The organism is Anabaena sp. WFMT (assembly GCF_051781005.1).
GTDB lineage: Bacteria > Cyanobacteriota > Cyanobacteriia > Cyanobacteriales > Nostocaceae > Anabaena.
Window position 1 is genome coordinate 57,672 of record NZ_JBPWOA010000025.1, and the last position, 57,671, is coordinate 115,342.

A 57,671-nucleotide genomic window follows, 5' to 3' on the forward strand; every position below is an offset into this window, starting at 1 on the left:
TAATTCCACCATGCGGTTAGCATAACCCCATTCATTGTCATACCAAGCCAGAATTTTCACTTGAGTTTCATCTACAACCATTGTTGAAAGGGCATCAATAATTGAAGAACGAGGATCATCTTTATAATCAATTGAGACTAAAGGACGTTCTTCATAACCCAAAATTCCTTTTAATGGTTCCTGTTCAGAAGCTGTTTTCAATAAATCATTAATTTCGTCTACCGTTGTCGGGCGAACAACTTCAAATACACAATCTGTTAACGAAGCATTCAACAAAGGTACACGCACGGCTAAACCATTTAACTTACCATTTAATTCTGGATAAATTAAACCAATAGCTGTAGCTGAACCAGTACTAGTAGGAATTAATGACATACTAGTAGCCCTAGCGCGACGCAAATCTTTATGAGGTGCATCGACAATAGTTTGAGTATTAGTATTGTCATGAATTGTGGTAATTATGCCATGCTTAATTCCTAAGCCTTCATGAATTACTTTTACTACTGGGGCTAAACAGTTAGTTGTACAAGAAGCTGCTGTTAATAAATGATGTTTGTCAGATTCATAAAGGTGATCATTTACCCCCATGACAATATTTAATGCCCCTTCTTTTACAGGTGCAGCAACAATTACTTTCTGCACACCTCGTTTAAAATAAGGATCAAGGGTAGCTGTAGTTCTAAACTTACCAGAACATTCCAAAACAATATCAATACCAAAGTCTTCCCAAGGAACTTCACCCGGTTGGGAATATTCACTAAAATCGAGAGGTTGATTATCAATTAATACTCTGTTTTCTACCGCTTCAACTTCTCTATTCCAGCGTCCATGTACAGAATCAAATTTGAGTAAATGTGCTGCTGCTACTGCACCACCTTTAGTTTCATTAATATGCACAAATTCTATTTCTGGCCAATCCCATGCAGCACGGAGGGCTAAACGTCCCATGCGGCCAAAGCCATTAATTCCTACACGCACTGTCATGTTAGAATTCCTTTTGTTTACGTAATAATTGCCCAATCGTTAAGTCTAGTTCTGCTTTTCCAGCAAATACTGTTCCCGCTTTTCCGTTATGCAATTGGACATAATTAATTTTGTAAGCTTCCTCTGGTAAAGGTACATAACCGACAGAGTTAGCAACTGTTGATGCTTTTTGCAGATAAAAATCTACAAATTTATAAACATCACCTCTGTTTTGGCTAGACCAAAGATTGACATAGATAAATAAAGGTCGAGAAAGTGGTTGATATTGAGATTTCTCTACTGTTTCTGGTGATGGTAAAATTGCACCTTTACCGTTATTAACAGCTACTACTTTTAACTTATCTTTGTTTTTTTCATAGTAAGCGTAACCAAAATATCCTAAAGCGTTAGGATCTTTATTAATACCTTTAACTAAGACATCATCATCTTCGCTACCTATGTAATCGTTACGGCTGGATTTGGCTTTACCAACTAGTGCCTCTGTAAAGTAGTCAAATGTACCAGATTGTTTACCAGCACCGTATAAATTCATAGGGCGATCTGGCCAATAACTACGTACTTGATTCCAACGGGTGATTTTTCCTTCAGCAGCAGGTTCCCACATCTTTTTTAATTCTGCTACTGTAATGTCTTTTACCCAGTCATTTTGGGGATTAACTGCGATGGTTAAGGCATCAAAGGCGATGGGTAATTCTATGTATCTGACATCATTTTTGTTACAAACTGCCATCTCTGCTTTAGAAATTGGTCGAGAGGCATTATTGATGTCTATTTTACCAGCGCAGAATTTTTCAAACCCCCCACCAGTACCAGAAATGCTGATTTGCACTGGGGTGTTATTTTTGCTTGTGGCTGGAAATTCTTTGGCTATGGCTTGTGTAATCGGATGTACGGTACTAGAACCATCAATTTTGATGATTTTTATAGTTGTTGAATCAGTGACTTGCGTTGTCTTTGGTGTCTGTTGAGTTTGAATTGATGGGTCGGATGTAGTTGTGCAACTAGTTGCTAATGTTAACATTCCCACCGCTAAAGCCAATTTATTCCTCGTAGTTTTCACTGAGATCACCATCTCTATTGCTGATATGGAAAGTATGTATCTATCATTTCAAAAAAAATTGATATGTCAAGCAATAGGATAACACTATATACAAATATTAATCAAGAAAAATTGATGTATTGGGTAGAGGAGTGAAAGCAACGCGGTGAGTCATGAGTATAAACTCGGTTGCTTCAAGGTTTTGAGTAATTAACACTGTCCTAATTTAAGTGATTACACTTGTATGGTTTTAATATTACCCATCTTGATTAATCGCAGCAGGAACGAGGTACTGACATGATATGATTGAGGCGAAAATCGGCTAAATATTGTTCTAAAATCTGAAATTGGGGCAGATTTAAGCTGTAATAAATCCAGCGTCCTTCTTGACGTGAGTTAACTAAACCAGCTTCTTTAAGATTTTTCAAGTGAAAGGATAATTTTGACTGACTTATTTCTAAGGCATCACATAAGTCACATACGCACAATTCACGCTGTCGCAGCAGTTCTAACACGCTGATTCTGATGGGGTCAGAAAGGGCATGAAAGCCTTCTATTATTAATTTATTAATAGTATTTACCATGATGAAAGAGGTAATGGGATGATTTTGTCAGAATCAGGATGTCCAGGATTAAAGGATTTTCTGGATAGAGATCGCTATTTTATCTCTGATGAGTTTGGTTTAAACTACTGATAGCAAATCAATTTAATATCTTTTTGTTCAATGATTTTGCTGGTGCTTATGTCTTCATTTCTCTTGATATTGTGTGGAATCTTGGGCTACTTTTAGAATGGGAAATAGGTAATAGATGATTGGGAAACATTTTCTTCCTACCCCCTGCCTGTTCCCTATCACCTTAAATTATCACGCAGTAACTACGGCTTCTGGTTGATAGCGAATTCCCGCTTCTTTGAATCTTTGTAAAGCTTCACCCAAGCGATCGCACTCTGCTATTAAACTAATTCTCACATAGCCTTCTCCACCAACGCCAAAAGCATTACCAGGAGTGAGAACAACTCCTGTTTGCTGTAGAACGTGCAAAGCAAAATCTGTGGAATTCATCCCCTCAGGACATTTTATCCACAAATACATAGTTGCTTCAGTTTTGGGAATCTTCCAACCCAACTGGCCTAAACCATCAATCAGAAAATCTCGACGGGTGCGGTAACGTTGTTGGACTTCGTGTAAATACGTATCTGGGAGTTGCAAAGCTGTCTCTGCCGCAGTTTGTAAAGCGGAGAAAATGCCATAATCCAAATTAGTTTTTAAAGTCCGCAAACCTTGGATCACATGACGATTTCCGACCACAAAACCCACACGCCAACCTGCCATATTATAGGTTTTAGATAGGGTATGAAATTCTACACCGATATCTTTTGCGCCGGGAATTTCTAACAAACTAGTTGGTTGATAACCATCAAAGGCTAATTCTGCGTAACATAAATCATGGACTAAAAGAATTTCATACTTCCGTGCAAAAGCCACAATTTCTTCAAAAAATTCACGGGGGGCGGTGGCTGCGGTGGGATTACTGGGATAATTGAAATAGAGAATTTTGGCTTTTCTGGCTACTTCGTCAGGAATAGCAGCTAAATCAATTAACCAGTTATTTTCTGCTTTGAGAATTAAATTGTGAATCACTCCACCGGCAATGATGGGGCCACGGAAATGCACAGGGTAGGAGGGTGAAGGTACTAAAACAGTATCACCGGGATTAATGTAAGCGATCGCTAAATGTGCCAAACCTTCCTTAGAACCCAATAGAGGTAAAGCCTCACTATCAGGATCAAGTACCACACCATAACGGCGATTGTACCATTGGGTAATTGCCTTGCGGAAACTAGCAGTACCTTCAAATGGGGGATAACCGTGATTAGCGGGATTTTGCAAAGCTGCGATCGCCGCTTCTACCACCGGTTGTGGTGTGGGACCATCGGGGTTTCCCATCCCCAAATCAATCAAATCTAGCCCTTGTTCCCTGGCCTTGGCTTTCAACTCATCAAGACGGGCAAACACATAAGGAGGCAATTTTTGTACACGTTCTGCGGGTGTGATCCAACTTAAATTCATCTAAAAACCTCGAATAGAAACTGGTGATTGGTGATTGGGGGCTGGGAAGATGAGAACAGCAAAGTAGCGGGTGATAAGTAAGAATCCGAATCAAGCACTAAGTACTCAGTACTCAGTACTTGGTACTCAATTACCTGTTACCCGTTCACCTTTTTTGTCAATACGATTACTATCTATTGGTGCAGTGGTAGAAACCATTGCGGCCATTAATTGTTCCAATGCCACTTTAAAAGGTAAGCGATGGATATCAGAATGAGGATCTAAAGCAATCTCTGCTGCGGTTTGTAACTCACCCAGGGTGATATTACCTAAACCCAAATCACCTAATTTTTGCGGTAGTCCAATCTCTGCATAGAACTTCAACAATTGCTGTCTTGCTGCTGCTGCTAGTTGATTTCCTGGGATCATTTCTTCTAACCGCAGTTGTACCAAGATGCCATAGGCGACTTTTTCGCCATGAATGCTACCATGTCCAGAAATATGCGTTAAACCATTATGCACGGCATGGGCAGCAACAGTGCGACATTGCGCCCCACCAAGTCCACCGATGACTCCAGCAAGTAAAACCGTTGCATCTACAACTTCTTGCCAAGTTTCACTACCTGGTTCTTTAAGGGCAACTTCGGACTTTTGTAATAAAATATCTCGTAAAACCCGCGCTTGTTGAACTGCGGCAATAATTAGAGTTTGTTGTAAGTGTCCACTGCTGACTGATGCTTCGTACCATTTTGCGATCGCATCTCCAATTCCTGCAACTAAAGTCCGTTGTGGTGCAGTTTGAATCAAATCATAGTCCAAAATTAGCAAATCAGGACAGCGAGATAAAGCCACATCATACAAAAACGCCCCTGATTCTGAATAGACATTTGATAAAGCTGTCCAAGCAGCACAGGTAGCCGCAGAAGTAGGAATTGTGACAACTGGTAACTGTAATTGATGGGCGACTAACTTAGCGGTATCCAGGGCTTTACCACCACCAACACCGATAATGACATCAGCTTGATGTTCCTTTGCTACTTTGTGTAAAGCATTCAGACTGGCTTCACAACAATCTTTACTATAGGAAACTGCAACTGTGTGTAAATTTTCGGCTTGGAAAATAGGTTGTAAACTCTCTTGGCTAATCTTGAGAGTGCTATTTCCGGACACAATTAAAGGACGAGTTCCCAAACGGGCAATTTCTCCTGCGGCTGAGATTAACACACCAGCACCCCGGACAACTTTAGCCGGAGAAACTGTGAGTGCAACTAACGAACTAGAGGTTTGGGTAGATAAAGCCTGAGTAGAAGATTGATTAGGCATAATAAGTAGTATGTCAAAAATTGATATTTCTTAATCAAATTAGATTAACAATATACAGCAGGGAACAGGGAATAGGAAACAGAGTTGAAAGTCTCTTAGCATCAGGCTTGGTTCTGAGGGAATACCAGAAAATAAATTATCCAATCTTGTGGGATGGGCATACTTCGACAACTTCAGTACAAGTCCTGTCTGTCCTTTATTGATTAGCGGGCTTTTCGGCCTGCACCACAAGAAATTTTTGTACATTTATTTTTGTACATTGTTTTATTTGGAAGTTCCTTGCCGATAACCAGCAAAGTGGTACATTTTTTCCCAATAGTGAAATTTCTGAAGTTTTAATATCTTAATCTAAAAATAATATTTATTGTATAGTAAATCACAAAAAAATTATGTTATTTGGGGCTTGGGGACTGGGAATTAGGTAATACTTGCCATTTCCCTATTTCCCCACACTCCCAAATCTCTGTTAAGCTGTGGGTTTTTTTGGTATTTGAGCGAATTTATCTAGGTAAACTTGCACTGCCATTTCTGAATCTTCACGACTAGCCAAAGTTCGTTTTACTTCGCCTAAATACAGCGGTACTGTAATTCCCTCTTCAGGGTGGATAATAGTACGGGCGCGAATGGTCAATTGGTTGTTTCCTCTGCTACCCAAACGACCAAAAGAATACAGATTACTAGCTGCTTGACGCAAAGTTGCTTCTAATTGTGTAGGGGTAATCTGGGGTGAAGTCGCAATTACCGCTTCGCTAGAACCATTGTCATAAACTAGGGTGTATTTTACTGCACCGGGGATAACTGTGCGACTCAGAGGTACTAAAGACAGTGAAAATAACCCAGCAGTCAGCACGATCATAAAGCCAGTTGCACCCACCAGCCGAAAGCGAAAGCCCCATTTGACGATAAAAGCTAGAATTGTGAAGACTGCAAACGCTATCGTCGCAATACCTGACCATTGGGTATATTGCAGGAAATCAGATGTGGTGAACATAGGGTTTTAATTACGGACATACCCATTTTACTGGTTGGTGCGATCGCTGCGTTGACTCAAGCGATCGCACTTCCACCACTGAGTCTATCGTTATAGGGTAGAAAAAGCCGCTGATCACCCTAAATTTATCACCACCCTCAACTCTGCCATAATTTTAGGTTAGAGACATCTATGTTGTACAAGCCAGCTAGTCAATGAAGGTAGTGATAATAAACAATCTGCTTAATAAATTACAATGTTGCTGATGAAGGATGACGCTTAATAAAATTGTTTATAATCAAATAGGAACCATCAAAACATAGGGGGAAAATTGATTATGCAAAGTATTAGAGTGCGCTCGCGTATTGGTAAAGATGGAATTTTACAGATTCAGTTACCGGAAGCAAAGGAAGGAATGGAATTAGATATTATTCTTGTTTATGAAACAGCATCAGCAACCCAAAACACAAGAAAGCTGAGTGATTTTTATGGTTGTATTCAGGATGAAACGTTTATCAGACATCCACAACTAGAACAACCAGAGAGAGAAACATTCTGATGATTTATTTGCTAGATACCAATACCTGCATTGTTTATATCAAAGGTAAAAACCTGCATTTAAAGCAAAAAATGGATAATATTTCACTTTCAGAAATTGCTGTTTGTTCAGTTGTGAAGAGTGAATTATTTTATGGTGCGATGCGTAGTGCTAATCCAGAACGTAACCTAAAAATACAACAAGAATTTCTCAATCAGTTTATTTCTTTACCTTTTGATGATCAATCTGCTTATATTTTTGGTAATATTCGCGCTCGACTTACTGCTCAAGGAACACCAATCGGAGCTTATGATTTACAAATTGCTGCTATTGCTTTAGCTAATAATTTGATATTAGTTACGCACAATACTAGGGAGTTTTCACGTATTCCTGAACTACAATTGGAAGACTGGGAAATTGTCTGAATCAGGATTTAAAGGATGAGGAAAATATGATACAATTTGTGATTATTCATCAATTAACAAATTAGTATTTTAAAAATTTGATGCAGTTTGAGTGGGACGAAGCGAAGAATCTAGAAAACATCCGTAAACATCAAATTGACTTCGCAGACGTTCCTGAAATGTTTGATAGTCCAATGCTAATTGAGGAAGATGAACGTTTTGATTACGGTGAAGAACGCTGGTTAGGGATTGGTTTTTTGGGAAATGGAGTGGCTGTTGTTGTTTGGACTGAAAGACAGGGTGATGTGATTAGAATTATTTCAGCACGAAGGGCAAATCGTTATGAACGAAAAAAATTTGAACAATATCTCACGTACTAATTGGCAAGCTTTAGATTCTATGTCAGATGAAGATATTGACTATTCTGATATTCCTCCATTGACTGATGAGTTTTTTGAAAAAGCAACTTTGCTAATTCCCGCAGCACAAGCAAAAAATGTTATCCAATTAGAACCAGATGTAATAGCTTGGTTTAAAGCTCAAAATAAAGATTATCAAACAGCTATTAACGAGATTTTACGTCGTCATATTAAAAATAGTGGTAATAAACAAACTGCTTAATACTAAATTACGCTGTCAATTGAGGAAGTTGTAAATATCTTAAAATATTTACAAAATGAGGGTTTAGTTAAATCTCTTTCTTTACTCCACCCAAGTAGTGAATTGATTCCTATCAAGATTCTTCATCAAGGTGTCGTTGAAATAGAGGCGGCAATTACCAAGCCAGATCAACCCACTCAACACTTTGTAGCCCAAATTTTTCATATTACTAATAATGCTCAAATATCAACACAGCAGTTTGGCAATCAAAACACTTTATAGGAAACTTCTCCTGTAGGCTATAAGGTCTATGTAATAAATTAAATAGTCTGCTTTAAATTTAAGTCCACATAAAATTGAAACAGGACAAAGAAAAATAGGTTTATTCACCAGAAAATAAACTTCCGTCAATATGAAAAAACTTCCCTAACATCTCAGCTTGTTCTCTTGTTACTTTTACCTCACCATTAATAACCTGAGAAACCAACTCACTCGAACCCAAAATAGGAACTAAATCACCTATTTCTAAATCCCGTGCTTCCAGTAAATGCAAAATTCTCGAACGAGGTGTAGAAACGTTTAGCTGATAATGCTGATTTTCAAAATTCTCAATTAGTCTTACTAATAATTCTAACAACGTATTTTCTTCTGGTGTCAGATGAGAACGAGAAAGTAAATCTTCCATAGTTGCTAAAAAATGATCGTTTTCTTCCTCGGTTTTGATGATTTCTGGTTGATAAGGATATCTTTCAGGATTAGTCATTGTTTTGAGATTTTGCTGCTTGTAATACTTCTAACATAGTATTGGCAGCGTCGAAAGCATCATAAGGCGACCAAACTGGATATGATTGTTCAGGTTTAATTAAGTTAGTTTCTTCTTGCGCTAGTTCAGATATTAAAACTTGCATAATGTACAGTTTATCTGCACGGCTGAGAGTGTGTAGGGTGTTGAGTAGTTCTGTTGAAACCATTTAACTCCGGAATTTCAAAGAGGGATACGCTAATACACTTTAAAACTGAGTCTATTGTAGTCAGGGAAGAGAAGCGATCGCACACTTATTCTATCATCTAGTAAATGCTAATTTTGATGGTGAAAATTTGTCTGAATCAGGATTTACAGGATTTACAGGATTTAAGGATTCGCAGGATAAAAAAGTTCATATAATCTGGGTTTAGTTACTGAGCATTTTTATTCAAGTCTAACTTTTCAAAGTCTAGGCTTAGTTGTACTATATTTTCATCTAAAAAAGTTTTATTTCCAGAATAAATATTTCCAGAATGATAGTTATCATAAACTTCTTCTTTTGGTGCAATTGAGTTTAAGAACTCTAGTAAGCTCTGTCCACATTTTTCTGTCCAGTAGAATGTAATAACTGGCATACAAATTTTCCACATCTGTTGATGATCATTAATGTGTTCTTCGGGTGGTGAATTAAGTAGATAGTTCAGATAACCTTGACACATCATGGAATCATCATAGATTTCATACAGAGCATCTATAGCTATATTTATAGCCTCAGTGTATTCTTTTGCAGTTTCATAGCCTAATTGATATAAACCAATTTCGTTTAAAGTCTGAAGGAAGAGCTTGGGTAAAATATAGCCAATAGCCTTAGAAGCACTAACTCTGACAGTAGATGAATGATGCCGCATTAAATCAACTAAAATATCTGTAATATCGGACTCATAATCTGAACAAGATTCCCAATGTAATGTTTTCAAAGAATCTAAAATAATCTGACCTGCATTCCCTTGGCTTAATGAATATTCTTCATCTACTTCTAACAAGTCAACCATAAAGTTTTTTAATTCTTGTTCATCACCAAGGATTGATGCTAACCATTCTTTATCCTCCGCAAATTGTGCTACTAACTTTGCAGCCTCTACTCTAACAAGCATACTAGAGTCTTTTACAGCTTGATCGATCAGATTTTTCATCCAATCAGGCTGATTATCGATATAGCAATTAGGGTTGCTCCTTACTGATAATAGAATGGCTCTTTTAATAACAGGATTATTTAGACATGAGAAATTTTGAGTAGCAACTTCAAGATAAGCATAATATTGTGATTGCTTTAGAAACCATTTAAGCGCATCAGTTTCAATTGATTTGCAGTTTTTTTCTGCAAGCGTTAAAAGTAAAGATTTAAATTCATCTAGTGAAACACTATTCCATTGTCTAGACCAAATGGCAATAACAAAATCTCTTTCTCTGCCATAATAGAAATCTAAACCTGGAATATTTTCATCACTGTATACTTTAGAAAGAAAAGCAGCTTCAAATAAATCCTTTGGTAACTCTTCCGTGGCAGAAATACACCATCTTTTTCTTGCTATTACTTGGCTAATTGGGGCATCATGCATTAGCATTTCATCTGCCAGTTGTGATAAAAGAGATATCACACAATCTTCTTGTAAATCAGTACGACTGGCTTTTAAATATATGCTTTTTTGCAGTAGCAAAGGTTCATCTAAACTTTCCGGCAAATATTGACCTTCTGAAAGCTCCATGGCAATCCTTAGTAAGAAAGGATCATATACTTTTTTGTGTGAATTAAATATTTGTACTTTGTAAACGTCTGAGTATAGATCATAAGCTCTTTGTGTTTCTTCAGGATTGTATTGCTTAATTGTAATTAAATTAGAACGTAGATCTATTTTTTCATGACCTATTTCAATCAAGGGAACTGAATTAAATGTAATATCAGCAGACTCAGCTATATAGGAAGGGTTTCCCTTTTTAAACAACAGCCGAGATGTTGCTATGTTAGTGAAACTGATAACTATTTGAATTTCATCACATGAAATCCTTTCACTGCTACGATCAATTGCTTCAGCTAATGCCTGACTAGCTTCATTCCAACCATCAATAAAGATGATAAGTCTTTGTCCGGTACGTCGAAGAATACGAGTGAGTTTATTGAAAATTTGATGAGGCGCATTACTCTCTTTTAGAATCCAGCCAAAGTCTTCTCCAATTTCTTGGAGTAAATCTCCCTCCATCCCAATTGCTGGATAGAAGAGACAAGGAATTCCTTGCTCAAGTTTTTCTTCTACGGCGTGACAAACAAAATTAGTCTTTCCAACTTGTGGCGCACCAACTAAAGGAATAACTCGGCGCTGTTGTTCGTCTAGAAGTTGACTTAGCCGCTTTTTTATCTCCTCTCTTTCTACGTATAAAGCAGGAATATACTTTTTACCACTAAATGGGTCATTACTCCGTAAAAGTCGCATTCGATAATTAACTTGAGATCGGCAAAACTCAAGGAGACTTTCTGGAGAAATTGAAACAAATGTTTCTAAAGCCTCTGTCCGTAGTTCAATATCATCAACGCTGACGCGAAATTTATTCTGTGCATGGGGATGATTTATGGGAACTTGAGTATCACTGACCAATTCGCCAGATATGCTGTCATATATCCGAGTTTCATGACCATTGGTCAACACTACAAAAGGAGCAATTCCTCCATTCCGCAAGAGCCGCGCATAGGAGATGCTTTGCTCCTTAGCGTTATCATCTAAAATTTCATCTGGTGCTTTGACTTCAATAATTAGTAAATTGCGCCCGTCACAGCTACGCACCAAAACATCTGCACGAGGTCTAAACACTGACGAATGAACAGGTTTATCCTCACCCACTCGGTATATATTCCTGCCGAGGCGTAATTCAAAGGAAAATTCAACAGATATGCTTTCTGCGGTAAACCCATGCTCAAATAACCAAACAGCTACAACCTTTGTCCTAATATCGTCTTCAGAAACACGGGATACTAATTTATCTGTAACTTTCATTGTATGGAGAAGTTTAATAAAGGTTTTACTCGAAGTTTATAGTTATTTTTCCTGCTTCATCAACTTTATCAAACTTATTTAACGACTCCACTACACCTCTAGTTTAGCCAATCTACCCCTTTCCAAAACCATCCCCACCAACTACCCAACAAGCGGTAGAATTAACAATCCAACCCCAATTGCACCCCTTGATATGTATTGCGACTACCTGGTACAAATCCTCACCGCCCGCGTCTATGATGTAGCCCAGGAAACACCACTGGAATATGCTCCCAACCTCTCCAACCGCATCAATAACAAACTGCTGCTGAAAAGGGAAGATATGCAATCAGTCTTCTCCTTCAAGCTGCGGGGGGCATATAACAAAATGGTCAACCTACCCACAGATTTACTTAAACAAGGTGTCATTGCGGCTTCAGCAGGTAATCATGCCCAAGGTGTAGCCTTAGCTGCCAGTCGCTTGGGAACAACGGCAATCATCGTTATGCCCGTGATTACGCCCCAGGTAAAGATAGACGCAGTAAAAGCGCGGGGGGGAGAGGTGGTTTTATATGGCAATAACTATGATGATGCCTATGCCCACGCCCGGCAATTAGAAGCGGAAAAAGGGTTAACATTTATACACCCATTTGATGATCCTGATGTCATCGCTGGACAGGGAACTATTGGTATGGAAATACTGCGACAATATCAACAACCTATTCATGCAATCTTTGTTGCTATTGGCGGCGGGGGTCTAATTTCCGGTATTGCAGCTTATGTGAAGCGGTTGCGTCCTGAAATCAAAATTATCGGTGTCGAACCTGTAGATGCTGATGCTATGTCTCAATCTCTCAAAGCCGGTCATCGGGTGCGGTTGTCTCAGGTGGGGTTATTTGCTGATGGGGTAGCGGTGCGGGAAGTGGGGGAAGAAACCTTCCGGCTGTGTCAGCAATATGTGGATGAAATTATTTTGGTGGATACGGATGCTACCTGTGCGGCGATAAAAGATGTGTTTGAAGATACTCGTTCTATTTTAGAACCTGCGGGGGCATTAGCGATCGCAGCTGCCAAAGCCTACGCTGAACGTGAACAAATTCAAAATCAAACCCTCATCGCCGTTGCCTGCGGTGCTAACATGAACTTTGACCGCCTCCGTTTTGTGGCAGAAAGAGCAGAATTTGGGGAACGTCGAGAAGCCATTTTTGCAGTCACAATACCTGAAAAACCAGGAAGTCTGCGTCAGTTTTGTGAATGTATTGGTAACAGGAATCTAACTGAATTTAACTATCGCATTGCTGACAACCAAGAAGCACATATTTTTGTCGGTGTGCAAATTCAAAACCGCGCTGACGCTGCCAAAATAGTTGAAAAATTTGAAATTCATGGCTTAAAAACCATTGATTTAACAGATGACGAATTAACAAAATTGCATTTACGGCACATGGTAGGAGGACATTCTAACCTCGCCCACAATGAATTATTATACCGTTTTGAATTTCTCGAACGTCCCGGTGCATTAATGAAATTTGTGGGTTCTATGTCCCCTAATTGGAATATCAGCTTATTTCACTATCGCAACAATGGTGCAGATTATGGACGCATTGTGGTAGGAATGCAAGTACCACCCCACGAAATGGTAGAATGGCAAATATTCCTTGATTCCTTGGGTTATCGCTATTGGGATGAAAGTCAAAATCCCGCATATAAGCTATTTTTGGGTTAGTCATTAAACATGAAAAATAATGTAGAGACGTTCTATGGAAAGTCTCTACAAGGTTTCCAGACAAAACATATTTAGGGTTTATAGCTGTATCGTTACAGAATTTGCCTACCAGTGAGAACTTCCCGCACTTCTAACATGGCTGAATAAGTAGGAAGAATATGCAAGGTTTCATTTGCTGGCGTATGTTCCAAAGCTGTGGTTATGGCTCTTCGCAAATCTTCCTCTACAATCAAAGTCAGGTTACTCTGGGCAGATTTTTGGCTATAACGCAACCTTAACGCCATATCATACACGCGATCGCCACTCACCACCAAAGTTCCACCCCGTTCTACCAGTTTTTCGGTATCTACATCCCAAATCCAGGATACATCAGTACCATCAGGAGTGCGGTCATTCAAAACCAATAAAGTGGTTTTATCTGTACTTTCAGTTACAACACGAATAGTTTCATTTGTCCCCACAGGATTTTTTGATAACAAAATCCTCACCTTTTTACCATCAATTACCAAATCTTCCGCACGACCAAAAGCTGCTTGAAAAGTGTTAATTGTTTCTCTAATTGTGACTTCATCAACTCCCAACTCTTGCGCTGCTGTTGCTGCGGCTAAAGTATTATATTTATTGTACAAACCCACTAGAATTTGTGACCATTCACCACTTTCTAAAGTTGGTTTACTCTTCGCAAAACCACAACTGGGACAAGTGAAATCTCCTAAATGAGATAGATAAACACCTTCATAATCTAGAGAATGCCCACATCTTGGACAAAAGATAGAATCAACAGCATGAGGAATTGCTTCTAAATAATGTTTTGGTTCATTCAAACCAAAGAATAACACCTTTTGATTTAACTGTTGACCTAAATATGATAAAGTTGGATCATCAGCATTGGGAATAACTACTGTTTCAGTTGGTAAAGTAGAAATAACCTTTGTCCATTTTTTACTAATAGTGTCAACTTCCCCATATCTATCGAGTTGATCACGGAACAAATTTAAACAGAGAATAATTCGTGGTTGCAGAGGTTTTAATACCTTGGGAACAATATTCTCATCAACTTCCAAAATTGCATAGTCTACATTGAGAGAACCTAATAAGTTAGCATTGTCTATCAAAGCAGTCGCTAAACCATTTTCTAGATTTGCACCAGTAGAATTATGGGCAATTTTGTAACCTTTGTGTTCTAAAATGGTACATAACAACAGGGCTGTTGTCGTTTTTCCATTGGTTCCCGCAATCAGAATTATCCCGTTTTTAACTTGCTGACTCAGTAATTGTAAAATTTGGGGTTCAATGCGTCGCGCAATAGATCCTGGTAACACACTAGCAGCACCGAGACGGAGCGATCGCACTAAAAATGTTACACTTTTAGCAATTGATACTGCTAAACCCAGTCGGACTCTATCTATAAGTTGTATTTTCTTTCCCACAGCAGTTTTTAACTAATAGTCTTTAATTACAAAATTAATCTTGCAAGTGTAGCGAATCTTGGCAAAAAAAGCCACACATTAACAATTCAAAATTTACGAATCATTGGGAATCGGGACTCGGACATGGAGAAAACTCTTACCAATTACCAATTAGCTATTACCAATTACCCATTACAGGTTATCTTAAAAAATGGTGCGTAGATGTAATTACAGTAGAATTCAGGATTCAGGAGTCAGAAGTCAGGAGTAAAAGCATGAGTAGAGTTAGCCATGTTTTGATTTCAACTTTGTACCTCATTTACCTGTAATGTGCTGTATGTAATATCTAGCCTATTCGGCTGAATTCAGCACAAACTTAGAAAAAATAATACCTTAAAAGGTTCATGTTGATGAGTAGCATAAAGTGGCTTTTTTTACAAATTAAAATAATTGCTAACTGGAAACGGTTAGTATTGAAATGCCTGGTGCTGATGATTTGCGTATTTATTACCAGTATGCAGCCAGCTTTGGCAGGTATGAAAGATGATCGATACGAAGGTAATATTTTCGTAGTTTTTGCTGGTAATGGTTCCCTAGTTCCTCCCAGACAAACTCTAGCTCAAACTTTAGCACAACATAAACCCGCAATTCTGGCGTTTTATGTGGACGATAGCAAAGATTGCAAACAGTATGCCGTCTATATTTCCCAAACTCAAGCATTTTACGGACGGGGTGCGGAGATTATCCCTATCAATGTTGATACTATCCCCAGCAAGGAAAGCTACGAACCCACAGAACCAGGGTACTACTATTCAGGAGTTGTACCCCAAGTTGTCCTCTTTGACCAGTCGGGTAAAGTCATCATGAATAAAAAAGGTCAAGTACCTTTTGAAGAGATAGACGACAAATTTCGAGAAGTGTTTGATTTGTTACCTCGTGACCAGTCCATTGAGTTCAAGCAACGTTCATTTAATGAATATAGCAGTGAGTTAAGCCAGTAAGCATTTTTATAAGCAATAGACATCTCCAATAAAAATTGTAGAGACGTTCCATATAACGTCTCTACAAGGATTTGGGAAGACGCATATTTAATTTTTGGAGATGTATAATACTTAACTTAATTAATAAGTCTGCTAGTGCGGACTTATTCTCTATATTCACCAATTTTAAAAGACTTACGTAAAAGCAAGGTCAAAAATAACCACGGAGGAGAGGGAGGAATAAAAGGAAAGAGGGTTTTTTGCGTAAGTTCTACTCAAATCGAGTTTGAGATTTTTAGTTTTACCTGATACTGCATTTCCATTGCTGTCAAGAGATAATAGTTAAATAACGCCTCACCAATTACCAATTACCAATTACCAATAACTAATTAGGGTTGTTCCGATGTCAAAAGTTTATACTACCCAGGAACTCATCCAAATTTTAGCAAATGAACGCCAAGCTTGTCTGAAAGGAGAGCGTCTCAAGTTGGAGGTGACAGCCTCTGGCAATCCTGTTCTAGACCAGTTTATCACAACTGAAGGGCTACAAAAGTTTACGGCCTATCAAGATTTTAAAGCTTCTATTCATGAATATCAACGAGAAAATCAAGTTTCTGGGATTGTTTGGAAAGATTTGACAATCAAGGGAAAAACCCTGAATTATCCAGAAGTTGACGCGCAGTTAATCGCATTAGATCATGATTTAGAAATATTGAAAAATGCAAAAAATTCTATTCTGGAATTTTGGGATGTAGTTACAGCACAAATGGAGTTATATTTGAGTGTGAGTAATGGAAAACTACACGAAAAAATTAATATATTAGATGTAAAAAGAATTGCTCAAAGAACAGAATGGGCAAGTTTGTTAAAATGGGAAAACACAAACTTTTTAGAAGTAATTTTACAAATGGGTTGGGGTCAACCAGAAGAAGCTGCTTATAAACGCGGCAGACCACATTCAGGTAGTGAATTTATTCATGCAGTGAACCCTGGTAATTATCCCATTGGTTAAGTAGTTAGACAAAATTAAATTAATTCGTGGATTCAGGTAACAGGTAACAGAAAGAAAATGCGTATAATTAATTTTATACGATTACTAACCAAATTACGAATTACGAATTACGAATTACGAATTATTTGACTGCTATCCATTGCGTAACTTGAGACATTCCTTTCCAACCTAGAAATTTACCAATTGGTTCTGCACGTTGAATAGAAATACGCGTAAAATTTCCCCCCACTTTTTCATACCATTGAAATAAGGTTCGTTCACCTTCTAAAGTGACAACATTTGCAACCATTCTCCCTCCAGGACGCAATGCATTCCAACAAATGTCAAAAAGTCCCGGTGCAGTGACTCCACCACCAATAAAAATCGCGTCTGGTGTGGGTAAGTTTTGAATAACTTCTGGTGCTTTCCCGGTGATGATTTGTAAGTTAGGTGTACCTAAAGCTGCGGCATTATCAGCTATGTAATTTATTCTAGTTTCGTTTTGCTCAATAGCGATCGCACAACATCGAGAATTACTCCGCATCCATTCTATCGAAATTGAGCCACAACCCGCACCCACATCCCAAAGCAACTCACCCGGTAAAGGTGCTAAGGTTGATAAAGTAATTGCCCTAACTTCCCGTTTAGTTAATTGTCCATCATGGTGAAAAGCGCTATCGGGTAAACCAGGAAATCTCGATAACGGCATTACCCCCACATCCGCGATACAATTAACCGCAATCGTATTTAAATCCGCTATTTCTGTTTCTTGCCAAGATGCGGCGATACCTTCTAAAATACGTTCATGAATACCGCCCATTCGTTCCAAAACAGTAATCTTGCTACCACCATAACCGCAATTTGTCAATAGTTCGGCCACAATTCCCGGTGTTTCCTTCCCCGCACTCAAAATCAATAATTTCGCACCTGGATAGATATAAGATGGCAAAAGAGACGCAGGACGACCGCATAAACTCAAAGTTTCTACTTCCGTTAAAGACCATCCTAACCGAGAACAAGCGAGACTAAACGCCGAAGGTGCGGGAATAATAGTAATTTCAGAAATAGGAATATGCTTAGTCAGAGTTGCACCCACACCGTAACACATGGGGTCGCCACTAGCTAACACGCAAATTGCTTGACCACGCCGCTGAATAATTTCTGTGATAGAAGTGCTAAAGGGAGATTTCCAGAGAATTTTTTCGCGTTGGTCTTCTGGGGGTAACATAGCCAGATGACGTTCCCCACCAACGATAATTGTAGCTTGGTTAAGGAGAGAAAGAGCGATCGCGCAGCGCGACCTAGGAATCGCACTTAATCCCTCTAAACCATCTTCGCCGATACCGACTATTGATAGCCACTTGTTCATAATTTTTCATTCGTAATATCGCTACACGCCCTATAGCAATATCACAGTTTCAGCAGATTGGTTTAGCGTATGACGATTTCTTTCATACCGAAGAGGTAGGAGGAAGGGGTGATTTCTCCCTGCCCCCTTCCCCCTGCCTCTTCGTTGAAGGTAAGTTTCAAATTTATCTATTTCGCTGCTATTGAGTCAAAGCGATCGCATAAATACCTCCTCGTGCTAGACTACTAAATCTTAGAGTTGGGAAACTCCGGTTAAATTCCGGGACTGTGCCGCAGCTGTAAAGAAAAGGCAAAGGGTAAAAGGCAAAAAGCAAAAGAATGGAATTCTTCCTTTTACTTTTTATTTTCCAAGTCAGAATGCTAACTCTATGAATGTTATTGGATGTAAGGGAGGGAAACACCCACCCCTACTCTGTCTCTGCGTCGCACGGGGAAGGAGTTCTCGTTTTGTTAACCGCGTCTACTGCTTGTCCAGGGTTGTTTTACAATATATCAGCCCAAGATGGAATCTTGTCTCGTGTGAGAATACCCGGTGGGATTCTTGATAATGAACAGTGTCAATTTATTGCAAACATAGCCGATAATTGTGGTGGTGGCTATGTTGACGTTACCAATCGTGCAAATTTGCAAATTCGGGAAATTAAAACTGGGATAAATATTGAAATTCTCCAGCGTTTACAGGAATTGGGTTTAGGTTCTGCCAACCCCACTGTGGACCATATTCGCAACATCATGACTAGCCCCACAGCGGGTATTGATCCTCAAGAATTAATAGATACTCAACCCTTCGTTAAAGCATGGGATGACTATATTACAGAACATCCCCATCTTGCAGGACTATCTGCTAAATTTAGCGTTGGTTTTGATGGTGGTGGTAAAGTTTCAGTTCAGAATTGCGTTAATGATATCACCTTTGCCGCTATCTCGGAAAATGGAAATGTTTACTTCCAGCTTTATCTGAGTTTTGGGGAAAAGGGAAAAGCACCGAAAAATACAGGAATTTTGTTAAAACCAGATGAATGTTTACCAGTTTTAGCAGTTTTAGCTGATGTTTACCTAGATCACATAGGTGTAACAAGTCAACGCAAACGACGTTTGCGAGAAGTTATCAATGATTTAGGTGTAGAAAATTATTTGTGTTTAGCTTTCCAACCCCTAGTTCCTAATTACTTTTCACAATTACCAGCCCAAACAGATATGATAACTGTTCCGGCAGACTCAATTGGTATTCATCCTCAAAAACAAGCAGGGTTATTTTATATCGGTGTAGTGTTACCGCTAGGAAGGTTGGAAACCTGGCAAATGAGGCGTTTAGCTGATTTGGCAGCAAAATATGGTAATGGTAATCTCAGGCTAACTCCTTGGCAAAACTTACTTGTCACTGATATACCCAAAAAACAAGTTGCTGAAGTTGAGACAGAGATTACCAGTTTAGGATTAAATATCTCACCAACTAACATCAAAACTTCATTAGTAGCTTGTTCTGGTAAACGCGGTTGCGCTGCTTCAGCTACCGAAACCAAAGACCACGCTTTGGAATTAGCAGATTATCTAGAAAATCATATTACTCTAGAGCATCCAATCAATATTCACTTTAGTGGTTGTGTCAAATCTTGCGCTCAACACCAACAAGCTGATATTACCTTGTTAGGAGTCCGCATTCAGTCAGAAAATGAAACTATGGAGGGTTATCAACTCTATATTGGTGATGGTAAGTTACAAAAATTTGGTTATCAACTCTATGAGTTTGTGACTTTTGCCGAATTACCAAAAATCATTGCCAAAATGTTGTGTGTGTATAAAAATCAACGATTAAACCTTAATGAGTCCTTTAGGGAATTTGTTTACCGTTATGACACATTCCAACTACAACGATTATTCACAGTTAAATCAATCCCAAAGCTCAAATCCAATGTCTAACTATATACGTGATGCTGACGAAATATACCGTAATTCTTTTGCGATTATCCGGGCAGAAGCCAACTTAGATATCCTGCCACCAGATGTTGCAAAAGTTGCAGTAAGAATGATTCATGCCTGTGGAATGACGGATATTGTCACAGACTTGGGATATTCACCAAGGGCAGTGGAGTCAGGCAGAAAAGCCTTAGCCTCAGGCGCACCAATTTTGTGCGATTGTCGTATGGTGGCCGAAGGTGTGACGAGAAAAAGATTACCTACCAATAATCAAATTATCTGCACCCTAAATGATCCAGAAGTGCCAGAAATAGCGAAACGGTTGCGAAATACGCGGTCAGCAGCAGCTTTAGAATTATGGCGTTTCCATTTAGATGGGGCAATAGTCGCAATTGGTAATGCACCTACAGCCTTATTCAGGATATTGGAAATGCTAGATGAACGTGTGCCACGTCCAGCATTAATATTGGGCTTTCCTGTGGGGTTTGTTGGTGCAGCAGAATCAAAAGCAGCTTTGGCAGCAAATAGCCGCAATGTACCATTTTTAACTTTACATGGAAGGAGGGGCGGAAGTGCGATCGCAGCTGCTGCCATTAATGCCTTAGCAACAGAGGAAGAATAACAATGAACAGTGGAGGTCGTCTCTATGGAATTGGTGTCGGCCCAGGAGATCCAGAACTATTGACACTAAAAGCCCTGCGATTATTACAATCTGCCCCTGTTATTGCCTATCAATCAGCAATAGACAAAGAAAGTATCGCCAGAAAAATAGTGTCGCCATATTTACCCGGCAATCAAATCGAGGTATTGTATCATCTCCCCCGTGCCTTAGAACCCGAAAAAGCCAAATCCATTTACGACCAAGAAGTTGAACCCATTGCCGCACATCTGGCAGCAGGTCGTGATGTAGTTGTATTATGTGAAGGTGATCCGTTTTTTTACGGTTCATTCATGTATATCTTCACCCGTTTATCTGACCAGTACCAAACGGAAGTTGTTCCCGGTATATCTTCACTCATGGCCTGTCCAGTGTCCTTGGGCGTTCCCTTCACCTACTACAACGATGTCCTCACAGTTCTACCGGCTACACTGTCTACAGAAATGCTCACCTCACATCTATTAACAACAGATGCCGCTGCAATTATGAAACTGGGTCGCCATTTTACAAAAGTACGCGATCTTCTACATCAATTAGGTATGGCATCACGGGCAAAATATATTGAACGGGCAACAACAACCCAGCAGCGAATTGTCCCCCTAGATGAGGTCAACCCAGACGAAGTACCTTATTTCTCAATGATTGTCATCCCGACAAAACAGAAATTATGAAAACAAGGGTTGCACCTGCCGTCGTGGTACTGGGTCAAAATAGTGTGGCATTAGGACGGCAAATCAGCAGTGTTTTACCGGGGGCTAAATTATACGGTTTAGCCAGTCGCACCTCAGATGTTGATGTGAGTTTTACAAATTTTGGCGAAACACTGCGGGAATTATTCGCGGCTGGGACACCTTTAATTGGCATTTGTGCGGCTGGTATTCTCATCAGAACCCTTGCACCTCTGCTGACAAATAAAGGACAAGAACCGCCAGTATTAGCTGTAGCTGAAGATGGTAGTGCAGTAGTGCCGCTTTTGGGTGGACTAAGTGGGGTGAATGATTTAGCACGTCAAATTGCAGCAGCGTTGGATGTGCAAGCAGCAATTACGACCACAGGAGATTTGCGTTTTCGCACAGCTTTGTTATCTCCTCCTCCTGGATATCATTTAGCTAACCCAGAAGATGCCAAAAAATTTATTGCTGATTTACTCGCAGGGGCAAAAGTTAAATTAGAAGGAACAGCCTCTTGGTTGAGTGAAAGTCAATTACCAATTGACCCCAATGGAGAGTTAACAATTCAGATAACTGAAAATTTGGGGACTCCTCAACCCAACTGTTTAGTTTATCACCTGGAAAAAATTGCGGCTATTGACTCCGAAGCCAATGAAAAACAACGCGGAAAATTAGCCATAATTGGTACTGGTCCCGGTGCATCAAAATGGATGTCTCCCGAAGTCAAAGAAATCCTTAATGCTGCGACTGATTTAGTCGGTTATAAAACCTACATAAATTTAATCGGTTCTTTAGCAGATGGTAAACATATTCATGAGTCTGACAACAGGGAAGAAGAAGCACGGGCAAAAATTGCCTTAGACTTAGCCGCAGAAGGAAGATATGTAGTAGTAGTTTCTTCCGGCGACCCTGGCATTTTTGCCATGGCCACAGCAGTATTTGAAGTTCTAGACCGCTACAACAAACCAGAATGGCAAAATATTGATATTCAAGTTGCCCCTGGAATCTCTGCCATGCAAGCCACCGCAGCAGCCATTGGCGCACCATTAGGCCATGACTTCTGTGCTATTTCTCTATCTGACATTTTAAAACCTTGGGAAATTATCACCCAACGCATCACCGCAGCAGCCCAAGGTGATTTTGTTATCGCCTTTTATAATCCTGTTTCTAAAGAACGTACTTGGCAATTAGCCGCAGCTAAAAATATCTTGTTGCAGTACAGAAAGCCAGATACCCCAGTGGTATTAGGGCGAAATTTGGGCAGACCTGGACAAGTGGTGAAAGTTATGACCCTTGAAAACTTAGAACCCACAGATGCTGATATGCGAACCTTGATTATTGTTGGTTCTTCTCAAACTCGGCAGATGCAAAGCAATCATACCAATTGGGTTTATACGCCGCGCCGTTACCAAACCTAAAATCAATCAATTTCCATAAATCAGTGATAAAACAGTTTCAGACAGGGATTTAAATCTCTTTCATTTACGAAAAAATCCTTCATTCCGTGAAATCCTTAAATCCGTTAAATCAGTGATAAATAAAGCCCCAAGAATAAAAATTTATCCTTAGGGCTGTCATACCTGACCACCTTTACCTTTGTAATTTAAACATACCAGAAATTTGGAGGACTCGAAGACATAAATATTGGATTTATGTCCAAAAATCAATAAAGGATTTTCATAACTTATGTTATGCTATTTCACAAATTTATTTTATTTTCCCCATATAGATATTTTTGGGTTATTATCACCATGAATATCTCACATACAACACTCTTTTATCTACTTTAAATATTTAATAAAAAGATATAACTAAAGTAGTTATGTCTATTGGAATGCTTATAAAAGCTTGATTTTTTGGTTTTTATCATCAACAATAAAAGCATCATGTTCCACACATGATTGTAGCCGATAAAAGTGACAGAAGCCCTAATTTATGTCCGCTCGTGCGGACATTTTATTTATAAATAATATTTTTTGTATACATTTTAGATATCTCTCTCTCATGACTACTGAGAATTTGTATATATAGCAATTTCCATTCAATTGAGGTACAAAAAGAAAGAATTAACCGCAGATGGAGGCAGATAGACGCAGATAAATTTCTACTTCGTTAGATTAGGAAACGCTATATACATTTTCACAGTTTTTCACTGCTTTTTTTATTTCTTGGAGAGAAATCCGGAAAGTAGTTGAATCAACTTTTTAGACATAACTCATACATTTATGTCTTTTTATTTTGGCAATCTGACCTGACTAGGAAACTGAGGCATTATTTCGGAAACATCAAACAGAAATATACAGCAGATTGCAGATTAATGAGGCTTCGCCGTGAGTTTCGACTTCGAGCCGATAGCGTGGCGTTAGCTATAGGGCTGACTCCTGAACTTACTCGTAGAGGCAGGGAACAGAAAAAAAGGAATAAAGCTGACAAAACTCAGCGCAAAGCGCAGGCAGCGATGCGATCGCACTCCAAGTTAACATCCAATTAACAAATAACACCATGCGATCGCCTAAAATCTCTAGCAGATGAATAGGCAACACTGCATGAGTAATACCACAGACACCATTTTCAGCAAAATTATCCGTAAAGAAATTCCCGCAAATATCGTTTATGAGGATGACTTAGCTTTAGCCTTCACAGACGTTAACCCCCAAGCACCAGTTCACATCCTCGTCATTCCCAAAAAACCCATAGTTAACCTCGCAACAGCCGAACCCGAAGATCAAGCTTTATTAGGACATCTTTTATTAACAGTCCAGAAAGTCGCAGCACAAGCTGGACTAGAAAACGGTTATCGCGTAGTCATGAACACTGGCGCTGATGGCGGTCAAACAGTCTATCACCTACATATACATATACTAGGCCGTCGTCCTATGTCCTGGCCTCCTGGTTGATTTTCACATCTGCAATAGTCTACAAATCTTGTGGTGTAGGCATCCTGCCCGCACCAATCATTCTGTAAATCTGAACACATTAGCAAAACATATAACTGATATAACGAATACTAATTTTAATTATCTTTACAAAACTCAACTAAGGCTTTAATGTTGAATACAGATAGGCAAAAAAACCTATCAACATCATAAAAACATAAAGCACTTATAAAATGACCACAACCATTCAACAGCGTTCAACCGCTAACGTCTGGGATCGCTTCTGCGAATGGATCACCAGCACCGAGAACCGCATCTACATCGGTTGGTTCGGCGTATTGATGATTCCTACCCTGTTAGCTGCTACCACCTGCTTCATCATCGCTTTCATCGCTGCGCCTCCCGTTGACATCGACGGTATCCGTGAGCCGGTTGCAGGTTCTTTGATCTACGGAAACAACATCATCTCCGGTGCAGTTGTTCCTTCTTCCAACGCTATTGGTTTGCACTTCTACCCAATCTGGGAAGCAGCTTCCTTAGATGAGTGGTTGTACAACGGCGGTCCTTACCAATTGGTAATTTTCCACTTTTTGATCGGTTGCGCCTGCTACCTAGGTCGTCAGTGGGAATTGTCTTACCGCTTGGGTATGCGTCCTTGGATTTGCGTAGCTTACTCCGCGCCTTTGGCATCTGCTACAGCAGTATTCTTGATCTACCCACTAGGACAAGGTTCATTCTCAGACGGTATGCCTTTGGGTATCTCTGGAACCTTCAACTTCATGATTGTGTTCCAAGCTGAACACAACATCTTGATGCACCCCTTCCATATGTTGGGAGTAGCTGGTGTCTTCGGTGGTTCCTTGTTCTCTGCAATGCACGGTTCACTCGTTACATCTTCTTTGGTTCGGGAAACAACCGAAACCGAATCTCAAAACTACGGTTACAAGTTCGGTCAAGAAGAAGAAACCTACAACATCGTTGCAGCACACGGTTACTTCGGTCGCTTGATTTTCCAATACGCTTCCTTCAACAACAGCCGTTCACTTCACTTCTTCCTCGCTGCTTGGCCTGTAATCGGTATCTGGTTTACCGCTTTGGGTGTTAGCACAATGGCTTTCAACTTGAACGGCTTCAACTTCAACCAATCAATCATTGATTCTCAAGGTCGTGTCATCGGTACATGGGCTGACGTAATCAACCGCGCTAACTTGGGTATGGAAGTAATGCACGAGCGTAACGCTCACAACTTCCCTCTAGATTTGGCTGCTGGTGATGTTGCTCCTGTTGCTTTAACTGCTCCTGCAATCAACGGTTAATAACTAAGATTTAGTTAAATTAAAAAACACTCTCCTTAAGGGGGGTGTTTTTTGTTTGTGATGTAATTTTGATTAATACTATACTCTTAAATATTTTTTCCGCAGTTGCACTGCCTATTTATTTAAATATTATACCAAGCGTGTTAATATACTAATGTAGCTATCAAGGTTGAGCCATGATTAGTTACGAGTTTAAAACCCTAAGAGTTACTCATTTTAATTCATGCTTCACAAGGGTGTAAAACTGCTCAACCTGTCTGGATGATGGACGTTTCGCCTATAACAGTCAAGTCCATTTGGTATAAAAAGGCTGGATATAGCCTGCTATACAGTCAATTATGGAGGAAGACAAGATGTCAAACAGCCAAGGGTTGTACATTTTGCTGGTTAGTGTTCACGGTTTAATTAGAGGTCATAATCTAGAATTAGGAAGAGATGCCGACACCGGTGGACAAACAAAATATGCAGTCGAACTTGCCACCACATTAGCCAAAAATCCCCAAGTAGAAAGAGTTGATTTAGTTACTCGGTTGGTGAATGATCCAAAAGTTAGTCCTGACTATGCTCAACCAATAGAAATTCTCTCAGATAAAGCTCAGATCATTCGTCTTGCTTGCGGGCCACGTCGCTATCTCCGCAAAGAAGTTCTCTGGCAGCATTTAGATACCTTTGCAGATGAATTGCTCAGACACATTCGCAAAATTGGCAGAATACCAAATGTAATTCATACACACTACGCTGATGCAGGATATGTTGGCAGTCGGGTTGCGGGTTGGTTAGGAACACCTCTTGTACATACTGGTCACTCCCTGGGACGAGTTAAACAGCAAAAATTACTAGAACAGGGAACTAAACAGGAAGTGATTGAAGATCATTTTCACATTAGTACAAGAATTGAAGCAGAAGAAATTACCCTTGGTGGTGCAGCTTTAGTTATAGCCAGCACTAATCAAGAAGTTGAGCAGCAGTATAGTGTGTACGATCGCTATCAACCAGAAAGAATGGTGGTGATTCCTCCTGGTGTAGACTTAGATCGATTTTACCTACCTGGAGATGATTGGCACAATCCACCGATTCAAAAAGAATTGGATCGATTTCTCAAAGATCCGCAAAAGCCAATCATCATGGCGATTTCCCGTCCCGCTATTCGTAAAAACGTCAGTAGTCTGATTAAGGCTTATGGTGAAGATCCTGAGTTGCGGAAACTGGCTAATCTGGTCATAATACTGGGAAAACGGGAGGACATCGCGGCGATGGAATCAGGTCCACGTCAGGTGTTTATCGAAATATTGCAATTAATAGATCGCTACGACCTTTACGGGCATATTGCTTATCCTAAACACCATAATGCTGACGATGTGCCAGATTTATATCGGCTGACAGCTAAAACACAAGGAGTATTCATCAATCCAGCATTGACAGAACCATTTGGACTCACATTGATTGAAGCGAGTGCTTGTGGTGTACCCATTATTGCCACTGCTGACGGTGGTCCACGGGATATTCTGGCAGCTTGTGAGAATGGATTGCTGATTGATCCCCTAAATATTAAAGAAATACAAAATGCTCTCCGTAAAACCTTAACAGATAAGGAACAATGGCAACGCTGGTCTAGCAATGGTTTAGTTAATGTTCGCAAATATTTCTCCTGGAATAGTCATGTGGAGAAATATCTAGAGAAAATACGCCTATTTCCCCAACGACGAATTCAATCTCTACTTAGTCCTCTACCAGCATCTCCTGCGGCTGATCATCCAGAGTGGAATGTGCCAGATACTAACCGTTTACCTACCGCTGATCGTTTCCTCGTTTGTGAAATTGATAATACGCTGCTGGGTGACAAAGAAGCCCTGGAAAAATTGATTCAGCGCATTCGTAACGAAGGACATACAACCGGGGTTGCGATCGCCACAGGTCGCACTCTAGAAAGTACTTTGAGTATGTTGGAAGAATGGCGATTCCCTATGCCAGATTTGTTAATTACATCAGCTGGTAGTGAAATCTACTATGGGCCGCAGATAGTCACAGATACAAGTTGGCAAAAACACATTGGCTATCAATGGCAGGCTGAAGCAATTCGGGCAGCCATGAAGAATATCCCCGGTGTCGAATTGCAGCCAGAAGAAACTCAACGCCAGTTTAAGGTCAGTTATTTTGTGGATGAGGCCAAAGCGCCTAACTTCCGGGAAATTATCCGCCATTTGCGTCGTCATCAACTGCCGGTGAAAGGGATTTATAGCCACAATATGTATCTGGATTTAGTTCCTATCCGGGCTTCTAAGGGTGATGCGATTCGCTATGTGGCTTTAAAATGGGGTTTACCTGTTCAACGGTTCTTGGTGGCAGGGGCATCAGGTAATGATGAAACTATGCTTGGTGGTAATACTTTAGGAGTTGTGGTGGGGAATTACAGTCCAGAAATTGAAAAGCTGCGGGGTTATCCACAGATTTATTTTGCTCAAGGTAATTATGCCTGGGGCATTTTGGAAGCGTTGGATTATTACGACTTTTTTGGCAATCTGTCTCAAAAACAGCCGGAAATGGTGACTGTTTAGGTAGCGATCGCACTAAATGATTTGTGAATAATCAGATCCCCGACTTCTTTTTTAAAAAGGTTTTCAGAAGTGAACTCTTTACAAACTCACTTCCCCGCAAGGGAATGGAAACTTGTATGTCCAATTATAGAGGTATGCATTTGAATGAAATACATCTTAGCCCCCTCATCGCTTGCCTACGGTGTACACACAAGTACTATTTGCAAGGGTTTTAGGCGTTATAGACCCCTTAAATTGTCATTACGAGCGGAGCGAAGTAATCACATAATCCCGTGGTTTTTGCGATTGCTCCGTCGTTCCTCCTCTCTACGAGACGCTAACGCGAACGCAATGACAGGTTTCCAGAGCGATCGCAAAACCTCAAGCTAGATGACGAAACCAAGTACTAGTAGGAATTTTAAGACTTGTGTGTACACCGTAGGCAAGCGATGAGGGGGTTGGGGGTGGGGTTCTTGTATCTCACTCAACCGAGAACCGCTATAACTGTTCCAGTACCTAAAGGCTTTACAAACTCACTTCCCCTCAAGGGGATGGAAACAACATATTTTGCTATACCCTAATTCCTGATCCAATAGCTTTTTTCATCCTGTTTATCCTTCAATCCTGGATATCCTGATTCTGACAGTTTCCCTAATAGCAATTTTAAGTTAATAGATCGGCGAGGCATATCCTAATCTTCAAATACTCCAAAACTACCCAAAAATGTCATCATAGTAAAGGTAAAAACGCACTGGAGACAAAGCCACGGTTTACGCACGCCCTTTAGCCCGGTTAATTGAGCAACTGCAACGCCTTCCCGGAGTTGGACCCAAATCCGCCCAGCGTCTAGCGTTGCATATTTTGAAGCGTCCAGAGACAGAAGTAGAAGCCTTAGCACAGGCCATGATTGATGCAAAAAAACAGATAGGCTTGTGTCAAGTCTGCTATCACCTCTCATCTGAACCTGTATGTGAAATTTGTCGCAACCCCAACCGAGATAATAAAATTATCTGTGTAGTTGCAGATTCACGTGATGTTATTGCACTAGAAAAAACCCGCGAGTTTAAAGGCAAATATCACGTTTTAGGTGGGGTAATTTCCCCAATGGACGGTATTGGACCGGAACAATTGACAGTCCAACCTTTAGTGCGGAGAGTTAGTCAACAAAAACCGCAAGAAGTGATTATGGCAATTAGTCCCAGTGTGGAAGGGGAAACAACAACATTATATATAGGTCAGCTACTCAAACCATTTACCAAAGTCACTCGTATTGCCTTTGGTTTACCGGTGGGTGGTGATTTAGAGTATGCTGATGAGGTGACACTAGCTAGAGCTTTAGAAGGTCGGCGAGAATTAGATTAGATATAGCAGTCCTTAATAAGTTGTAAAAAATAAATTTTTCTTTATGGTGAGCATTACCCACCATAATTTTTTTTAACTGAACTGCGATATTGTATTATTGAGCTTTATTTTTTAGTTGATTCCAAGCGGAGACAACAGACTGTAATTTATTTGGCAGTCCATTTTGAGAAATATCGTTGTACTGAAATGTACCTTTTTGGCTGGTGAGAGTGTAGGTAATATAGTCAGCAGCACCACTAGGTGCAGGATAACTGAGATTTTTGAATTTAGTAATGTTATTTTGATTTAGCAACTTTTTAAACTGTTTTACCTGTTGCAAAGAAACACGGCGGACACTACGTTCTGAATCATTGGCATCACCAATTCGCACACGCATTAAAAGCCCATCATTGAGTAAAATAGTTTGGTAGGTTCTACCAGTTATCCCACCACTAGAAATTTCCCGAAATACCATACCTCTATCTAAAGGTGGTGGTAACTCATTAGCAGAAATTGATACAGGTTGTATTTTACTATTTTTGATATTTCTTTGCTGTGTATTGATGGGATTTGGAACAGCAACGGCACTATTCATAATAGTGATTCCACTGCTTACCGATAACATTGCAGTTAACATCAAAGAAGTAGCGATTTGCTTGTGATTGATGCTGGTATTTAGGTTATACCAGGTTTTAATATTCAGCATGACAAAATTTTTCATGAGGTGATTAGTTAAAAAAAATTGGTGATTTTTGTAAAAATACAAATTAATAACCATTGAATACGCAATTTGACGGGAGCATCCCAATTTTGTAAAAACATTGCAAATTGTCATTCTGTTCACGTTCACGTAGTGTGCCGTAGGCATAGTGTGGCGTTAGCCATGCGGAACGGTGTGAAGCGAAGAATCTCGCGAGATGCTTCATTGCGCTTCGCTTCATATGGCTTACGCCACGCTTCGCTATCAGCATGACAGTAAACTTACACATTTGGGATGCTCCCCAATTTGACAATGCAAATTTAAAGAATGAAATACAATCTTCAAAACATCAATATTTGAGTATCTAAAAGGGAGACGCTGATTTAGCAGCGATTGTTGCCGTTTACCGATATTTTGGCAAAACTCAGCACTACTGAAAGAAACGGTTATATACTAAAAACGGCTTAAAAGTGTCATTCTGATAGCGCAGCGTGGCGTATGACTCCTGCGTCGTCACGCTGCGCTATAGCCATACGAAGTGTTCCGAAGGGATAGGCTGCACTACGTTACCCTCAGTCCAGATTTCACCCGTTTGCAGTATATCAAGTCATATAATCGAGGGTGACAAAACCCAGAACAAATGCTTTTGGTGCGTTACGCTACGCTAATACACCATACAAATACTTGTATTTTTTCAAAATTAAAATCGCATTTATATATCTAATAAAACTAGTGAAAGAAGGTAGGAGGAAAGTTTACTTGATCAGCTTTTTAACATTTTTTTGACGGGATAGTTATTTATGCCATGCTGTACTAACCTATTTTATAATTCCTGTTCGCAATTACCAATTAGCTATTACCTATTTCTCAATTTGAGTATTCATTAGCCTTTGTACACTTACTAAGGCTCGATTTAACTCATAATTCCGTATTTCTGGATTCTGTAAATAAGCTTGCTGTTCTTCTTCAATCATTTTTACATCTTGTATTACCAAACCGTCAAGTAATTTTTGGGCTGCACCAAATAAGCTATCTTTGATAAACCGTCGAAACCATACTGGTAATTTGTGTAGTCTCCAAAAGGCATTAAGCGAGGTGAAGTGAATTAAATAGGCTTTTGTCTGTGTCTCATTTATAGGACATAATAAACAGTAAATTTTAAAATCATTACCCAAGGTAGATACCCAATGGGGATAAACATAACTGACATCTAAGGGTTCAGGATGTAAGCGTCGCAAAGCTGGAAAAAATAATTGTGATATCGACCAAATTTTATCTATTTTATAATAGCTTTGGGCTGTATAATGGGCATTAACACGATTGTCGTCCTCATCAATATTTTGTAATGCTGCTTCTGCCCAGGCTTGCAAATCTTGATGTAAATGACCGTGATACATATCCATCAAGTTTTCAATTAAATAGGAATAATGAGCTTGGGTATTAATTACTGAAACTGTAGCGATATAATTTAAATGTTCCCATTCTGGTAAACCCATTGGTTCTACAGATGGTTCTATATCTGAGGGAAATAACCAAATAAAACCGTCTTGTTCTTTAACTGGATAATGGCGAATTTTGCAAGTCGGTAATTTTTGATTTGCGGCTAGGTAGGGAACTGCTACACATTCACCGCTACTATTAAAGCGCCAACCATGATAACTACATTCTAAGTCATTGCCTATGACTTGCCCGTGACTAAGTTGAACTTGACGATGGGGACATCTGTCTTCTAAGGCATGGATTTTTCCGGTATGATCTCGATAGAGTGCGATCGCTTGTTTCCAAATTATCACATTTAAGGGTTGATTAGTAACTTCGGTACTACGTGCAACTACGTACCAATGATTGGGATTAATCCCGATTTTTCGCACACTAGTTTGTAGAACTGAAGGAAGAGGAGAAGTAGTTTCAGGAATTATTTGCTGCATAAGATGTTAAAATCCAGCGGTGCTTAAAGTTATATTATAAGTAATTTGTATTTACGGTTATACATTCTTTTTATACCAAATTATTCATTTTTTGGAAAGTAAAGGGCAGCAGGAAAAAGTTAATGTGTGATTATTCTCTCTGTTAAGAGTTCCCTGTTAAGAGTTCCCTACTGTACATTAAAGCAGTAACCATATTGAGGAATAAGTCTGTATGACAAGCTACCAAGGAACCCTAACTCCCGATGAATTCATTGATGAACTGATTAGTGAAACAACTAGTCTTAATCATGTACAAGTAATTGAAAGCGTGATTGGCACGTTGGAACAAGATAACAGTGCTATGGTTAGCCACACACCAGAGGGTGCGTATCTATGGAAATTTAAATATGGCAGTGTGGAAGTATTTGTGCAACTCACGGGTTCAAGTGATGAAGATACAATTACAGTTTGGTCTGCGGTACTGAATTTACCCGCGAAAGATGAACCCAAATTGATGCGTTATCTGTTAGAATTGAACTTTACTAGTACCTTTGAAGCTCGTTTTGGAATTATCGACAATCAAGTGGTTGTAATTTCATCACGGACTTTAGCAGAGTTGTCACCTAGCGAAGTTTCCCGTATAATTACCATAGTTGCTACCATTGCCGATAATAATGATGAAGCTTTAGTAGCTGAATATGGCCTGGCATAGGTACATTTAGATTTTGGATTGGAGATTGGAGTCTCCTGCATCGGATGCAAAATAAGCAGGTTTGGCGACTAATTCCTTTAATAGCAACTACTGGTAATTTACAAATGGCAATTGACCATTGGTTGTTAGAACAGCACGAGTCAGGAAATCATCCTTCAACTCTGCGGTTTTATACTTGGTCGCCATCCGCGATTTCTCTAGGATATCATCAAAAACAATATCCTGAATATTGGCAAAATTTAACTTGGCAAGGTGAAAAACTGGATGTGGTGCGTCGTCCTAGTGGTGGTAGGGCTGTGTTACACCAAGGTGATTTGACTTATGCTGTAGTGACATCGGCAATGATGGGAAATCGTCTCCAAGTGTATGGGAAGATTTGTGAGTTTTTGATTGCTGGATGGCGATCGCTTGGTTTAGAGTTAAATTATGGTCAAGCTGGGCGTGGTTATATCCACAACCCTAACTGTTTTGGGACTGCAACTGGTGCAGATTTAATTTTAGCAGATGGTAGTAAACTGATTGGTAGCGCCCAACTGCGAAGAGGTGAAGCGATTTTGCAGCATGGTTCTATTCGGTTAAACCCAGATGCAGATTTATTTAAACAAGTATTTGGGAAAGATGCTTTTACCCCAGTTCAACTTCCTAAAAATTTCAATCGGGAAGCACTGATAGAAGCTTTTATTCTTGCAGCTTGTAATTGTTTTAATATGCAGATAGAAGTAAAACCGCTTTCTGAAACTGAGTGGGAAGCAATTTTGGCACAACCTAGTTTGCAGAAGGTTTAAGATATCCCGCTTGGATACAATCTTCAATTAACTGCAAAATAAACGGCCAAAGTGCCGGCGCACCTGTTTCTACTGGTGCTATCCGCTTCATAACTTGATCTCGTGTAATTCCATGAATGCGCCAAGTTCCACCCTCAGTTTGCTGATTATGCAATAAAGGCTGGATTCTGTCTAGGGCAGCAGCAAATTTAGCGGTTGGGGTTGCGACTGCTTCAAACTCTTCCCAAAGTAAACGTAGTTCTTTTCCTTGTGCTTCTGGTAAAAGTCCGAATAATCTTAATGCTGCTTCTGTTTCTCGTTCCGCTTTGTTGTGATTACCCTGCACATCGTAGCAAAAAGTATCACCTGCATCAATCTCTACTAAATCATGAATTAGCAGCATTTTAATAGCACAAAATATATCAACTTCTAGCGGAGCATATTCTGCTAAAGTTATGGCCATCACCGCTAAATGCCAAGAATGTTCTGCACTATTTTCTCTTCTTGAAGCATCGGTAAGAAGAGTTTGTCGTAAAACTTGTTTCAATTTATCAATTTCAATGATGAATTGAATTTGTTGATTTAGTCGTTGAGTTTCCACTTGTGACTCCAATCGAAAAGCGTCTGGGAGTGTTACCGTGTTTCCACCCCAGACGCTTTTCTTTTAAACTTGCTCCTCACACCACATAACTATATCACTGCTTCAATTAAATGGCAAGTGCTTAACTAATAATTTTATAATAATTTAAATATCTGGTTTGAAAGGAAAATAAAAAATGCCTGGGAGTGTTGCCGTGTTTCCACCCCAAGCATTTTTTGTTTCAACTTACTCCTCACACAAGAGTTAAATTATCATTGCTGAATTCAAAAACAAGTATGTTGAGTGCCACTTTCGCAACTGCACCAGGAGGTTATTTTTTACACGCCCAATAAAAAGCGCCTGGGAGTGTTACCGTGTTTCCACCCCAAGCGCTTCTTATATTTAACATTGCTCCTCACACCCCATGACTATATCACTGAAGTTAGAGAATGGCAAGTAAATTGCGTGACAATTCTACAATTGAGTTATTTGACAGCAAAGAATCTTCATATAACTTAGTGTAGAAAGTGGCGAACGCCAGTCAACACCATTAATAAACCCAGTTCATTAGCAGCTTTGATGGAATCTTTATCGCGCAGACTTCCCCCTGGTTGAACAATAGCTGTAATTCCGGCTGCGGCTGCGGTTCTGACGCTATCATCAAAGGGGAAGAAACCATCACTAGCGAGAAACGCACCTTGAGTTTTTTCTCCAGCTTGTTCTAAGGCTATTTTTGTCGAACCGACGCGGTTCATTTGACCTGCACCTATTCCTAAGGTTGTGCGATCGCTCGCCACAACAATAGCATTGGATTTGACGTGTTTACAAACTTTCCAAGCAAACAGTAATTCAGCTAACTCGCTAGGAGTGGGTTGACGTTCGGTGACAATTTGCCATTTACTTACATCTGCAACAATATCATCAGCAGTTTGTACAAGGAACCCACCTGCGATCGCTTTCACCGTTTCTTTCGGGCCAGTTAACAAATCTGGTAAAATCAAAACTCTGACATTGCCCTTTTTAGTAAGAATTTCCTGGGCTTCTTCATCACAGCCAGGCGCAACCACGCATTCTAAAAACGTCTTCGTTAATTCCGTAGCCGTCGCCGCATCAATGGCACGGTTTAAAGCCACAATTCCCCCAAAAGCCGATGTAGAATCAGCATTGAAAGCTTTTTGATAAGCTGTGAAAATTGACTCAGCCTCAGCAGTTCCACAGGGATTTGTATGTTTGATAATTGTCGCTGCGGGACTTTCCGTAAACTCAGCAATTATCCGCCTTGCAGCTTCCAAATCTACCAAATTATTGTAGCTGAGTTCCTTCCCTTGCAGTTTAGTTGCAGCAGCCCAACCTGTGGCTGTACTTCCTGTTTGATACCAAGCTGCGGGTTGGTGGGGGTTTTCACCATAACGCAGAGATTGGAGTTTTTGACCAGAAACAGTATATTGTTCGGGTAATTCTTCTGCTTGTGTACCAGCGAGGTAGGAAGCTATGGCGTTATCATAACTGGCAGTATGTGAAAATCCTTTCAAAGCACATTTTTGGCGAAACTCTAAAGAAGATTCTCCATTTTGACGTAATTCTTGCAAATAATCGTCATATTGGTCAGGATTACATAATACGGTGAGATGAGCGTAGTTTTTCGATGATGCCCTTAACATAGCTGGTCCACCGATATCAATTTGCTCAACTGCCTCAGCTAATGTTACACCTGGTCGAGCGATCGTTTCCTCGAAAGGATAAAGATTGACTACGACTAAATCAATAGGACGAATTTGATTATTTTCTAAATCCGTTACATCTTCTGCCACATCCCGCCGTGCTAAAATACCGCCATGAATGCGGGGATGGAGAGTTTTCACCCGACCGCCTAAAATTTCCGGTGAACCTGTGTAATCAGAAACTTTGGTGACTGGAATTCCGGCATCTTTCAGGGTTTTGGCTGTTCCCCCACTGCTGATAATATCAAAGCCAAATTCTTCAACTAAGTTCCGGGCTAAATCAATAATACCAGTTTTGTTAGATACACTCAGCAGGGCTAGACGCGCCATAATTCCCCAGTTTCCTTTGGACTACAAAATTGCAAGTAGAAGAATATTCTACCGAAAGGCTTTGCAAAAAAACCTGTTCATACTCCCGTTCCACTCAAAGAATATGGATTAAATGAACCGCGAAGACGCGAAGGACGCGAAGGAAGAGGGAAGAAGGAGGAAGGAAGAAGATTAGTAATTGAATAGAAATCTCCGAAAAAGTAGAGACGTTCCATGTAACGTCTCTACAAGGGTTTAAACTCATGCACATTTAATTTTTGGTTTACTGCTAATACTTGTCGTCAATTTTCCAGTCAGCCAGCTATGAAACTGGGGATAAACTGGCAAACGTGGTTTTAACGCCCATCCCGCAGGCTGTAAAATTTCTTTTAATGTCTGTTCTTGCAAGTGGGGATAATCAGGGTTAACTTCATCTTTTGGACTTATTCCCCCTATATCTCTCGCACCTGCATCTAAACACGCTAGTAACCAATTTTCATCTTTTACTAAATTAGGCGGAATTTGAATTGTAATATCTGCGGGTAAAATTTCCCTGGCTTTGCTAATGACTTCTGGTAATTTATGAGGGTTAAAAGCTTGTGCGTTAAAGCTTTGCTGACTTCCTGGACTGTGGGGTTGCAAAATTACTTCTTGTATATGCTGGTAGTGTTGATGTAATTCAGAAATAGCTGCTAAAGTTTCCCACCAATCATTTTCAGTTTCCCCAATTCCTAAAAGCAAGCCTGTAGTAAAAGGAATTTGCAACTCTCCTGCCCATTGTAATTGTTGTAACCTTATTTCTGGTATTTTACTTGGCGCGTGGCGATGGACAGTATTGAGTAGTTGCGGTGTTAATTGTTCCAACATCAACCCCATTGATACATTTACATATTTTAGTTTTTGCATCTCCTCAAAACTGAGTGGTCCGGCGTTGGTATGTGGTAAAAATCCCATTTCTAGTGCTAATTCACACAAATCATAAATCCGCTGAAACCAAGCCTCACGCCTTGCCGAATGAGGATGAACTTCACCGCTAAGGATGAGGATTTCACATACATTCTGACTTTGTAGTTGTTGCAAAATGCTTTTAGCTTCTGCGAGAGTCAGCCAAGGACTTTGACCAGGATCTGTCCGAAAGTTGCAGTAAGAACAGCGATTAAAGCATTCATAGGTAGGGACGATTGTGTAAGCCGGACTATATGTAACGATGTTTGAACCAGATGAGGGCATAAATGTAACGTTTATGAGTAGATATTTACAACTTAGCAAAAATTCCTGAAACTACTGCTATGTAATCTTTCTAGTTCCTAATTGATACCTGATTTTGCAGGTTTCTCAAAAAATTTTGCTAAAAGTACTTTACAAATCTCAACAAAGGTCTTAATATAAATTCATGAGGTAGAAACACCTACCAAAACATACATACCCAAAACGCAATTATAAACACATGACTACAGCCATTCAACAGCGCCAAAGCGCCAACGTCTGGGATAGATTCTGCGAATGGATCACCAGCACTGAAAATCGCATCTACATCGGTTGGTTCGGCGTATTGATGATTCCCACCCTTCTATCTGCGATCGCTTGCTTCGTAATTGCATTCATCGCTGCTCCTCCCGTAGACATCGACGGTATCCGCGAACCAGTAGCAGGTTCTCTACTTTATGGAAACAACATCATCTCCGGTGCAGTTGTTCCTTCCTCTAATGCGATCGGTTTACACTTCTACCCCATTTGGGAAGCAGCATCCTTAGATGAGTGGTTGTACAACGGCGGACCTTACCAACTAGTAATATTCCACTTCTTAATCGGCGTAGCTTGCTACCTCGGTCGGGAATGGGAACTTTCTTACCGCTTAGGTATGCGTCCTTGGATTTGCGTAGCCTTTTCTGCACCTGTAGCAGCAGCAACCGCAGTCTTCTTAATCTACCCCATCGGTCAAGGTTCATTCTCTGATGGTATGCCTTTAGGTATCTCTGGAACCTTCAACTTCATGATCGTGTTCCAAGCTGAACACAACATCTTGATGCACCCCTTCCATATGCTTGGTGTAGCTGGTGTATTCGGTGGTTCCTTGTTCTCTGCAATGCACGGTTCACTCGTTACATCTTCCTTGGTTCGGGAAACAACCGAAACCGAATCACAAAACTACGGTTACAAGTTCGGACAAGAAGAAGAAACCTACAACATTGTTGCTGCACACGGTTACTTCGGTCGCTTGATTTTCCAATACGCTTCTTTCAACAACAGCCGTTCACTTCACTTCTTCCTCGCTGCTTGGCCTGTAATCGGTATCTGGTTTACCGCTTTGGGTGTTAGCACAATGGCTTTCAACTTGAACGGTTTCAACTTCAACCAATCAATTATTGATTCTCAAGGTCGTGTGATTGGTACATGGGCTGACGTAATCAACCGCGCTAACCTCGGTATGGAAGTAATGCACGAGCGCAACGCTCACAACTTCCCTCTAGACTTGGCTGCTGGTGATGTTGCTCCTGTTGCTTTAACTGCTCCTGCAATCAACGGTTAATCTTTCAAGCTTAGTTAAATAAGAAACGCTCTCCTCACGGGGGCGTTTTTTTGTTTATTCACGCAGAGACGCAGAGAGGAAGTTTGAGTTTTTTATATAGGTAAGCGTCCGGTAATGAACATTTTATAACCACCAGACATGAGCATTAATGATAGAAAAAATTGCCAGAGGCTCGTAGGATTGAGGATGGCTCGACTGCTCATAAATACAAGGATAATCCCAGTAACTACGGGTATCCAGCCTAGCTCTTTCATACCTCTGGGGAAGAATATTAATATCATTACTCCTATTGTTAGTGCCAGTACAGATGTGTCGGCAGCGATTCCTCTCCACCAGTAAGGATAAACGTTGGTTGTGAAGATGATATTTTGTCCAACCAAGTAAATGCCTAATATCAGCAAACCGAAGCCGAATATTCTCAGTAAAAAGCCCATGATTACCGTAATTTACAAGTTTCGTTATAATTTAGCACTTACCATACTTATTGTATAAATATTGTTACAACAGTACAAGATACTTAATTTTTTTGTCTGAATCAGGATATCCAGGATTTAAGGATTTACAGGATGGTAATTTTATGATTCAAGATGTAAATATTGATAATCTGTGCAGTTCTGAGGTAGATTGGAACTATCTGGAAGCGTCCCAACAGTTGCAGCTAGATAAGCAAAATTATGGTACTGATTATATTCATCTTTATGTTGATGATATAGAAGGTGATTGGCTGGAAAATTGGGATTGGGAAGAAGATTTAACAGATTATATTGATGCTTTTTATCATCATTGTGAACAGGAAAATTACCAATTTGCTTTTAATACTTTAAAGGCGGCTGATGATTTATTGAATCCGCCAGAGAGTCATGAAAAATCTTTAGAACTTTATTGTTATTTGAACGAAATTGTGAAAAACACACTATAAAAACCTAATTTCAAAATAAATGTAATGTTGAGTGTCATTTTATATTTTCATATTTATAAGTGAGAAGTGGTTATGAATGAACGTACAAACACAGTAAATTCTGGAGTTAATCGAAAACAAGCAGAAAGTATTATCAAGAAATTCTTAGATAATGAAAATTATAGAGTTTTAGCTGTTAAGGGTAAATGGGGTGTTGGCAAAACACATTTAGTAAGAACTGTTTTAGACAAACATCATAAAAACTATTATTTATATGCTTCTGTTTTTGGTATTTCTTCAATTGAACATTTGAAAGCAAGAATATTTGCCAACCACCAAAAAACAAATAATAATGTTTTTGAATTTTTCAATCGCAATTTTGGAAGATTAGAAAAAACTCCAAAACTAGACTTTGGATTATCAGGTTCATTACTTGCTATAGGTAGTGATTTATTGCTGGAGATATTTTTTAATTTAAACGTTCATGGTAACTCAATTATCTGTATTGATGATCTTGAAAGAAAATCTCAGCTTCCATTAAAAGATATATTTGGATTTGTTGAGTATCTAGTCCAAGATTTTAAATGCAAAATCATTATCATTTACAATGAAGACAATCTTGATAAAGATTCACAAACTGCTTTAGACAAGTATCGTGAAAAAGTAATTGATAAAGAATTTAATCTGAATCCAACAGTAGAAGAAAACTTAGATTTTATATTTGAAGCTTATCCTGATATAGATGTAATTAAAGAAGTATTCAAAAAAGCTGGTACAAATAATATTCGAGTTATCCGCAAAACTAAATGGCTTATTGATGAGCTTATTCCCTTAATGAAAGATTGGGAAGAGAGTTTACGTTATCAAATTATCAGAAATATAATTGTTATTAATATAGCCAAGTTAGATACTGAATTTTGTAAAAAATTTTCTATTAATGGTATAGATTCTATGGATACTATATTATCAGTGTCCTACAATGCACAAAAATATTATGATAAATATAAAAACGAAGATGATGAAACAAAAAACAAAAGATTTAAATTGAGCTTAAAAATAGGAGAGATAGGGTATATAAGTTTAGAAAAATTAGATACAATTGTAATTCAATTTCTTGAAACATCCTTATTGAAGGATGAGGAGTTTCTTAAAGAAGGACAGATTTTAAACCAAAAAGAACAAAGAGATAAAATTATTAAAAAACTTGATGAGCTTTCCAATCATCTTTATAGATTTAAATACTATAATTCATTCGCAGATAATGAACAAGAGATTACTGATGGAATCCTTAGCTTCATGGAAGATAATCATCTTCAATTAAGTTTTTCACAATTTGCAGATATTAAAAGATTTGCTTCAATGTTAGGACTTGATTTTTCTATTTATGAAAAATCCCTGTTGGAAAAAATATTAAAAGAAATTTCGGAAAACCGCCCTTATGATTTAATTGAACTAAGAAACACAATCAGTAAATATCCTGATTTAGAAGCTTCTTTAAACGAGAAAATTAAAGAATATTACCAAACATTAGATATTACAACAGCTTTGCAAAATATAATTCATGATGATTCATATTCAAAAATACAAGAATATATTGATTTTTTGAAAAGCCGCAGCGTTAATGAATACTGTGAGTGGCTAGAAAAAGGTCATACTAATTTAATTAATATGATTGAATGGTTACTAAATTCTGGTTATCAACCAGCATCCCAAAACTTAGAAACAGCTATTTACATATTAGCTGAATGTAGTAGAATAAATAAAATTAGAGCAAAGTACCTTTACAATATAGATATAAATAATCAAACTCATCCTGAAAATACTTAAATCCTGGACATCCTGATTCAGACAAAAAACATTGCTGAATAACCAACAGGATGCTTAAAATCCCCAACTCCATGTAAAATACATAATTCAGACTGTATTTCCTCAACATCATGGGCAGCACTTTTGGTCATCTTTTCCGTATTACGACATTTGGCGAATCTCACGGCGGCGGTGTGGGAGTTATTATTGATGGCAGGACTTACGCAACTGGAAATTTCGGATAAGGAAATTCAATTTGAGTTAGATAGAAGACGGCCGGGACAAAGCAAAATAACCACTCCTCGCAAGGAAGCGGACACTGTGAGATTTTATCTGGGGTGTTTGAGGGTAATAGGTCGTCGGTGCGTGAGACAATAGGGAGAGTGGCAGCTGGTGCGATCGCACAAAAGATTCTTCTATCGAGGTTATATTGAAATCCCCTACTGCTCGAAAAAGTAAGGGATATTGCTAAACTTGACTAACCGACATCATCATGGGCAAAACGGTTAAACAAGAAATCTAAGGCATAATTCCGCAATTGGTAATATTGGGGATCTTCCATTATTCTCGCTCTATCCCGTGGTCTGGCAAAGGGAATTTCCATCACTTCCCCAATTTTGGCATGAGGGCCATTGGTCATCATCACCAATTTATCTGCTAGAAATAGCGCCTCATCAATATCATGGGTAATCATTAACACCGTACAACGGTTATCATTCCAAATTTTCAGCAACTCTTCCTGTAATTCTTCCTTGGTAATTGCATCTAACGCCCCAAAAGGCTCATCTAAAATCAATACTTTCGGACGAATAGCCAAAGCACGGGCAATAGAAACCCGCTGCCTCATCCCCCCAGACATCTGCATGGGTTTCTTTTCCATTGCATCACCTAAACCCACCATCGCCAAATGTTCCCGCACAATAGAACGTTTTTCGGCTTCTGGTTTGGTGGGATAAACAGCATTTACAGCTAAATAGATATTTTCAAAAGCTGTCCGCCAAGGTAATAACGCATAGTTTTGAAATACAACCATTCTGTCTGGGCCAGGCTTGGTAATAGGTTCTCCTTCTAATAACACTTGTCCAGTTGTAGGGAAGTTAAAACCAGAAACCATATTTAGCAGTGTTGATTTACCGCAACCAGAATGGCCAATAACACAAAGAAATTCACCTTGTTCAACGTTGAGGTTAACACCATCAAGGACGGTAAAGGGTCCATTTTTGGTGGGATAAACTTTGCAAACGTCCTTAATTTCTAGGAAAGACTGACGGCTGATTGTGCTGGTAGCCGTGTTGCTGTTTCTCAAGTTACGGTTTTGCATTTTAAATTTTGAGTTTTGTATTTTTTAATATCTCGTTATCTTGTTCCCAGTCTCAGACTGGGAATGCTATCAAGAGGCTCTGCCTCTGGTATTATTCAAGGCAGAGCCTTTCATAATTCATTCCCACACAGAGTATGGGAACGAGAAAACGCAAAGGGGCGCAGAGGTACGCGGAGAAGTCTATTAAGCTGCTGTTCTTCTGGGGGTATCTAGAATAACTTCGGCAATGGAGAAGTCGCGTTTAATTTCTAAATCGTTAAGATAGCTAATGGGGTCATCGGCGTTGAAGGGTTTACCATCAAATAATTGAATCGGTTGACGGGTGTAACTAATATCCAAACCTAGTTCTCTAGCTGCTGTACTGAAAACTCGGACTCGACAAACTCTTTCTACGATTTCTACCCAATTTCTGGGGAAGGGAGTATCACCCCAACGTGCTAATTGAGTCATAATCCAAATTTGTTCTGTTCGACTGGGGCGGTTAATGGCAGACTCAGAATAAAATTGGTGATGGGCATATTCCCGCATGGGATGATCTAAGTCACAGCTTGCACCATTGACATTTTCAATTTGGATATAGTCAATATCTGTGCTGACATAATCCCGACCTGCTAAAATTTGCCGAACTTCTTGGGCGTTGGCAGGATTTGCACAATATTGGCAAGCTTCTAGTAAGGCTTTGGTTAAGGCAATATGGGTATTAGGATAAGTTTCTGCCCAATCTTCTCGTACCCCCAGCACTTTACCGGGGTGTCCTAACCAAACTTCTAAATCTGTGGCAATGGTAAAGCCTGAACCTTCAACTGCTGCACGATAATTCCAAGGTTCACCCACACAATAACCGTCAATGGTTGCGCCTTTTAAATCTACTACCATTTGGGCAGGAGGGATATTTTTCATATCCACATCAATATCGGGGTCAATGCCACCTGCTGCTAACCAATAACGTAGCAATAAGTTGTGCATTGATGCAGGATGGACTACACCCATTCTGTGTTGTTCTTCGCGGGTTTGGAGGAGGTAATCCTTGAAGTCGGATAAACTGTGTACACCTTGATCATAAAAGCGTTTAGCTAAGGTGATGGCGTTGCCGTTGCGGGTCATGGTTAGGGCTGTAACAACGGGTAAGGGTTCGTTTTTATTGCCTCCCAAACTTAACCACATTGGCATTCCTGATGGCATTTGTGCGGCATCTAAATAACCGCCTGTCATGCCATCCACAATTCCCCGCCAACTGCTTTCCCGGACTAAATTAACTTCATCTAAGCCATGTTTAACAAAAAAGCCTTTTTCTTTGGCTATGGCTAATGGGGCGCAAGCGGTGAGGGGTAAGAAGCCAATATCTAAATTAACTTTTTCTAAACCATGTCGGACAATCGCAGTAGTTTTCCGCGCCCGAATTTTCTTAACGCGTTTTTGTTGGTTGAGAAAGTAAATCATTTCACTCCGCAAGGTGTAGTAACTGGGATGTTTCACTACTTCCATGCGTTTGCGGGGTCTGGGAATATCAACTTCTAAAATATCGCCAATTTTCGATTCGGGTCCGTTGGTTAACATGACTATTCTGTCAGATAACAAAACGGCTTCGTCTACGTCGTGAGTTACCATAACTGCGGTAACTTCGTTTTCTTCGCAGATTTTCATTAATTGTTCTTGCAAATTACCGCGAGTCAGTGCGTCTAATGCACCGAATGGTTCGTCTAGTAGTAATAGTTTAGGACGAATTGCCAAAGCGCGTGCGATCGCTACCCGTTGTTTTTGTCCACCCGATAACATTCCTGGTTGTTTGTCTGCATGGGGACGCAAACCCACCATATCTATATGTTTTTCGATAATGGCTTTCCGTTCTGCTGCGGGCATCCCATTTAAGACTGAATCTACAGCTAAGGCAATATTTTCTCTGACTGTTCGCCAAGGTAAGAGAGAATAATTTTGGAAAACCACCATTCTATCAGGGCCGGGTTTCCTGATTCTTTGTCCTTCCAAAGTCACTAAACCTTCTGTGGGTAAATCCAAACCGGCAATCATGTTTAAAAGAGTGGATTTTCCGCAACCGGAGTGACCAATTAAAGAAACAAATTCGCCTTTTTTAATTTGGAGGTCAATACCTTTGAGGGCAATATATTGACCGCCACCAGTTAATTCAAAAACTTTATCAATTTGATCAACGCCAACAAATATAGACATATTATTTGGTGATTGGTGATTGGTGATTGGTGATTGGTAATGGGCAGCAATTCTCATTTTAAGGTTTCATGACATTGAAACCCTTGCGGTCATAGGGTTTTACAATTCTTAACGAATCTGGGGATCGCTGAAATGGCGCAAAATCGTTTCAAAATGAGAATTGCTGGGTAATGGGTAATTGGTAATTAGTAATTGGTGATTGGTGATTGGTAGTTAGTAATTAGGAGTAGAAGTTTCTTAATTACGAACTACGAATTACGAATTACGAATTAAATCTCTATTTTTGTTCAGTAGGTAAAATCCAGTTTTGTAGTGCAGCCATGAGTTTATCTAGGATTAGACCAACAACGCCGATATAAACTAGAGCTAAAATAACTTCGCTGACGTTGTTATTTTGATAAGCATCCCAGATGAAAAAGCCAATTCCCACAATACCGGACATAACGATTTCGGCGGCGATAATTGCTAACCAAGCTAAACCGATGGCAATTCTCAAACCTGTGAAAATGTATGGTAATGCTGAGGGAATGAGAATGTTAAAGAAATACTCTTTTTTGGAAAGTTGCAGAACTTTAGCAACGTTGTTGTAATCTTGAGGGATTTGAGTTACACCTACCGCAGTGTTAATGAGAATTGGCCAAAGTGAGGTGATGAAAATAACAAATAATGCGGCTGGTTCGTTTTGGCGTAAAGCGGCTAAGGAAATAGGAACCCAGGCTAAAGGTGGTACAGTTCTGAGTAACTGAAACAGGGGATCTAAAGCCTTAGACATGGTTTGATTTACACCAATCAAAACGCCCAAAGCAATACCTACAAATGCCGCTAAGGTGTAGCTAATAGCAACCCGTTGGAGACTGGCTAAGATTTGCCAAAAAAGCCCTTTATCAATTCCTCCTTTGTCATAAAAAGGATATAAAATCAATATCCAAGTATCTTGAATAACTTGAATTGGTCCTGGTAAAGTTGCACCGGGAGTCCATGCGAATAATTGCCAAAGTGCAAGAAAGATAGCTATAGCAATAGCTGGTGGGACAAATTCAGGGAATTTTTTTTGCAAATAGGATATAAAACTGTTGTCAAACTTAGGACTGGCAGCGCGTTTTTGGGCTAATGTCATAAAATGTTTTCTCCTCAAATTTCCTGACGATTAATAACTAATGACTAAATGCTGACTTTCTTAATAGCAAGACTTTTCAGGTATGCTTCTGGATCTTCTGGGTCGAATTTAATTCCATCAAAAAATGTTTCTACACCACGAGAAGTGCTGGTTGGAATATCAGCCGTAAAACCTGCTTCTTTTGCAGCTTCTTTCCAAATATCTTCCCGGTTGACTTGATCAATTAAAGCTTTAGCTTTTGCTCCTTTATTGGTAATATAATCTGCTGGTAAAAAGCCCCATCTCACGCTTTCAGTGATAAACCATAAATCATGACTCTTGTAAGGATAAGAAACATTACCTTTACCATCTTTCCAATACAAAGCTGCCATTGATTTATCATTTATTTTGCGTCCATCTCCCATGTCATAATTACCCATGAATGGTTCCATCAAAATATCTACAGGCAAGTTGAAATAATTTCTTGTAGCTAATATTTCCGCAGCTTCTTTACGGTTATCAAAATTATCTAACCATTGTTGTGCTTCCATAATGCCTTTTAATAAGGCTTTTGTGGCTTTTGGATGTTGATCAACCCAGTCTGCACGCATAGCTAAATATTCTTCGGGGTGATCTTTCCAAATTTCCGCAGTTAAGGCGGCCATGTAGCCAATTTTGTCTTTAACAATTCGATAAGGCCAAGGATCTCCTGTACTAAAAGCATCCATTGTTCCCGTTTTCATGTTGGCGACTGTTTGCGCTGCGGGAACGGTGAGAAGTTTAATATCTGTGTCTGGGTTAATACCCCCTGCTGCTAACCAATAACGAATCCAAAAATCTTGGTTAACTGCGGGAAATGTTTGCGCTGCGGTAAAAGGCGTGGGTGATGATTTCAGTTGTGCAAATAAAGATTTAGCACCTGCAAGTTGTAAACTAACACCTTTCCCTAGATGTTTATTGGCAATGGCAATACCGTTACCATGTGTAATTAATTGACATAATACATACATGGGAATGGGTTGATTACCTTTTGTAATTTTACCTTCGGTAATTAAGTGTGGCATGGGCATTTGCCATTGGCCACCATCAACACCACCACCAGCAGAACCAATTTCTACGTTATCTCTGGCTGCACCCCAAGAAGCTTGTTTAGAAAGTTCTACATCTGTCATTCCATATTTAGCAAAGAAGCCTTTCTCTTTGGCAATAATTAATGGTGCAGCTTCAACAATGGGAACATATCCTAGTTTGACTTTTGTTGTTTCTGGTTTCTGTTCTGGACTAATATTAGCAACTGCTTGAACAGCAGGTTGTGTAGAATTACCAACACTTTCAGGTGGATTTCCTAAACAACCTTTGAGTAATACTGCACCTGCTGAAACTCCTGCGGTAACGATAAATTTACGGCGAGAAACTTGATTAAAAAATTCAGACATAAGACATATCCTTGATTTGCAAAGTTATTTTTTAGTATGAGAATTACAGCAAGATAAAATAAATTTCTTGCCACTACATTCATCTATATGTAGTCATGCAAATTCCACATTTTCTGATAGAAAATGGGTGACTAAGCATGGGAACAAAGTTTAATTGCTTTGGGTCACTGGGTGAGATGGGGAAGCATCTCTGACCTAGTGAAATTTAGTTTACAGGTTTTTTATGGAAATTGGTCAACTTTGAAAGCCAATTATTAAATAAATATTAGATTGGATATATAAGTAAAAATTTATAACTTGGGATTAATTTTTAGGAAAGTTTCTAATATATATTTTGGGACTGATGATAACTATTATTTCTAGTCTATTAAATAGGTGGTTCTGGGTTTAATTAATCACGCAAAAAAGGCAAAGGATAGATAATTAATGATGGCAACTATAGAGGCAAATCTGCATCCATAGATGAATCCTATGATGACGATTTTTTTTGAATTAGGATTGAGTATATTTTTATAGGAATATACCAAGACGAAATTAATACTGTTAAGTAGGGCTTGCTGTTCGCGTAGCGTGCCGTTAGGCATAAAAGTCTTTTGGTTAGGGCTAGGAGTCAGGAGTCAGGAGGGGAAAAAGAGAATTTTTGAGAATCCTTCAAAACCTGAAAAACTGTTTGACTTTTGCTAGTATCATCCCTTATTCCTTGCACCTTATTCAACTTTTTTACCCCTGAATCTCTTGATTTATCTAGGTTTTACATTTATATGCCTAACGGCACGCTCCGCGAACAGCATCCCCTAATTACCTTTTTCTTGATTTCAGGATTATGGGAAACAGATGATTCAGGTATGTCTTTTAGGTTGGGTGAAGTCAATGCAGCACCCAACACGAGTTTTTAAGCTAAAAATTCCTGTAGTTCGACAATACCTTTAGAACCATCAATCTTGACTTGTTGACCATCTTGGAGTAGATATGTAGCGCCACGTACATCCATGACTGCGGGTATACCGTATTCACGGGCGACGATCGCACCATGAGAAAGTTTACCACCGGCTTCGGCAATTACTCCTCCAGCCCTTACTAAGAAAGGGGCCCACCCAGAATCTGTGTAGGGGACGACGAGAATTGTACCTTTGTTTATTTCACCGACTTCTTGTAAATTTCGTAATACCATGACTCGTCCTTCGGCTTGCCCTTGACTGGCGGGGATGCCTAGTAAGATATTGTCTGAGGTATCAATAGGAGAGGCGATGGGGTGGGGGGGATTGTAGCCATAAACCAGGGGAGGGATTTCGGTAATCTGGCTATCTTGGAGAAATTGCGATCGCCTATTTTCCAGCAACTGTAAAAGTCGATTTCTCAGTTCTACATCTGCATTGGCTTCTAAACGGCGGATTTCACCCAATTTTAAAAAGAAGATATCCCCGGTTTGTTTCAATAAACCAGTCTCTAACCAAATCTTTTCTAAAGCCAAAAAAGTCCAGCGCAATTCGGCTAACAAGCGAGAATAAACTTCTGTAACTCGTCCTTTAAGATCCACGCGTCTTTGCACAAAGCCTTGCTGACGCTTTTGCGATTCATCTTGATGTGGTAATTCACTCCGCATCAACTGCACGAACAATTTTTGCACTAGTTGAGGCTGTTCTCGCCAGGTAGGAACAGAAATATCGGTTCCGACTTCACTTAAATAACCATAATCTTGCAGTATTTCTTCAAAGTCATACAAAATCTTTTCCCCCTGTGGAGTTTGCGCCAATTGTTCAAAAACGCGTTCTGGGTCAAAGTCTTGTAAGATTTCTTTGGCATCTGCGGCTAAAAGACTGAGCGATCGCAATGATGCTACCTCTGGGGTAATACTATGATCAATCTGCTCATCCTTGACACTCGAAATTGCCTGACGGATGGCAGCACTCAAAGGAGATAAAATGCTGTAGTAAGTACCTTGGTTAAGCAAATCCAGAATTAAGTCAACTCTAGTTAACAACTGGTGTGGTGATAATTTATCAATCAGTTCATTCGCTAACCGTGTCAACCCAGGAATGAACTTCTGGCGATAATCTTGCTTAAACTCTGTTTCTAAATTCATTTCCCGCTGTAGCAACTTCGTCAGTCCTGGCAAATTCTCCCAGGTGGAAGCTAGGGGGGGTTTACTCATTTTTGCGCCTCTGGTTAAAAAATCCAGACTTTCTGGCGGTAAACCCATTTCTAGGAAAACTTCCCCTAAAAAGGAAGCATTAAAATAGGCTCTAGAGTAATGCAGCGTCGCCATTTTGCTAAAATCTAGTTCGCGGGTGCGATCGCCTAGTACTATGGTAAAAATCTCTCCCCACATTCCACAGGTGAGGGGTAAATTAATTGACCAAGTTAAGGGGTGAATGACTCCCGGAATCACCTCAGCGGCAATTTTTCTTGTCCAGATGGGTAGTAAAGTAGTGATTGGTCGCGCTTGCAATACCCACAGAGTTTGTCCGTCGTAACTCCACTCTACATCTTGGGGAATGCCGTGATAACGATTTTCTAGTCGGCGGGCTAAATATGCTACTTGTTTGATTAATGGTTGGGGAATTTTGCCTGTTCCCTCAAATTGGAGACAAGATAATTTTTCTTCACCAACGACAAATACTCGATATTGTTCTGGGGTGACTTTACCTGAAACTACTTGTTCTGGGCTACCAGATAAAGCTTCAATGATGACAGCATCACCTTGTTGGGCAATGGGATCACGGCTAAAAGCCACACCAGAAAAGACACTTTGGACTTGTGGTTGAATGAGGATCGCCATAGCCGCATCTTTAGCACTGCGATCGCGCCGATACTGCACAGCGGAGGGATGATTGTATGAAGCTTGGACTTGTGCGATCGCTTGTTCTAACTCTTGTTGAGTAGTAACATTCAAAACTGTTGTGTACTGTCCAGCCGCAGAAGCTTGTTCCGAATCTTCCCCAATCGCCGAAGAACGTACTACTAATGGTGATAGCGCCGATGGTTGGAGAAAATCAATCAACAACATCGGATCATCAAAGGGAGCGAGTATCCATCCCTTGGGTACTGCATAACCCCAGCGTTTAATTTGAGCTAATGTAGCTGCCTTGCTACCAAATACCTCTGGATTTAATTCATCATCCAAAGTGACAATCGTTTGCTCACCACCGCCGACATATTCCATCATCGGTTGCAATTGCGCCTCTGCCTCTGCCATCGGCAAGTTCATATCATCGGGAATTTGTGTATAAATCCAGCCGAGTAATCCTGCTAGTGTAAACGCTGCTACTATTCTGGCAAAATCATTAAAATACAAAATAGCCACAAATACGGGAAATAAAATCAAAACCCCAAATTTGACTATTTGCCGAGAACGAAAAAGGATAAAGCTAATAGCTGCAAATAAACTGACAAATCCGAAAACAAGAGGATCATGGATCAAAAATCCCCAGAAGACGTTTGTTGTCCCTGCACCTCTACCTAGGGCATATCTACCTGCAACTAAGGCAATTAGCGCAATTAATTCCCAAAACGAACTGGGAGGAAAGAAGATACGTGCAATCAATACTGCACCAATTCCTTTCAAAGCCTCTGACAACACTGCCAGAATACCCACCAATTTGCCACCATGATAGAAAGCGGCCGAGACGCTAATATTTCCTGTACCAATTTGTGCTAATCGCTTACCCTTGAGAGCATAGGTAATCCAAGCGATTAAAGGCACTGCCCCTATGAGTGGGCAAGCAATTAAAATAACTAATAAACCCCAAAGCTGAAACATTTATTGTTGATTTTGAATGTTTGATTAAAACCGAATCTTCTTGGATATTATTTGGTAATTGTAATTTTTGATTATAATAATTTTGGCGTTCTTTTAACGCTGGTAAGTGACAGATTAATTAATAGTTATTTACACTACAATCATAGTAATCATACCCATACTTAAGTATAAGAAAAAAGGTGTTGAACCTTTTTTCTTAAGTCTGGGGTTTGAATCAGTAATTCTGATTAAATTTTTGACCGTTTGCATGATTGATGGACACCAGGCAACAATGAAAATCCTTGTTGCTAGTGTCCTTTGAGTTTACTAATGATTCTAGTTTAGTGCATAAGCAGATTGTAAAGCCCATAGGATGAGTACTGCTATTGACCCCAAAAGTAACACAGTAGAGATGGTGACTACTTTCGGTGAATCTGCACCTTCAAATTTCATAATTCCACGATTTAAGTCAGACATAGCTTTGTAAGCCTCCTTTGTTACAGTGCTAATCTTTCCGTTTTGATTGTAGTCTTTCTGTTTGCCGATAATATTAAATTCACATTATTATTTTCTTTAATCTTTGCAGCTTTCTCTGAGGTGGTTAGGCAATAGGAGAGATGGGGACTCTGAAAAGAGAGGGAAAAATTTCTTCTCTGCACCCTGCCTCCCGACTGCTTATGACAATCACCAATTAACAGTTAAAATAGTGTAATTTAATACTGTAAAATTTTAAAGGGTTAGATGTGGTTGCAGGTGAAAGAGGTGCTAATTGTTATTTTGGCAGTGCTTGTGGGATTAGGTGTGGTGATAGAGTTAGGATTGCGATCGCTCTTTGGCTTTGGTAATCCCCTAATTTACATTCAGGATCAACACATTGGTTATTTATTAGCGCCTAATCAACGTACCCGGCGCTTTGGAAATCGCATTGAAATTAATGAATATTCTATGCGGAGCGCCCCAATCAAAGCCACGACAGATGGAACTCTACGAATTTTGCTTTTAGGCGATTCTATTGCTAATGGTGGCTGGTGGACAGATCAGCACCATACCATTTCTAGTTTGCTGATGACCTCCTTGACATCTACGAGTCATAATCAGCAGGTGGAAGTATTAAATGCTTCAGCTAACTCCTGGGGTCCAAGAAACGAATTTGCTTACTTGCAGCGTTTTGGCAATTTTGGAGCTAAGGCGGTAGTATTATTAATTAACACTGACGACTTATTTGCTACTGCGCCTACGTCCTTACCAGTGGGACGCGATCGCAACTACCCAGATCGTAAACCACCTTCAGCAATCGCAGAAATTTTGCAGCGTTACCTATTGAAGCAAAAGTCGATTCCTGAACTCCAAGCAATTCATAACGAAGCAGGAGACCGGGTGGGGATTAATTTAGAAGCAATTGGCAAAATTCACAATTTCACTCAAGCAAACAACAGTCAATTACTTCTAGTTATGACTCCCTTACTGAGAGAAATTGGTGAACCAGGACCCCGTGATTATGAAATTAAAGCACGTCAGCGCCTCAGTGATTTCGCTAAAACACAGCAAATTACGTATATAGATTTTTTACTAAAATTTAACTCAACTGCTCACCCACAAACCTTATATCAAGATCACATCCACATGAATGTCAAAGGGAATAGACTGGTGAGTGAAGTCATCGAGACATCCCTTTTGTCTATTTTAGGGCAAGTTAATACACAAAATGACTTTTAAGTCAATAGTTTATTAGCAGCGTTCAGAACCTAATCAAAAATTAATATGAATCAGTCGCAGAAACTCAGGCCACCATCCCCAACTCCTGTCAAAACATCTCCTTTGGCAAATACAACATTGGGAGAAAGTACCAAAACACTGGTAATGAATATTGCTGAATTTATTGATCAGCTACTGTATAAATGGATGGGAGAATTGGGAAGAACAGTGTATGCTTCCATTCAAGATGCGATCGCTTTAATTATCCTCCTCAAAATACCCAGTTTAATTGGTGAAAAGATTCTGCATCAAAATTTCTCTAATTTTCAATTCTGTTTAGCAGAAAGTGCCTGGGGTTTATCCCGTTATGCTTGCTTTATCATCGTCACAGCAAATTTTTTACTATGGATTGTGCTGACAGGAAGGATAATGGCTCGATTTTGGACATATTTGAAAAAATCTCCAAAAAAACATAGGAACAGCAATATATGAATTCAACTACTCAGCGGCGAATTAGCCTTTATCAAGAAGCTAAAACTAGCTTAAATTCTTTATTACAACAAACTACTCAAATTGGAGTATATTTCCTAGTCATGTTACTCATAACTGGTGGTAATCCTCCAGCATTTACTGTTATATTAAGTATAATTGTAGGCCTTGGATTTGTTGCTTGGAAAGAAGAAAAGCGACTAACCAAACAACGATTAGCTAGAGAAAAAGAAGAAATTCAAAGGCAAGTTAAACAAATTTTAGAAGCCGATACAGAAAACTTATCTGAACTCATCAAAACTGCCGGATTTAATCCACTTACAGATTTTGTTGGGGCTAATTTATTTGCTGTTAAAGGCATGGGTTGCAACCTGAGTGGCTATAACTTGAGCTATGCTGATTTGAGCGCAGCTGATTTAAGTCGTACTGATTTGAGTGAAGCTAACTTAATGAAAACAAATTTATGCTCTGCTAAACTGCGTCGTGCCTACTTAATGAATACTAACTTAAGTAATGCCCTACTAATAAATGCTGACCTGAGTTATGCTGACTTGAGAAATGCTGATTTGAGCAATGCTAACTTAATTAACGCTAATATTAGCAATGCTGACCTCAGCGGTGCTAATTTAACAGAAACTAATCTCAGCAATTTAAAAGTTAAAAATACTCTATTTAGCAATAATTTAGGTCTGACTGATAATGTCAGATATATGCTAGAAAAGCAGGGAGCAATCTTTCCTCATGATGAACTGGTAACAATTCCCTTGTCTCCCCACAAATACCAGCCAATCAAACCTAAATAATTTGTCATATTTCCTACGTTTCCGTTAGGGATACGCAATTTTTAATTAAGATTTAGTAGCACAAAACTTACCGCTTTTAAACGCTGGGGACTGAAAAACCCAGAATTTAGTTAATCATTTTTAATGTTCCCGAATCCATATAGCTAAACCTCCACCACGGCCACGGGCTGCAATAAAATCTGCTGTAACTAAAAAGAAGGCAAAAAATGGTAATTTAGCTATAGATTGGTTATAAAAATCGTCTAATTGGACTTTACCAGAACGAATTGGTTGATTGTAAATAAGACGATTAAATAAACTAATTTGCATCTGGGTAAAGTCAAATGCTAATAAATTTTTTTTACCTAAATATTGTGATGGGCCTGTCAGCTTTAATAAAATTGAGCCTAATTGCACTTGATTATAAATTTCGCCTCTACCTAAAACCTGTTCCTCAGTATTACTAAAAGCAAGATGAATTTTTGCCAATTTAGGTACATAAAAACCCTTACTTAATATAATTCCCCCACGCTTTCTCACCTTTTTAGTACCAGTAGCAAAGCATAACCGCCATTTACCAATCAGAGAATCAAAAGTGTAATTTAATCTTTGTTTCTTGGCAGCCTTTTCAGCTTGTAGCAGCGCATTCACTACTACCTCAGCCGTAGGGGGTTTGTTTCCTTCTCGATATGCAGCAGCAGTCTGGAAGAGAATGCTGGTAAAATCAGATGTAATACTAGATGTCAAATCTGTCGTCATGAGAACATTGGGGATTTAGAGTTTTATCTGCTTTACTCACCATTTTGACAGATTCAGGACTAAAGCTGCGTGTCACATTTAATATCTTTTGCAGATGCGTCAGATATCATCAATCTGTTGATAATAATTTATAGGTCTGACGCACCCTACAAAGCAAGCCAGTTGCATAAGATATTTTTCCAAAAAATAGAAATCCCTGGAATCTGGTTCTGTTGCCTGTTCCCGTTTTCTGTTCCCTCTCCTAAATGTACAATTTATTTTGCACGACTACTTAGCCCCCTCATCGCTTGCGGGGAGGGGGTTGGGGGTGGGGTTCTTGGATCTCACTCAACCGAGAAGCGCCATAACATTCATTTTGTGATTTTCCTATATAGCCATACCATTAAGTTAAATATCTTTCCATTAAGAAAAGGTTCAAAACACCAAAATCTTTAGCACAATAGAATTACTAAATTTAATTTAATGTGGTTTGAAGAGTGTCGAACTCACCCATAGACATAGCGAGGTGAAGTATGGATACTATCAGCTTCCTGAGACAATATACATCAGGAGAACGGAATTTTAATCGAGTCAATCTGCATCAAGCAAAGCTAACTAAAGCTAACTTAAGTGGTGTCAATTTATCTGAAGCTGACTTGAGTGGTGCTGACCTCAGTGGAGCTAACTTAAGTAAATGTAACTTAACCAGGGCAAATTTGACTAATGCTGATTTAAGTAGAGCTAATTTGCAAAGTGCAAATTTGAGTGAAGTTAACTTAATTGGTGCTGATTTAACAAAAGTCAACTTCAAAGAAACTAACCTAAGTGGTGCAGATTTACGTGGTGCAAATTTAAAGTTGGCTAACCTACTGGGTGCAAACCTCAGTGAATCTGAAATTAGTGGTGCTGATTTTAGTGGTGCTAATCTTCAAAATGCCAATTTGATTGGTAGTAATATCAATGAAGCCGAACTGAATGGTGCAAATTTAACTAACGCAATTATCACTGAACAAGAAATAAGCGGCGAAGTTATGCACATAGGTTTATCCCATAAATGGATAACTTGGGCTGGAAGTTATTGATATTCTTGGGAACTGGCTCAGTTATCAGTTTTTTCACTGTTTACTGTCCCCTGTTCCCTATCACTTAATAAACCAGAGGTGTGACACCACGCATCTGACGTAAAGAATTTATACAAGCAGGGCAATCACAGCCAAATAAATCGATCGCTTTATTGCTTTCTTCAACATTAAACTCTAGCAAGAGAACATCATCTGGAGTAGAAGCATCTTCTGGTTGAGCTTGATATTCTGGAACTTGGGCTAATACGGAAGCTCTTGCACAGACTAAACCAACTTTATGTTTATTGCGAATACAGGACAAATTATCTGTATTTTTAGCTCCTGGTTCCGCAGCTTGTGCCTGGTTTAGCATAACTCCCATAGTCAACAAAGAGCTAATCAACACAGGAGAAGAAAACAAGGTTAGTATAAATTTGTTCATTTTTGTCTTTGATAAATGTTCTTGAATGTCAAGAATATACGATTAGATATTTCAATTCAAGTGAACAGGAATCAGGAATAATAATATTCACTATCAATTAGCGTGGTAGAACATCTTCAAGACGCATTTGCAGAAGAGGTAAAAGAGGAGATTGAATAAATTCGCGCAAACGATATTGTTGCTGGCGGTAATCTTCGCCAATTAGTTGACAAACTGTAAATGTGGGTTGCTTCGGTTTACCAATAAAAACAATGCCACCCAGTCCTCCATCATCGACAATCCAATATTCAGGAATTCCTAACAAGGCGTATTCTTCAACTTTACGGGCATAATCAGTTTCCCAGTTGCTAGTGACAACTTCAACTACTAATTTAATTGATTGACCTAAAGCGATGACTGGTTCATGTTCCCAAAAAGGTTCATGTTGAAGCACCGTTTCATCTAATACTACAATATCAGGACGGCGGGCTGTGGCTGTTTCTGCGAAAGGACGGATTAGACAGGTGCGAGGAATAAACCAAGGCAGTTGGGCTGTAGTAATGGCAATACCCAATTGAGTTGCCAGTTTACCACCAACGGTTTCATGAGGGCCAGTTGGTTCCATGTCAATTAATTCTCCGTCTGCAAGTTCATAGCGAGGGTTTTTACCATATTGGATGAGAAATTCTGCTAAGGTTAATGGTTTTGTTAATGCTTGAACCATAAGTCACCTACATCTTTTGCTGCTATTATTTTAGCTTGACATTTTCCTTATTTTCTGAATTACTAACAGTGTTCTTGCGTGATTTTACCCATTGTTAATCCACCTAAGAATCTGCTTTGATATTCTCAAAGTTTATTCATATATAAAAAATGCTGGCTAGAGTTTGGAGTGCATCAATTGTTGGTATAGATGCTGTTAAAGTCGGTGTGGAAGTTGATGTTTCTGGGGGTTTACCGGGAATTGTGGTTTTGGGTTTACCAGATTCTGCAATTCAAGAGTCTAGGGAAAGAGTGAAAGCAACTCTCAAAAATGCGGGTTTTGCTTTTCCGATGCGGAAGATTGTAATTAACCTGACTCCCGCAGATTTACGTAAGGAAGGCCCAGCTTTTGATTTGCCGATTAGTGTCGGTATTTTAGCGGCTTCTGAGCAGGTTAACGCTGATTTGTTGGGAGATTTTTTATTTTTAGGAGAAGTCTCCTTAGATGGTAGTTTACGCCCTGTGGCTGGTGTTCTTCCCATTGCGGCAACTGCGGAAAAGATGGGAATTACGGCTTTGGTAGTGCCGGTTGATAATGCTCAAGAAGCGG

The 57,671-nt window shown here is 39.5% G+C and carries 54 protein-coding genes, 1 pseudogene and 1 riboswitch (2 of these 56 cut by a window edge); of the genes and pseudogenes, 28 read left to right on the forward strand and 27 right to left on the reverse strand.

What is annotated here, in order from left to right; genetic code table 11:
* The 6 genes from ACSQ6I_RS16440 to ACSQ6I_RS16465 form a co-directional block, all read right to left on the reverse strand.
* Nucleotides 1-984: the 5' portion of an ArsJ-associated glyceraldehyde-3-phosphate dehydrogenase gene (locus ACSQ6I_RS16440; protein ID WP_438891369.1), read on the reverse strand. Its footprint begins 33 nt before the window's first position; 984 of the gene's 1,017 nt are visible here — the first part of the coding sequence; the start codon lies at nt 982-984; its stop codon lies beyond the left edge, outside the window.
* Nucleotide 985: 1 nt separating this feature from the next.
* Nucleotides 986-2,056: a PstS family phosphate ABC transporter substrate-binding protein gene (locus ACSQ6I_RS16445; RefSeq protein WP_438891370.1), complete on the reverse strand. Its 1,071-nt coding sequence runs from the start codon at nt 2,054-2,056 to the stop codon at nt 986-988.
* 236 nt (nt 2,057-2,292) lie between these two features.
* Nucleotides 2,293-2,607, reverse strand: a complete 315-nt coding sequence (locus ACSQ6I_RS16450; RefSeq protein WP_438891371.1) for an ArsR/SmtB family transcription factor — start codon at nt 2,605-2,607, stop codon at nt 2,293-2,295.
* A 282-nt stretch (nt 2,608-2,889) separates the two neighbouring features.
* On the reverse strand, nt 2,890-4,095 hold the full coding sequence (locus ACSQ6I_RS16455; protein ID WP_438891372.1) for an aspartate aminotransferase: 1,206 nt from the start codon (nt 4,093-4,095) through the stop codon (nt 2,890-2,892).
* A gap of 126 nt (nt 4,096-4,221) precedes the next feature.
* Nucleotides 4,222-5,397, reverse strand: a complete 1,176-nt coding sequence (locus ACSQ6I_RS16460) for an iron-containing alcohol dehydrogenase family protein (RefSeq protein WP_438891373.1) — start codon at nt 5,395-5,397, stop codon at nt 4,222-4,224.
* A 466-nt stretch (nt 5,398-5,863) separates the two neighbouring features.
* Nucleotides 5,864-6,388: a Ycf51 family protein gene (locus ACSQ6I_RS16465; RefSeq protein WP_438891374.1), complete on the reverse strand. Its 525-nt coding sequence runs from the start codon at nt 6,386-6,388 to the stop codon at nt 5,864-5,866.
* Between the two features lie 316 nt (nt 6,389-6,704).
* Between ACSQ6I_RS16465 and ACSQ6I_RS16470 the strand changes: the two genes are divergently transcribed.
* From ACSQ6I_RS16470 to ACSQ6I_RS16490, 5 genes are all read left to right on the forward strand, one after another.
* Complete coding sequence (locus ACSQ6I_RS16470) at nt 6,705-6,926, forward strand: hypothetical protein (protein WP_438891375.1); 222 nt, start codon at nt 6,705-6,707, stop codon at nt 6,924-6,926.
* Entirely contained in the window at nt 6,926-7,330 is a 405-nt protein-coding gene (gene vapC / locus ACSQ6I_RS16475) for a type II toxin-antitoxin system tRNA(fMet)-specific endonuclease VapC (RefSeq protein WP_438891376.1), read from the forward strand. Before ACSQ6I_RS16470 ends, vapC begins: the two co-directional genes overlap by 1 nt.
* Nucleotides 7,331-7,410: 80 nt before the next feature.
* Entirely contained in the window at nt 7,411-7,689 is a 279-nt protein-coding gene (locus tag ACSQ6I_RS16480) for a BrnT family toxin (protein WP_438891377.1), read from the forward strand.
* Nucleotides 7,652-7,930, forward strand: coding sequence for a BrnA antitoxin family protein (locus tag ACSQ6I_RS16485; RefSeq protein WP_438891378.1), 279 nt, complete (start codon nt 7,652-7,654; stop codon nt 7,928-7,930). Before ACSQ6I_RS16480 ends, ACSQ6I_RS16485 begins: the two co-directional genes overlap by 38 nt.
* A 102-nt stretch (nt 7,931-8,032) precedes the next feature.
* A complete protein-coding gene (locus ACSQ6I_RS16490; RefSeq protein WP_438891379.1) occupies nt 8,033-8,191 on the forward strand; it encodes a hypothetical protein in 159 nt (52 codons plus the stop codon).
* Nucleotides 8,192-8,291: 100 nt separating this feature from the next.
* Here ACSQ6I_RS16490 and ACSQ6I_RS16495 read toward each other — a convergent pair whose 3' ends face one another.
* The 3 genes from ACSQ6I_RS16495 to ACSQ6I_RS16505 all read right to left on the reverse strand — a co-directional run bounded on the left by ACSQ6I_RS16495 (nt 8,292) and on the right by ACSQ6I_RS16505 (nt 11,701).
* Nucleotides 8,292-8,672: a helix-turn-helix domain-containing protein gene (locus ACSQ6I_RS16495; protein WP_438891380.1), complete on the reverse strand. Its 381-nt coding sequence runs from the start codon at nt 8,670-8,672 to the stop codon at nt 8,292-8,294.
* The gene (locus tag ACSQ6I_RS16500; protein WP_438891381.1) at nt 8,665-8,880 is read right to left on the reverse strand and encodes a hypothetical protein; all 216 of its coding nucleotides are present in this window, start codon (nt 8,878-8,880) and stop codon (nt 8,665-8,667) included. Before ACSQ6I_RS16500 ends, ACSQ6I_RS16495 begins: the two co-directional genes overlap by 8 nt.
* Nucleotides 8,881-9,085: 205 nt before the next feature.
* Entirely contained in the window at nt 9,086-11,701 is a 2,616-nt protein-coding gene (locus ACSQ6I_RS16505; protein WP_438891382.1) for a type I restriction enzyme HsdR N-terminal domain-containing protein, read from the reverse strand.
* A 193-nt stretch (nt 11,702-11,894) separates the two neighbouring features.
* Between ACSQ6I_RS16505 and ilvA the strand changes: the two genes are divergently transcribed.
* Entirely contained in the window at nt 11,895-13,406 is a 1,512-nt protein-coding gene (gene ilvA / locus ACSQ6I_RS16510) for a threonine ammonia-lyase, biosynthetic (RefSeq protein ID WP_438891383.1), read from the forward strand.
* A gap of 92 nt (nt 13,407-13,498) precedes the next feature.
* On the opposite strand, the gene ACSQ6I_RS16515 is transcribed toward ilvA, so the two are convergent.
* Nucleotides 13,499-14,836: a MurT ligase domain-containing protein gene (locus tag ACSQ6I_RS16515; RefSeq protein WP_438891384.1), complete on the reverse strand. Its 1,338-nt coding sequence runs from the start codon at nt 14,834-14,836 to the stop codon at nt 13,499-13,501.
* Nucleotides 14,837-15,225: 389 nt separating this feature from the next.
* Here ACSQ6I_RS16515 and ACSQ6I_RS16520 point away from each other — a divergent pair, with 389 nt between their 5' ends.
* Both ACSQ6I_RS16520 and ACSQ6I_RS16525 read left to right on the forward strand, forming a co-directional pair.
* The gene (locus tag ACSQ6I_RS16520) at nt 15,226-15,816 is read left to right on the forward strand and encodes a thylakoid membrane photosystem I accumulation factor (RefSeq protein ID WP_438891385.1); all 591 of its coding nucleotides are present in this window, start codon (nt 15,226-15,228) and stop codon (nt 15,814-15,816) included.
* A 382-nt stretch (nt 15,817-16,198) separates the two neighbouring features.
* Nucleotides 16,199-16,807 (forward strand): hypothetical protein, encoded by a 609-nt coding sequence (locus tag ACSQ6I_RS16525; protein WP_323314601.1) that lies wholly within the window; start codon nt 16,199-16,201, stop codon nt 16,805-16,807.
* Nucleotides 16,808-16,928: 121 nt separating this feature from the next.
* On the opposite strand, the gene cbiE is transcribed toward ACSQ6I_RS16525, so the two are convergent.
* The gene (cbiE, locus tag ACSQ6I_RS16530) at nt 16,929-18,158 is read right to left on the reverse strand and encodes a precorrin-6y C5,15-methyltransferase (decarboxylating) subunit CbiE (protein WP_438891480.1); all 1,230 of its coding nucleotides are present in this window, start codon (nt 18,156-18,158) and stop codon (nt 16,929-16,931) included.
* 197 nt (nt 18,159-18,355) lie between these two features.
* Nucleotides 18,356-18,533, forward strand: a riboswitch (cobalamin riboswitch).
* Between the two features lie 68 nt (nt 18,534-18,601).
* On the opposite strand from cbiE, the gene cobG reads away from it, so the two are divergent.
* From cobG to cobJ, 4 genes are read left to right on the forward strand one after another with little or no spacing between them, the layout of a single operon-like run.
* Complete coding sequence (gene cobG, locus ACSQ6I_RS16535) at nt 18,602-20,074, forward strand: precorrin-3B synthase (protein WP_438891386.1); 1,473 nt, start codon at nt 18,602-18,604, stop codon at nt 20,072-20,074.
* Nucleotides 20,067-20,693 carry a precorrin-8X methylmutase gene (locus ACSQ6I_RS16540; protein WP_438891387.1) on the forward strand — a complete coding sequence of 209 codons (627 nt, stop codon included), beginning with the start codon at nt 20,067-20,069 and terminating at the stop codon, nt 20,691-20,693. The genes cobG and ACSQ6I_RS16540 overlap by 8 nt, the downstream gene beginning before the upstream one ends.
* A gap of 2 nt (nt 20,694-20,695) precedes the next feature.
* A complete protein-coding gene (locus ACSQ6I_RS16545) occupies nt 20,696-21,400 on the forward strand; it encodes a precorrin-2 C(20)-methyltransferase (protein WP_438891388.1) in 705 nt (234 codons plus the stop codon).
* On the forward strand, nt 21,397-22,818 hold the full coding sequence (cobJ, locus tag ACSQ6I_RS16550) for a precorrin-3B C(17)-methyltransferase (protein WP_438891389.1): 1,422 nt from the start codon (nt 21,397-21,399) through the stop codon (nt 22,816-22,818). The genes ACSQ6I_RS16545 and cobJ overlap by 4 nt, the downstream gene beginning before the upstream one ends.
* Before the next feature lie 969 nt (nt 22,819-23,787).
* Here the strand turns inward: cobJ and ACSQ6I_RS16555 are convergent.
* Nucleotides 23,788-23,943, reverse strand: a complete 156-nt coding sequence (locus ACSQ6I_RS16555) for a hypothetical protein (protein WP_438891390.1) — start codon at nt 23,941-23,943, stop codon at nt 23,788-23,790.
* Nucleotides 23,944-23,946: 3 nt separating this feature from the next.
* Between ACSQ6I_RS16555 and ACSQ6I_RS16560 the strand changes: the two genes are divergently transcribed.
* From ACSQ6I_RS16560 to recR, 4 genes are all read left to right on the forward strand, one after another.
* Nucleotides 23,947-24,297 (forward strand): histidine triad nucleotide-binding protein, encoded by a 351-nt coding sequence (locus ACSQ6I_RS16560; RefSeq protein WP_438891391.1) that lies wholly within the window; start codon nt 23,947-23,949, stop codon nt 24,295-24,297.
* A 212-nt stretch (nt 24,298-24,509) separates the two neighbouring features.
* A complete protein-coding gene (psbA, locus tag ACSQ6I_RS16565) occupies nt 24,510-25,592 on the forward strand; it encodes a photosystem II q(b) protein (RefSeq protein WP_438891392.1) in 1,083 nt (360 codons plus the stop codon).
* Between the two features lie 353 nt (nt 25,593-25,945).
* Nucleotides 25,946-28,147, forward strand: a complete 2,202-nt coding sequence (locus ACSQ6I_RS16570; protein ID WP_438891393.1) for an HAD-IIB family hydrolase — start codon at nt 25,946-25,948, stop codon at nt 28,145-28,147.
* A 783-nt stretch (nt 28,148-28,930) separates the two neighbouring features.
* The gene (gene recR / locus ACSQ6I_RS16575) at nt 28,931-29,488 is read left to right on the forward strand and encodes a recombination mediator RecR (RefSeq protein ID WP_438891481.1); all 558 of its coding nucleotides are present in this window, start codon (nt 28,931-28,933) and stop codon (nt 29,486-29,488) included.
* A 94-nt stretch (nt 29,489-29,582) separates the two neighbouring features.
* On the opposite strand, the gene ACSQ6I_RS16580 is transcribed toward recR, so the two are convergent.
* Together ACSQ6I_RS16580 and ACSQ6I_RS16585 are read right to left on the reverse strand one after the other, a co-directional pair.
* Nucleotides 29,583-30,173, reverse strand: coding sequence for a hypothetical protein (locus ACSQ6I_RS16580; RefSeq protein ID WP_438891394.1), 591 nt, complete (start codon nt 30,171-30,173; stop codon nt 29,583-29,585).
* 854 nt (nt 30,174-31,027) lie between these two features.
* Entirely contained in the window at nt 31,028-32,095 is a 1,068-nt protein-coding gene (locus tag ACSQ6I_RS16585) for an aromatic ring-hydroxylating dioxygenase subunit alpha (protein ID WP_438891395.1), read from the reverse strand.
* A gap of 211 nt (nt 32,096-32,306) precedes the next feature.
* Here ACSQ6I_RS16585 and ACSQ6I_RS16590 point away from each other — a divergent pair, with 211 nt between their 5' ends.
* A complete protein-coding gene (locus ACSQ6I_RS16590) occupies nt 32,307-32,786 on the forward strand; it encodes a YbjN domain-containing protein (protein WP_438891396.1) in 480 nt (159 codons plus the stop codon).
* Between the two features lie 44 nt (nt 32,787-32,830).
* Nucleotides 32,831-33,571 carry a lipoate--protein ligase family protein gene (locus ACSQ6I_RS16595; RefSeq protein ID WP_438891397.1) on the forward strand — a complete coding sequence of 247 codons (741 nt, stop codon included), beginning with the start codon at nt 32,831-32,833 and terminating at the stop codon, nt 33,569-33,571.
* Here the strand turns inward: ACSQ6I_RS16595 and ACSQ6I_RS16600 are convergent.
* The 3 genes from ACSQ6I_RS16600 to cofG all read right to left on the reverse strand — a co-directional run bounded on the left by ACSQ6I_RS16600 (nt 33,552) and on the right by cofG (nt 37,390).
* Complete coding sequence (locus ACSQ6I_RS16600) at nt 33,552-34,151, reverse strand: HD domain-containing protein (protein WP_438891398.1); 600 nt, start codon at nt 34,149-34,151, stop codon at nt 33,552-33,554. The genes ACSQ6I_RS16595 and ACSQ6I_RS16600 overlap by 20 nt on opposite strands.
* Nucleotides 34,152-34,645: 494 nt before the next feature.
* Nucleotides 34,646-36,181, reverse strand: a complete 1,536-nt coding sequence (gene purH / locus ACSQ6I_RS16605) for a bifunctional phosphoribosylaminoimidazolecarboxamide formyltransferase/IMP cyclohydrolase (protein ID WP_438891399.1) — start codon at nt 36,179-36,181, stop codon at nt 34,646-34,648.
* A gap of 240 nt (nt 36,182-36,421) precedes the next feature.
* Nucleotides 36,422-37,390, reverse strand: coding sequence for a 7,8-didemethyl-8-hydroxy-5-deazariboflavin synthase subunit CofG (cofG, locus tag ACSQ6I_RS16610; protein WP_438891400.1), 969 nt, complete (start codon nt 37,388-37,390; stop codon nt 36,422-36,424).
* Nucleotides 37,391-37,607: 217 nt separating this feature from the next.
* Here cofG and psbA (ACSQ6I_RS16615) point away from each other — a divergent pair, with 217 nt between their 5' ends.
* Nucleotides 37,608-38,690 (forward strand): photosystem II q(b) protein, encoded by a 1,083-nt coding sequence (gene psbA, locus ACSQ6I_RS16615; protein WP_015214267.1) that lies wholly within the window; start codon nt 37,608-37,610, stop codon nt 38,688-38,690.
* Nucleotides 38,691-38,782: 92 nt separating this feature from the next.
* Here the strand turns inward: psbA (ACSQ6I_RS16615) and ACSQ6I_RS16620 are convergent, their stop codons facing one another.
* Complete coding sequence (locus tag ACSQ6I_RS16620; RefSeq protein WP_438891401.1) at nt 38,783-39,124, reverse strand: hypothetical protein; 342 nt, start codon at nt 39,122-39,124, stop codon at nt 38,783-38,785.
* Nucleotides 39,125-39,216: 92 nt separating this feature from the next.
* Here ACSQ6I_RS16620 and ACSQ6I_RS16625 point away from each other — a divergent pair, with 92 nt between their 5' ends.
* The 3 genes and pseudogenes from ACSQ6I_RS16625 to ACSQ6I_RS16635 all read left to right on the forward strand — a co-directional run.
* Entirely contained in the window at nt 39,217-39,609 is a 393-nt protein-coding gene (locus tag ACSQ6I_RS16625; protein WP_438891402.1) for a hypothetical protein, read from the forward strand.
* Between the two features lie 72 nt (nt 39,610-39,681).
* Nucleotides 39,682-41,415 carry a P-loop NTPase fold protein gene (locus ACSQ6I_RS16630; protein ID WP_438891403.1) on the forward strand — a complete coding sequence of 578 codons (1,734 nt, stop codon included), beginning with the start codon at nt 39,682-39,684 and terminating at the stop codon, nt 41,413-41,415.
* Nucleotides 41,416-41,525: 110 nt separating this feature from the next.
* Nucleotides 41,526-41,810 (forward strand): annotated as a pseudogene (locus ACSQ6I_RS16635) (chorismate synthase); the annotation flags it as partial.
* Between the two features lie 62 nt (nt 41,811-41,872).
* On the opposite strand, the gene ACSQ6I_RS16640 reads toward ACSQ6I_RS16635, so the two are convergent.
* The 4 genes from ACSQ6I_RS16640 to ACSQ6I_RS16655 form a co-directional block, all read right to left on the reverse strand.
* Nucleotides 41,873-42,715 (reverse strand): nitrate ABC transporter ATP-binding protein, encoded by an 843-nt coding sequence (locus tag ACSQ6I_RS16640; protein ID WP_438891404.1) that lies wholly within the window; start codon nt 42,713-42,715, stop codon nt 41,873-41,875.
* Between the two features lie 183 nt (nt 42,716-42,898).
* Complete coding sequence (locus tag ACSQ6I_RS16645) at nt 42,899-44,902, reverse strand: nitrate ABC transporter ATP-binding protein (protein ID WP_438891482.1); 2,004 nt, start codon at nt 44,900-44,902, stop codon at nt 42,899-42,901.
* 277 nt (nt 44,903-45,179) lie between these two features.
* Nucleotides 45,180-46,019, reverse strand: coding sequence for a nitrate ABC transporter permease (gene ntrB / locus ACSQ6I_RS16650; protein WP_438891405.1), 840 nt, complete (start codon nt 46,017-46,019; stop codon nt 45,180-45,182).
* Between the two features lie 44 nt (nt 46,020-46,063).
* The gene (locus tag ACSQ6I_RS16655; protein WP_438891406.1) at nt 46,064-47,434 is read right to left on the reverse strand and encodes a CmpA/NrtA family ABC transporter substrate-binding protein; all 1,371 of its coding nucleotides are present in this window, start codon (nt 47,432-47,434) and stop codon (nt 46,064-46,066) included.
* Between the two features lie 761 nt (nt 47,435-48,195).
* Between ACSQ6I_RS16655 and ACSQ6I_RS16660 the strand changes: the two genes are divergently transcribed.
* A complete protein-coding gene (locus ACSQ6I_RS16660; protein ID WP_438891407.1) occupies nt 48,196-48,330 on the forward strand; it encodes a hypothetical protein in 135 nt (44 codons plus the stop codon).
* On the opposite strand, the gene ACSQ6I_RS16665 is transcribed toward ACSQ6I_RS16660, so the two are convergent.
* Entirely contained in the window at nt 48,327-51,194 is a 2,868-nt protein-coding gene (locus ACSQ6I_RS16665; RefSeq protein WP_438891408.1) for a glycerol-3-phosphate acyltransferase, read from the reverse strand. The two genes, ACSQ6I_RS16660 and ACSQ6I_RS16665, sit on opposite strands and share 4 nt — an antisense overlap.
* Nucleotides 51,195-51,509: 315 nt before the next feature.
* A complete protein-coding gene (locus ACSQ6I_RS16670; protein WP_438891409.1) occupies nt 51,510-51,650 on the reverse strand; it encodes a hypothetical protein in 141 nt (46 codons plus the stop codon).
* Nucleotides 51,651-51,926: 276 nt separating this feature from the next.
* Between ACSQ6I_RS16670 and ACSQ6I_RS16675 the strand changes: the two genes are divergently transcribed.
* Genes ACSQ6I_RS16675 through ACSQ6I_RS16685 form a run of 3 tightly spaced genes read left to right on the forward strand, consistent with a single transcriptional unit; the run spans nt 51,927 to nt 54,160 of the window.
* A complete protein-coding gene (locus tag ACSQ6I_RS16675; protein WP_438891483.1) occupies nt 51,927-52,889 on the forward strand; it encodes an SGNH/GDSL hydrolase family protein in 963 nt (320 codons plus the stop codon).
* A 45-nt stretch (nt 52,890-52,934) separates the two neighbouring features.
* The gene (locus tag ACSQ6I_RS16680; RefSeq protein ID WP_438891410.1) at nt 52,935-53,360 is read left to right on the forward strand and encodes a hypothetical protein; all 426 of its coding nucleotides are present in this window, start codon (nt 52,935-52,937) and stop codon (nt 53,358-53,360) included.
* The gene (locus tag ACSQ6I_RS16685; RefSeq protein ID WP_438891411.1) at nt 53,357-54,160 is read left to right on the forward strand and encodes a pentapeptide repeat-containing protein; all 804 of its coding nucleotides are present in this window, start codon (nt 53,357-53,359) and stop codon (nt 54,158-54,160) included. The genes ACSQ6I_RS16680 and ACSQ6I_RS16685 overlap by 4 nt, the downstream gene beginning before the upstream one ends.
* Nucleotides 54,161-54,280: 120 nt before the next feature.
* On the opposite strand, the gene ACSQ6I_RS16690 is transcribed toward ACSQ6I_RS16685, so the two are convergent.
* Nucleotides 54,281-54,898, reverse strand: a complete 618-nt coding sequence (locus ACSQ6I_RS16690) for a hypothetical protein (protein ID WP_438891412.1) — start codon at nt 54,896-54,898, stop codon at nt 54,281-54,283.
* Between the two features lie 512 nt (nt 54,899-55,410).
* Here ACSQ6I_RS16690 and ACSQ6I_RS16695 point away from each other — a divergent pair.
* Entirely contained in the window at nt 55,411-55,959 is a 549-nt protein-coding gene (locus ACSQ6I_RS16695) for a pentapeptide repeat-containing protein (protein WP_438891413.1), read from the forward strand.
* 64 nt (nt 55,960-56,023) lie between these two features.
* Here ACSQ6I_RS16695 and ACSQ6I_RS16700 read toward each other — a convergent pair whose 3' ends face one another.
* Both ACSQ6I_RS16700 and ACSQ6I_RS16705 read right to left on the reverse strand, forming a co-directional pair.
* Nucleotides 56,024-56,380 (reverse strand): hypothetical protein, encoded by a 357-nt coding sequence (locus tag ACSQ6I_RS16700; protein WP_438891414.1) that lies wholly within the window; start codon nt 56,378-56,380, stop codon nt 56,024-56,026.
* Nucleotides 56,381-56,477: 97 nt separating this feature from the next.
* The gene (locus tag ACSQ6I_RS16705) at nt 56,478-57,083 is read right to left on the reverse strand and encodes a Uma2 family endonuclease (protein WP_438891415.1); all 606 of its coding nucleotides are present in this window, start codon (nt 57,081-57,083) and stop codon (nt 56,478-56,480) included.
* A 149-nt stretch (nt 57,084-57,232) separates the two neighbouring features.
* Between ACSQ6I_RS16705 and ACSQ6I_RS16710 the strand changes: the two genes are divergently transcribed.
* Nucleotides 57,233-57,671, forward strand: the beginning of a protein-coding gene (locus ACSQ6I_RS16710) for a YifB family Mg chelatase-like AAA ATPase (RefSeq protein WP_438891416.1). 1,091 nt of this gene lie beyond the right edge of the window; the window shows 439 of its 1,530 coding nt (coding positions 1-439); it begins with the start codon at nt 57,233-57,235; its stop codon lies beyond the right edge, outside the window.

What these genes read in the sequence shown, in the direction of transcription:
- ACSQ6I_RS16465 (WP_438891374.1), bottom strand. Translation starts at nt 6,388, where the DNA reads ATGTTCACCACATCTGATTTCCTGCAATATACCCAATGGTCAGGTATT.
- ACSQ6I_RS16660 (WP_438891407.1), top strand. Translation starts at nt 48,196, where the DNA reads ATGCCTAACGGCACGCTCCGCGAACAGCATCCCCTAATTACCTTTTTC.
- ACSQ6I_RS16485 (WP_438891378.1), top strand. Translation starts at nt 7,652, where the DNA reads ATGAACGAAAAAAATTTGAACAATATCTCACGTACTAATTGGCAAGCT.
- ACSQ6I_RS16540 (WP_438891387.1), top strand. Translation starts at nt 20,067, where the DNA reads ATGTCTAACTATATACGTGATGCTGACGAAATATACCGTAATTCTTTT.
- ACSQ6I_RS16670 (WP_438891409.1), bottom strand. Translation starts at nt 51,650, where the DNA reads ATGTCTGACTTAAATCGTGGAATTATGAAATTTGAAGGTGCAGATTCA.
- ACSQ6I_RS16630 (WP_438891403.1), top strand. Translation starts at nt 39,682, where the DNA reads ATGAATGAACGTACAAACACAGTAAATTCTGGAGTTAATCGAAAACAA.
- ACSQ6I_RS16655 (WP_438891406.1), bottom strand. Translation starts at nt 47,434, where the DNA reads ATGTCTGAATTTTTTAATCAAGTTTCTCGCCGTAAATTTATCGTTACC.
- ACSQ6I_RS16445 (WP_438891370.1), bottom strand. Translation starts at nt 2,056, where the DNA reads ATGGTGATCTCAGTGAAAACTACGAGGAATAAATTGGCTTTAGCGGTG.
- ACSQ6I_RS16585 (WP_438891395.1), bottom strand. Translation starts at nt 32,095, where the DNA reads ATGCAGCAAATAATTCCTGAAACTACTTCTCCTCTTCCTTCAGTTCTA.
- ACSQ6I_RS16705 (WP_438891415.1), bottom strand. Translation starts at nt 57,083, where the DNA reads ATGGTTCAAGCATTAACAAAACCATTAACCTTAGCAGAATTTCTCATC.
- ACSQ6I_RS16480 (WP_438891377.1), top strand. Translation starts at nt 7,411, where the DNA reads ATGCAGTTTGAGTGGGACGAAGCGAAGAATCTAGAAAACATCCGTAAA.
- ACSQ6I_RS16595 (WP_438891397.1), top strand. Translation starts at nt 32,831, where the DNA reads ATGCAAAATAAGCAGGTTTGGCGACTAATTCCTTTAATAGCAACTACT.
- ntrB (WP_438891405.1), bottom strand. Translation starts at nt 46,019, where the DNA reads ATGACATTAGCCCAAAAACGCGCTGCCAGTCCTAAGTTTGACAACAGT.
- ACSQ6I_RS16525 (WP_323314601.1), top strand. Translation starts at nt 16,199, where the DNA reads ATGTCAAAAGTTTATACTACCCAGGAACTCATCCAAATTTTAGCAAAT.
- ACSQ6I_RS16520 (WP_438891385.1), top strand. Translation starts at nt 15,226, where the DNA reads ATGAGTAGCATAAAGTGGCTTTTTTTACAAATTAAAATAATTGCTAAC.
- psbA (WP_438891392.1), top strand. Translation starts at nt 24,510, where the DNA reads ATGACCACAACCATTCAACAGCGTTCAACCGCTAACGTCTGGGATCGC.
- purH (WP_438891399.1), bottom strand. Translation starts at nt 36,181, where the DNA reads ATGGCGCGTCTAGCCCTGCTGAGTGTATCTAACAAAACTGGTATTATT.
- ACSQ6I_RS16640 (WP_438891404.1), bottom strand. Translation starts at nt 42,715, where the DNA reads ATGCAAAACCGTAACTTGAGAAACAGCAACACGGCTACCAGCACAATC.
- ACSQ6I_RS16455 (WP_438891372.1), bottom strand. Translation starts at nt 4,095, where the DNA reads ATGAATTTAAGTTGGATCACACCCGCAGAACGTGTACAAAAATTGCCT.
- psbA (WP_015214267.1), top strand. Translation starts at nt 37,608, where the DNA reads ATGACTACAGCCATTCAACAGCGCCAAAGCGCCAACGTCTGGGATAGA.
- ACSQ6I_RS16560 (WP_438891391.1), top strand. Translation starts at nt 23,947, where the DNA reads ATGAGTAATACCACAGACACCATTTTCAGCAAAATTATCCGTAAAGAA.
- ACSQ6I_RS16590 (WP_438891396.1), top strand. Translation starts at nt 32,307, where the DNA reads ATGACAAGCTACCAAGGAACCCTAACTCCCGATGAATTCATTGATGAA.
- ACSQ6I_RS16505 (WP_438891382.1), bottom strand. Translation starts at nt 11,701, where the DNA reads ATGAAAGTTACAGATAAATTAGTATCCCGTGTTTCTGAAGACGATATT.
- vapC (WP_438891376.1), top strand. Translation starts at nt 6,926, where the DNA reads ATGATTTATTTGCTAGATACCAATACCTGCATTGTTTATATCAAAGGT.
- ACSQ6I_RS16500 (WP_438891381.1), bottom strand. Translation starts at nt 8,880, where the DNA reads ATGGTTTCAACAGAACTACTCAACACCCTACACACTCTCAGCCGTGCA.
- cobJ (WP_438891389.1), top strand. Translation starts at nt 21,397, where the DNA reads ATGAAAACAAGGGTTGCACCTGCCGTCGTGGTACTGGGTCAAAATAGT.
- ACSQ6I_RS16460 (WP_438891373.1), bottom strand. Translation starts at nt 5,397, where the DNA reads ATGCCTAATCAATCTTCTACTCAGGCTTTATCTACCCAAACCTCTAGT.
- ACSQ6I_RS16495 (WP_438891380.1), bottom strand. Translation starts at nt 8,672, where the DNA reads ATGACTAATCCTGAAAGATATCCTTATCAACCAGAAATCATCAAAACC.
- ACSQ6I_RS16665 (WP_438891408.1), bottom strand. Translation starts at nt 51,194, where the DNA reads ATGTTTCAGCTTTGGGGTTTATTAGTTATTTTAATTGCTTGCCCACTC.
- ACSQ6I_RS16700 (WP_438891414.1), bottom strand. Translation starts at nt 56,380, where the DNA reads ATGAACAAATTTATACTAACCTTGTTTTCTTCTCCTGTGTTGATTAGC.
- ACSQ6I_RS16545 (WP_438891388.1), top strand. Translation starts at nt 20,696, where the DNA reads ATGAACAGTGGAGGTCGTCTCTATGGAATTGGTGTCGGCCCAGGAGAT.
- ACSQ6I_RS16645 (WP_438891482.1), bottom strand. Translation starts at nt 44,902, where the DNA reads ATGTCTATATTTGTTGGCGTTGATCAAATTGATAAAGTTTTTGAATTA.
- ACSQ6I_RS16695 (WP_438891413.1), top strand. Translation starts at nt 55,411, where the DNA reads ATGGATACTATCAGCTTCCTGAGACAATATACATCAGGAGAACGGAAT.
- ACSQ6I_RS16685 (WP_438891411.1), top strand. Translation starts at nt 53,357, where the DNA reads ATGAATTCAACTACTCAGCGGCGAATTAGCCTTTATCAAGAAGCTAAA.
- ACSQ6I_RS16470 (WP_438891375.1), top strand. Translation starts at nt 6,705, where the DNA reads ATGCAAAGTATTAGAGTGCGCTCGCGTATTGGTAAAGATGGAATTTTA.
- ACSQ6I_RS16580 (WP_438891394.1), bottom strand. Translation starts at nt 30,173, where the DNA reads ATGCTGAATATTAAAACCTGGTATAACCTAAATACCAGCATCAATCAC.
- cofG (WP_438891400.1), bottom strand. Translation starts at nt 37,390, where the DNA reads ATGCCCTCATCTGGTTCAAACATCGTTACATATAGTCCGGCTTACACA.
- ACSQ6I_RS16680 (WP_438891410.1), top strand. Translation starts at nt 52,935, where the DNA reads ATGAATCAGTCGCAGAAACTCAGGCCACCATCCCCAACTCCTGTCAAA.
- ACSQ6I_RS16450 (WP_438891371.1), bottom strand. Translation starts at nt 2,607, where the DNA reads ATGGTAAATACTATTAATAAATTAATAATAGAAGGCTTTCATGCCCTT.
- ACSQ6I_RS16570 (WP_438891393.1), top strand. Translation starts at nt 25,946, where the DNA reads ATGTCAAACAGCCAAGGGTTGTACATTTTGCTGGTTAGTGTTCACGGT.
- ilvA (WP_438891383.1), top strand. Translation starts at nt 11,895, where the DNA reads ATGTATTGCGACTACCTGGTACAAATCCTCACCGCCCGCGTCTATGAT.
- ACSQ6I_RS16690 (WP_438891412.1), bottom strand. Translation starts at nt 54,898, where the DNA reads ATGACGACAGATTTGACATCTAGTATTACATCTGATTTTACCAGCATT.
- ACSQ6I_RS16620 (WP_438891401.1), bottom strand. Translation starts at nt 39,124, where the DNA reads ATGGGCTTTTTACTGAGAATATTCGGCTTCGGTTTGCTGATATTAGGC.